At 43.5% G+C, this 55,947-nt stretch carries 72 protein-coding genes (2 of these 72 running past the window's edge); 55 read left to right on the top strand and 17 right to left on the bottom strand.

Going from position 1 to position 55,947, the window contains the following annotated elements; all coding sequences use genetic code 11:
* The 3 genes from E7X57_RS09805 to E7X57_RS09800 all read right to left on the bottom strand — a co-directional run.
* Positions 1-176: the start of a class II SORL domain-containing protein gene (locus E7X57_RS09805; RefSeq protein ID WP_135612791.1), read on the bottom strand. Its footprint begins 187 nt before the window's first position; only the first 176 of its 363 coding nucleotides appear in the window; it begins with the start codon at positions 174-176; its stop codon lies beyond the left edge, outside the window.
* Positions 177-799: 623 nt separating this feature from the next.
* Positions 800-976, bottom strand: coding sequence for a hypothetical protein (locus tag E7X57_RS12545; protein ID WP_167880969.1), 177 nt, complete (start codon positions 974-976; stop codon positions 800-802).
* A gap of 519 nt (positions 977-1,495) precedes the next feature.
* Positions 1,496-1,921 carry a tripartite tricarboxylate transporter permease gene (locus E7X57_RS09800; RefSeq protein WP_371413197.1) on the bottom strand — a complete coding sequence of 142 codons (426 nt, stop codon included), beginning with the start codon at positions 1,919-1,921 and terminating at the stop codon, positions 1,496-1,498.
* A 26-nt stretch (positions 1,922-1,947) separates the two neighbouring features.
* On the opposite strand from E7X57_RS09800, the gene E7X57_RS09795 reads away from it, so the two are divergent.
* A complete protein-coding gene (locus E7X57_RS09795; protein ID WP_135612790.1) occupies positions 1,948-2,448 on the top strand; it encodes a hypothetical protein in 501 nt (166 codons plus the stop codon).
* A gap of 39 nt (positions 2,449-2,487) precedes the next feature.
* Positions 2,488-3,150 (top strand): tyrosine-type recombinase/integrase, encoded by a 663-nt coding sequence (locus tag E7X57_RS09790; RefSeq protein ID WP_135612789.1) that lies wholly within the window; start codon positions 2,488-2,490, stop codon positions 3,148-3,150.
* 74 nt (positions 3,151-3,224) lie between these two features.
* Here the strand turns inward: E7X57_RS09790 and E7X57_RS09785 are convergent, their stop codons facing one another.
* Entirely contained in the window at positions 3,225-5,348 is a 2,124-nt protein-coding gene (locus E7X57_RS09785; RefSeq protein ID WP_167880968.1) for an ATP-binding protein, read from the bottom strand.
* 587 nt (positions 5,349-5,935) lie between these two features.
* Between E7X57_RS09785 and E7X57_RS09780 the strand changes: the two genes are divergently transcribed.
* Positions 5,936-6,397: an Hsp20/alpha crystallin family protein gene (locus tag E7X57_RS09780; RefSeq protein ID WP_135612787.1), complete on the top strand. Its 462-nt coding sequence runs from the start codon at positions 5,936-5,938 to the stop codon at positions 6,395-6,397.
* Between the two features lie 84 nt (positions 6,398-6,481).
* Here the strand turns inward: E7X57_RS09780 and E7X57_RS09775 are convergent, their stop codons facing one another.
* The 3 genes from E7X57_RS09775 to E7X57_RS09765 form a co-directional block, all read right to left on the bottom strand.
* Positions 6,482-6,730 carry a hypothetical protein gene (locus E7X57_RS09775; protein WP_244603670.1) on the bottom strand — a complete coding sequence of 83 codons (249 nt, stop codon included), beginning with the start codon at positions 6,728-6,730 and terminating at the stop codon, positions 6,482-6,484.
* 132 nt (positions 6,731-6,862) lie between these two features.
* Positions 6,863-7,942 (bottom strand): type I restriction endonuclease, encoded by a 1,080-nt coding sequence (locus tag E7X57_RS09770; RefSeq protein ID WP_135612785.1) that lies wholly within the window; start codon positions 7,940-7,942, stop codon positions 6,863-6,865.
* Between the two features lie 203 nt (positions 7,943-8,145).
* Positions 8,146-8,433 (bottom strand): hypothetical protein, encoded by a 288-nt coding sequence (locus tag E7X57_RS09765; RefSeq protein ID WP_135612784.1) that lies wholly within the window; start codon positions 8,431-8,433, stop codon positions 8,146-8,148.
* Positions 8,434-8,669: 236 nt separating this feature from the next.
* Between E7X57_RS09765 and E7X57_RS09760 the strand changes: the two genes are divergently transcribed.
* The 18 genes from E7X57_RS09760 to terL all read left to right on the top strand — a co-directional run bounded on the left by E7X57_RS09760 (position 8,670) and on the right by terL (position 19,792).
* Entirely contained in the window at positions 8,670-8,867 is a 198-nt protein-coding gene (locus E7X57_RS09760; protein ID WP_135612783.1) for a hypothetical protein, read from the top strand.
* A 340-nt stretch (positions 8,868-9,207) separates the two neighbouring features.
* Entirely contained in the window at positions 9,208-9,525 is a 318-nt protein-coding gene (locus E7X57_RS09755; RefSeq protein WP_135612782.1) for a hypothetical protein, read from the top strand.
* On the top strand, positions 9,522-9,884 hold the full coding sequence (locus E7X57_RS09750; RefSeq protein WP_135612781.1) for a hypothetical protein: 363 nt from the start codon (positions 9,522-9,524) through the stop codon (positions 9,882-9,884). Before E7X57_RS09755 ends, E7X57_RS09750 begins: the two co-directional genes overlap by 4 nt.
* A gap of 2 nt (positions 9,885-9,886) precedes the next feature.
* Positions 9,887-10,798, top strand: coding sequence for a phage recombination protein Bet (gene bet, locus E7X57_RS09745; protein WP_135612780.1), 912 nt, complete (start codon positions 9,887-9,889; stop codon positions 10,796-10,798).
* 2 nt (positions 10,799-10,800) lie between these two features.
* On the top strand, positions 10,801-11,256 hold the full coding sequence (locus E7X57_RS09740; RefSeq protein ID WP_135612779.1) for a hypothetical protein: 456 nt from the start codon (positions 10,801-10,803) through the stop codon (positions 11,254-11,256).
* Complete coding sequence (locus E7X57_RS12540; RefSeq protein ID WP_167880967.1) at positions 11,256-11,420, top strand: hypothetical protein; 165 nt, start codon at positions 11,256-11,258, stop codon at positions 11,418-11,420. Before E7X57_RS09740 ends, E7X57_RS12540 begins: the two co-directional genes overlap by 1 nt.
* Positions 11,420-11,647 carry a hypothetical protein gene (locus E7X57_RS09735; RefSeq protein WP_135612778.1) on the top strand — a complete coding sequence of 76 codons (228 nt, stop codon included), beginning with the start codon at positions 11,420-11,422 and terminating at the stop codon, positions 11,645-11,647. The genes E7X57_RS12540 and E7X57_RS09735 overlap by 1 nt, the downstream gene beginning before the upstream one ends.
* Positions 11,625-11,846, top strand: coding sequence for a hypothetical protein (locus E7X57_RS09730; RefSeq protein ID WP_135612777.1), 222 nt, complete (start codon positions 11,625-11,627; stop codon positions 11,844-11,846). The genes E7X57_RS09735 and E7X57_RS09730 overlap by 23 nt, the downstream gene beginning before the upstream one ends.
* Positions 11,847-12,011 (top strand): hypothetical protein, encoded by a 165-nt coding sequence (locus tag E7X57_RS12535; RefSeq protein WP_167880966.1) that lies wholly within the window; start codon positions 11,847-11,849, stop codon positions 12,009-12,011.
* A gap of 76 nt (positions 12,012-12,087) precedes the next feature.
* On the top strand, positions 12,088-12,930 hold the full coding sequence (locus tag E7X57_RS09725) for a hypothetical protein (RefSeq protein WP_135612776.1): 843 nt from the start codon (positions 12,088-12,090) through the stop codon (positions 12,928-12,930).
* A gap of 4 nt (positions 12,931-12,934) precedes the next feature.
* Positions 12,935-13,186, top strand: a complete 252-nt coding sequence (locus tag E7X57_RS09720) for a winged helix-turn-helix domain-containing protein (protein ID WP_135612775.1) — start codon at positions 12,935-12,937, stop codon at positions 13,184-13,186.
* Positions 13,183-13,416: a hypothetical protein gene (locus tag E7X57_RS09715; RefSeq protein WP_135612774.1), complete on the top strand. Its 234-nt coding sequence runs from the start codon at positions 13,183-13,185 to the stop codon at positions 13,414-13,416. The genes E7X57_RS09720 and E7X57_RS09715 overlap by 4 nt, the downstream gene beginning before the upstream one ends.
* Before the next feature lie 94 nt (positions 13,417-13,510).
* Positions 13,511-13,855, top strand: coding sequence for a hypothetical protein (locus tag E7X57_RS09710; RefSeq protein WP_135612773.1), 345 nt, complete (start codon positions 13,511-13,513; stop codon positions 13,853-13,855).
* Positions 13,856-14,201: 346 nt separating this feature from the next.
* Positions 14,202-15,059, top strand: a complete 858-nt coding sequence (locus E7X57_RS09705; RefSeq protein WP_135612772.1) for a hypothetical protein — start codon at positions 14,202-14,204, stop codon at positions 15,057-15,059.
* Positions 15,056-17,008 (top strand): DUF927 domain-containing protein, encoded by a 1,953-nt coding sequence (locus E7X57_RS09700; protein ID WP_135612771.1) that lies wholly within the window; start codon positions 15,056-15,058, stop codon positions 17,006-17,008. The genes E7X57_RS09705 and E7X57_RS09700 overlap by 4 nt, the downstream gene beginning before the upstream one ends.
* 478 nt (positions 17,009-17,486) lie before the next feature.
* Positions 17,487-17,669: a hypothetical protein gene (locus E7X57_RS09695; protein ID WP_135612770.1), complete on the top strand. Its 183-nt coding sequence runs from the start codon at positions 17,487-17,489 to the stop codon at positions 17,667-17,669.
* A gap of 37 nt (positions 17,670-17,706) precedes the next feature.
* On the top strand, positions 17,707-18,120 hold the full coding sequence (locus tag E7X57_RS09690; RefSeq protein ID WP_135612769.1) for a hypothetical protein: 414 nt from the start codon (positions 17,707-17,709) through the stop codon (positions 18,118-18,120).
* A gap of 298 nt (positions 18,121-18,418) precedes the next feature.
* A complete protein-coding gene (gene terL / locus E7X57_RS09685; protein WP_135612768.1) occupies positions 18,419-19,792 on the top strand; it encodes a phage terminase large subunit in 1,374 nt (457 codons plus the stop codon).
* Positions 19,793-19,807: 15 nt separating this feature from the next.
* Here the strand turns inward: terL and E7X57_RS12530 are convergent, their stop codons facing one another.
* Both E7X57_RS12530 and E7X57_RS12890 read right to left on the bottom strand, forming a co-directional pair.
* On the bottom strand, positions 19,808-19,984 hold the full coding sequence (locus E7X57_RS12530; RefSeq protein ID WP_167880965.1) for a hypothetical protein: 177 nt from the start codon (positions 19,982-19,984) through the stop codon (positions 19,808-19,810).
* 120 nt (positions 19,985-20,104) lie between these two features.
* A complete protein-coding gene (locus E7X57_RS12890) occupies positions 20,105-20,233 on the bottom strand; it encodes a hypothetical protein (RefSeq protein ID WP_256369418.1) in 129 nt (42 codons plus the stop codon).
* Positions 20,234-20,299: 66 nt separating this feature from the next.
* Here E7X57_RS12890 and E7X57_RS09680 point away from each other — a divergent pair, with 66 nt between their 5' ends.
* Both E7X57_RS09680 and E7X57_RS09675 read left to right on the top strand, forming a co-directional pair.
* Positions 20,300-21,928, top strand: coding sequence for a hypothetical protein (locus E7X57_RS09680; protein WP_135612767.1), 1,629 nt, complete (start codon positions 20,300-20,302; stop codon positions 21,926-21,928).
* 7 nt (positions 21,929-21,935) lie between these two features.
* Complete coding sequence (locus E7X57_RS09675) at positions 21,936-22,739, top strand: hypothetical protein (RefSeq protein ID WP_135612766.1); 804 nt, start codon at positions 21,936-21,938, stop codon at positions 22,737-22,739.
* A gap of 135 nt (positions 22,740-22,874) precedes the next feature.
* Here the strand turns inward: E7X57_RS09675 and E7X57_RS09670 are convergent, their stop codons facing one another.
* On the bottom strand, positions 22,875-23,660 hold the full coding sequence (locus tag E7X57_RS09670; RefSeq protein WP_135612765.1) for a hypothetical protein: 786 nt from the start codon (positions 23,658-23,660) through the stop codon (positions 22,875-22,877).
* A 67-nt stretch (positions 23,661-23,727) separates the two neighbouring features.
* Here E7X57_RS09670 and E7X57_RS09665 point away from each other — a divergent pair, with 67 nt between their 5' ends.
* From E7X57_RS09665 to E7X57_RS09560, 22 genes are all read left to right on the top strand, one after another.
* Positions 23,728-24,945 carry a hypothetical protein gene (locus tag E7X57_RS09665; RefSeq protein WP_135612764.1) on the top strand — a complete coding sequence of 406 codons (1,218 nt, stop codon included), beginning with the start codon at positions 23,728-23,730 and terminating at the stop codon, positions 24,943-24,945.
* A gap of 6 nt (positions 24,946-24,951) precedes the next feature.
* A complete protein-coding gene (locus E7X57_RS09660; protein WP_135612763.1) occupies positions 24,952-25,383 on the top strand; it encodes a hypothetical protein in 432 nt (143 codons plus the stop codon).
* Between the two features lie 5 nt (positions 25,384-25,388).
* Positions 25,389-26,228, top strand: coding sequence for an encapsulin (locus tag E7X57_RS09655; RefSeq protein WP_135612762.1), 840 nt, complete (start codon positions 25,389-25,391; stop codon positions 26,226-26,228).
* A gap of 2 nt (positions 26,229-26,230) precedes the next feature.
* Entirely contained in the window at positions 26,231-26,431 is a 201-nt protein-coding gene (locus E7X57_RS09650; RefSeq protein WP_135612761.1) for a hypothetical protein, read from the top strand.
* 38 nt (positions 26,432-26,469) lie between these two features.
* Complete coding sequence (locus E7X57_RS09645; protein ID WP_135612760.1) at positions 26,470-26,943, top strand: hypothetical protein; 474 nt, start codon at positions 26,470-26,472, stop codon at positions 26,941-26,943.
* A gap of 34 nt (positions 26,944-26,977) precedes the next feature.
* Entirely contained in the window at positions 26,978-28,444 is a 1,467-nt protein-coding gene (locus E7X57_RS09640) for a hypothetical protein (RefSeq protein WP_135612759.1), read from the top strand.
* Complete coding sequence (locus E7X57_RS09635) at positions 28,441-29,115, top strand: hypothetical protein (protein ID WP_135612758.1); 675 nt, start codon at positions 28,441-28,443, stop codon at positions 29,113-29,115. Before E7X57_RS09640 ends, E7X57_RS09635 begins: the two co-directional genes overlap by 4 nt.
* A 5-nt stretch (positions 29,116-29,120) precedes the next feature.
* Positions 29,121-29,456 carry a hypothetical protein gene (locus E7X57_RS09630; protein ID WP_135612757.1) on the top strand — a complete coding sequence of 112 codons (336 nt, stop codon included), beginning with the start codon at positions 29,121-29,123 and terminating at the stop codon, positions 29,454-29,456.
* Between the two features lie 35 nt (positions 29,457-29,491).
* A complete protein-coding gene (locus tag E7X57_RS09625) occupies positions 29,492-29,692 on the top strand; it encodes a hypothetical protein (RefSeq protein WP_135612756.1) in 201 nt (66 codons plus the stop codon).
* Positions 29,682-29,915, top strand: coding sequence for a hypothetical protein (locus tag E7X57_RS09620; RefSeq protein WP_135612755.1), 234 nt, complete (start codon positions 29,682-29,684; stop codon positions 29,913-29,915). Before E7X57_RS09625 ends, E7X57_RS09620 begins: the two co-directional genes overlap by 11 nt.
* A 58-nt stretch (positions 29,916-29,973) precedes the next feature.
* Entirely contained in the window at positions 29,974-30,273 is a 300-nt protein-coding gene (locus E7X57_RS09615; RefSeq protein ID WP_135612754.1) for a hypothetical protein, read from the top strand.
* Positions 30,274-30,277: 4 nt separating this feature from the next.
* On the top strand, positions 30,278-30,541 hold the full coding sequence (locus E7X57_RS09610) for a hypothetical protein (RefSeq protein ID WP_135612753.1): 264 nt from the start codon (positions 30,278-30,280) through the stop codon (positions 30,539-30,541).
* On the top strand, positions 30,538-30,933 hold the full coding sequence (locus E7X57_RS09605; RefSeq protein ID WP_135612752.1) for an HK97-gp10 family putative phage morphogenesis protein: 396 nt from the start codon (positions 30,538-30,540) through the stop codon (positions 30,931-30,933). The genes E7X57_RS09610 and E7X57_RS09605 overlap by 4 nt, the downstream gene beginning before the upstream one ends.
* Positions 30,930-31,139: a hypothetical protein gene (locus E7X57_RS09600; protein ID WP_135612751.1), complete on the top strand. Its 210-nt coding sequence runs from the start codon at positions 30,930-30,932 to the stop codon at positions 31,137-31,139. The genes E7X57_RS09605 and E7X57_RS09600 overlap by 4 nt, the downstream gene beginning before the upstream one ends.
* 80 nt (positions 31,140-31,219) lie before the next feature.
* Entirely contained in the window at positions 31,220-31,651 is a 432-nt protein-coding gene (locus E7X57_RS09595; protein WP_135612750.1) for a hypothetical protein, read from the top strand.
* Positions 31,652-31,660: 9 nt separating this feature from the next.
* On the top strand, positions 31,661-32,017 hold the full coding sequence (locus E7X57_RS09590; RefSeq protein WP_135612749.1) for a hypothetical protein: 357 nt from the start codon (positions 31,661-31,663) through the stop codon (positions 32,015-32,017).
* Positions 32,018-32,020: 3 nt separating this feature from the next.
* Entirely contained in the window at positions 32,021-32,917 is an 897-nt protein-coding gene (locus E7X57_RS09585) for a hypothetical protein (protein WP_135612748.1), read from the top strand.
* A 10-nt stretch (positions 32,918-32,927) separates the two neighbouring features.
* Complete coding sequence (locus E7X57_RS09580) at positions 32,928-33,356, top strand: hypothetical protein (protein ID WP_135612747.1); 429 nt, start codon at positions 32,928-32,930, stop codon at positions 33,354-33,356.
* 199 nt (positions 33,357-33,555) lie between these two features.
* Positions 33,556-34,635, top strand: coding sequence for a hypothetical protein (locus tag E7X57_RS09575; RefSeq protein WP_135612746.1), 1,080 nt, complete (start codon positions 33,556-33,558; stop codon positions 34,633-34,635).
* Positions 34,632-34,826 carry a hypothetical protein gene (locus E7X57_RS09570; RefSeq protein WP_135612745.1) on the top strand — a complete coding sequence of 65 codons (195 nt, stop codon included), beginning with the start codon at positions 34,632-34,634 and terminating at the stop codon, positions 34,824-34,826. The genes E7X57_RS09575 and E7X57_RS09570 overlap by 4 nt, the downstream gene beginning before the upstream one ends.
* A 55-nt stretch (positions 34,827-34,881) precedes the next feature.
* Entirely contained in the window at positions 34,882-36,690 is a 1,809-nt protein-coding gene (locus E7X57_RS09565) for a hypothetical protein (protein WP_135612744.1), read from the top strand.
* Positions 36,691-37,302, top strand: coding sequence for a hypothetical protein (locus tag E7X57_RS09560; protein WP_135612743.1), 612 nt, complete (start codon positions 36,691-36,693; stop codon positions 37,300-37,302).
* Positions 37,303-37,388: 86 nt separating this feature from the next.
* On the opposite strand, the gene E7X57_RS12980 is transcribed toward E7X57_RS09560, so the two are convergent.
* A complete protein-coding gene (locus tag E7X57_RS12980) occupies positions 37,389-37,460 on the bottom strand; it encodes a hypothetical protein (RefSeq protein ID WP_371413196.1) in 72 nt (23 codons plus the stop codon).
* 1,003 nt (positions 37,461-38,463) lie between these two features.
* On the opposite strand from E7X57_RS12980, the gene E7X57_RS09550 reads away from it, so the two are divergent.
* Together E7X57_RS09550 and E7X57_RS09545 are read left to right on the top strand one after the other, a co-directional pair.
* Positions 38,464-39,318 (top strand): DUF488 family protein, encoded by an 855-nt coding sequence (locus E7X57_RS09550; RefSeq protein ID WP_135612742.1) that lies wholly within the window; start codon positions 38,464-38,466, stop codon positions 39,316-39,318.
* Positions 39,315-40,076 carry a hypothetical protein gene (locus E7X57_RS09545; protein ID WP_135612741.1) on the top strand — a complete coding sequence of 254 codons (762 nt, stop codon included), beginning with the start codon at positions 39,315-39,317 and terminating at the stop codon, positions 40,074-40,076. Before E7X57_RS09550 ends, E7X57_RS09545 begins: the two co-directional genes overlap by 4 nt.
* A gap of 1,243 nt (positions 40,077-41,319) precedes the next feature.
* Here the strand turns inward: E7X57_RS09545 and E7X57_RS09540 are convergent.
* A complete protein-coding gene (locus E7X57_RS09540) occupies positions 41,320-42,336 on the bottom strand; it encodes a tripartite tricarboxylate transporter permease (RefSeq protein ID WP_244603668.1) in 1,017 nt (338 codons plus the stop codon).
* Between the two features lie 250 nt (positions 42,337-42,586).
* On the opposite strand from E7X57_RS09540, the gene E7X57_RS09535 reads away from it, so the two are divergent.
* Positions 42,587-43,096, top strand: a complete 510-nt coding sequence (locus tag E7X57_RS09535; RefSeq protein ID WP_135612740.1) for a DUF6141 family protein — start codon at positions 42,587-42,589, stop codon at positions 43,094-43,096.
* Between the two features lie 47 nt (positions 43,097-43,143).
* Here E7X57_RS09535 and E7X57_RS09530 read toward each other — a convergent pair whose 3' ends face one another.
* From E7X57_RS09530 to acs, 4 genes are all read right to left on the bottom strand, one after another.
* Complete coding sequence (locus tag E7X57_RS09530) at positions 43,144-44,007, bottom strand: HD domain-containing protein (RefSeq protein ID WP_135612739.1); 864 nt, start codon at positions 44,005-44,007, stop codon at positions 43,144-43,146.
* 120 nt (positions 44,008-44,127) lie between these two features.
* Positions 44,128-45,165: an adenosylcobinamide amidohydrolase gene (locus E7X57_RS09525; protein WP_244603667.1), complete on the bottom strand. Its 1,038-nt coding sequence runs from the start codon at positions 45,163-45,165 to the stop codon at positions 44,128-44,130.
* Between the two features lie 231 nt (positions 45,166-45,396).
* On the bottom strand, positions 45,397-46,044 hold the full coding sequence (gene pyrF / locus E7X57_RS09520) for an orotidine-5'-phosphate decarboxylase (protein ID WP_135612737.1): 648 nt from the start codon (positions 46,042-46,044) through the stop codon (positions 45,397-45,399).
* 53 nt (positions 46,045-46,097) lie between these two features.
* The gene (gene acs, locus E7X57_RS09515) at positions 46,098-48,044 is read right to left on the bottom strand and encodes an acetate--CoA ligase (protein WP_135612736.1); all 1,947 of its coding nucleotides are present in this window, start codon (positions 48,042-48,044) and stop codon (positions 46,098-46,100) included.
* A gap of 316 nt (positions 48,045-48,360) precedes the next feature.
* On the opposite strand from acs, the gene E7X57_RS09510 reads away from it, so the two are divergent.
* From E7X57_RS09510 to E7X57_RS09485, 6 genes are all read left to right on the top strand, one after another.
* Positions 48,361-49,122, top strand: a complete 762-nt coding sequence (locus E7X57_RS09510; protein ID WP_135612735.1) for a class I SAM-dependent methyltransferase — start codon at positions 48,361-48,363, stop codon at positions 49,120-49,122.
* 14 nt (positions 49,123-49,136) lie between these two features.
* On the top strand, positions 49,137-50,732 hold the full coding sequence (locus E7X57_RS09505; protein WP_244603666.1) for an ABC transporter substrate-binding protein: 1,596 nt from the start codon (positions 49,137-49,139) through the stop codon (positions 50,730-50,732).
* A 66-nt stretch (positions 50,733-50,798) separates the two neighbouring features.
* On the top strand, positions 50,799-51,743 hold the full coding sequence (locus E7X57_RS09500; protein WP_135612734.1) for an ABC transporter permease: 945 nt from the start codon (positions 50,799-50,801) through the stop codon (positions 51,741-51,743).
* Positions 51,744-51,784: 41 nt separating this feature from the next.
* Complete coding sequence (locus tag E7X57_RS09495) at positions 51,785-52,639, top strand: ABC transporter permease (protein WP_244603665.1); 855 nt, start codon at positions 51,785-51,787, stop codon at positions 52,637-52,639.
* Entirely contained in the window at positions 52,639-53,571 is a 933-nt protein-coding gene (locus E7X57_RS09490) for an ABC transporter ATP-binding protein (RefSeq protein ID WP_135612733.1), read from the top strand. Before E7X57_RS09495 ends, E7X57_RS09490 begins: the two co-directional genes overlap by 1 nt.
* Positions 53,556-54,242, top strand: a complete 687-nt coding sequence (locus E7X57_RS09485) for an ABC transporter ATP-binding protein (protein ID WP_135612732.1) — start codon at positions 53,556-53,558, stop codon at positions 54,240-54,242. Before E7X57_RS09490 ends, E7X57_RS09485 begins: the two co-directional genes overlap by 16 nt.
* A 526-nt stretch (positions 54,243-54,768) precedes the next feature.
* On the opposite strand, the gene E7X57_RS09480 is transcribed toward E7X57_RS09485, so the two are convergent.
* Entirely contained in the window at positions 54,769-55,167 is a 399-nt protein-coding gene (locus tag E7X57_RS09480; RefSeq protein ID WP_135612731.1) for a hypothetical protein, read from the bottom strand.
* A gap of 333 nt (positions 55,168-55,500) precedes the next feature.
* Here E7X57_RS09480 and E7X57_RS09475 point away from each other — a divergent pair, with 333 nt between their 5' ends.
* On the top strand, positions 55,501-55,947 hold the 5' portion of the coding sequence (locus E7X57_RS09475; protein WP_135612730.1) for a sodium-translocating pyrophosphatase. 1,572 nt of this gene lie beyond the right edge of the window; the window shows 447 of its 2,019 coding nt (coding positions 1-447); it begins with the start codon at positions 55,501-55,503; its stop codon lies beyond the right edge, outside the window.

The following is a 55,947-nucleotide window of genomic DNA, read 5'->3' as shown; positions in this document are numbered from 1 at the left end:
GCAATGTGATGCTCAACGGTATTTGGATGTGCTGTATCTTTACCTACGATTACCCGAATAAGGTTTGCATCTGTTCCCCCATGACCTTCAAGAATATCGATTGTAGGTATATGTTTCTCCTTCATTGCGGTTTCTGCTTCAATGTCCTTTCCTTTAACTAACTCTCCAAAATTCAAAATCTCACCCCGTTTGTGATTGTTGCTCAATATCTATTATTGGTTGCAATATATGCTTTTTGTGGTTATTATACAAGTGTCAAGCAGACCTTTTGTTGCGGTCACTTAATTGTCTTATAATACACGAAAAACAGGATACTACCACCGAGCTCTTTAAGAATAGTACACCAGGCGTGGCATATTAAGAGGAATGCTTCTTAAAGAACTCATTATATTTGATATCTGTTTTTTTATTTATATTTGATCATTTAAAAAAATCAGAACTTAGATATCAATGATTGTAATAAGGGCACAAATTTCTGAGGAAACAGAAGATCGATATGAGTTCTAAATGGGCAAAAAAGTTAGTTATGGGGTACTCTAAGAGGGTCATATTAGAGATTCCTGAATAATTACATCCATCGGACAGTTGGGCGTTGTCAGGGTAATTTTGATATGGGTTTTCTCTGCTTCAAAGTCTACGTAGTTAAAGCAATTCAAGGTCCAAGATATTGATCAGAAGCTCGGTTTCATAACATTTCTTAAGAACTACCATCATGTCTTCTTTAGTGGCCACGGGATCAATTTCGAGCCCATGGATCAATGATGTTATTCCTCTTTGTTAATCATATTTTAGCCCAAGGTCACCAAAACTCGTCTTTAAGCACTTTAAGCCAGTCGGGATGATCTGCACCATCAAATTCATAACCGAGCTCCGCCCATTTCCTGTCTTTTGTGAGTCCTGTTACTCGGTAACTTTTTGGAGGTGCTGGTACAACACTGATAATTTCATCGTCTCCTTCAAGTTCTATATGACCCAAACATGATCCATCAGAATCACAACTTAATGCATGTACGTTGACGTATCTAGTACGTTGTGTTCTATCTATTAGATTCAATGTGATTGCGATTGCAACAACTGCTTCTTTACAAAGATGAGTCGATGCTAATATTTCCTCCAATTTGGTACCCTCCGTTGTACATATCAGAATAATATAAAGAGTAAGATATTCAATAGTATTTAACCTATCGATTTGTTTGAAAAAAAGTTACATTCACAGGTGGGAAAAATGATAAATTAGAATAATAATTGAATTGGATACTCCGCAATCATTTTTTGAAGAATAAAAGAAAAAAGCAGGGTTAAAGTAGGATGAGAATTTCTTCTTTTTGATCAACATAGAAATTTCAACTTTCTTTTTTATGATCTAATATGGCAGCCTACTGTATGTCATAATTTTAGTCTACCCAAATCTCCGAAAAACCACTCATTGAAGACAACCCTGTAACACTGCCAATTATGAAATCCGGCACCGTACTTCAATAGTTGCTCATGTAGATCACAAAAAATACAAGATCACCGGCAACAGTATCACTCCCATTGCATGTGACTTCCTTATCTTCATGAACGACGCAGACATACCAAGGGGGATTGCGATCACAAAGATGAGCAGACCAAAGAAGCCGGTGAACAGCAGGCTCATCAGTGCGAGGCCCAAGAGGACAGTGATGCAGATCATTGAATAATCAAGTTTTGCGAGCATCCTGTGGATGTTGTTTCCGATAGCTATTGTTGAAATGTATGATAATAGTGCTGTGATGGCAATGACCAGCAGGAAAAGGATGATATCCTGGGCAGTCAGGCTGGCGGCTTCCAGAAGCTCATCTACGGCGACCATTGCACCACTTCTTGTTTTTCCTATCACTGCGAGGGCGAACAGGCCGAAGATCGCGTTGGTGGTATTGCGACAAGTCCTAACATTTATTAATTCAGATGTTTATCTATTATATCATGGACATAAAGACCCTTGAAGATGACCCTCTGATTCTCGAATGGTTCGAGAGTATGGAATACAAACCATACTCGCGTAGAAATCATCTGTATGGAATGAAGGAGTACACAGCCTTCACTGACAAGACACCATCTGAACTTCTTGAGGAAGCCGAAGACGAGATCAAACAAGGCCTGTTGATGCGACAGCGAAATATCAAAAAGTACTTGATTCAATTCCGTAAAAGTCTGAATGAAAGAGAGCTGGCCCCGAAAACGGTGAAGAGTTATGTGGGATCTGCGAAAGCATTTTACAAGGCGTTCGATGTCGACCTCCCGAACATTAATAGAAATAGTAAAAAGGTTGTAGTTCTCGAAAAAAATAAACCAATTCCTTCGCGTGACGATATCACTGATGTTCTTGTCCACACCGACATCCGAAGTCGTGCACTCATATTGTTACAGACATCGAGTGGACTGGGTGCAAACGAACTGTTGAATTTAACAATCAAGACCTTTTAGGAAGCTTATGATCCGGACACCGGGATAGCAACTCTGGATATGAGAAGAAACAAAGTGGAATACGATTTCATCACTTTCACGTCTCCGGAGGCAAGTGATGCAATATGTGCTTATCTCCAGTGGCGAAACCAAGTGCCAAACATTCGTGGGAAAGTTCGAGACATTGTGCACGAGAAGAGGAGGATCTATTCAGACGATGATTACATCTTCATAAAATCTGATGTCCCTAGCAAATACCTGAAAACTCATGATGATGTGGACCGTAAATTGAATTTGCACGGACTGATGGACATCTACAGAACACTGGCCACACGTGCAGGCAAATCCACTCCTAACGGGGACTGGCAGTACGTGAGAAGTCATACCATGAGGAAGTATTTCTACTCCGCAATGCTGAACGGGGGTGCCGATATCTTCTTCGTGGATTTCCTTTCAGGTCACACTCTGAAAGAATCACAGTCTGCCTATTACAGAGCAAAGACTGATGCTCTCAAGAAGAAGTACATCAAATATCTACCGTTCCTGGCAATCGAGGATACTGAAGTTCACACTATTGAGAGTGAAGAGTATAGGAAGTTGAGAGAACAGAACGATGAACTTGGTGCTGAAGTGGCCAGAATGAAGACTCTCATTGATGATGGTATAAGTGTGGCCGTGGCAGCAGAAGTTGAGAAGGTGATGAAAGCGATGAATTCAAAATGATAAGTGAACATCCTCATGAACTGCCAAAATACAAATGCTGCCTACTACCGCAGTTGCATTCGAGCTAAAATTGATCACTGGGATGTGTTCTCAGGATCAGTTGGTATACTAAATCCGAATGTACTTCCTTTTCCGAGTTCACTCTCAACCCAAACCTCGCCACCATGTATTTCAACAAACCTCTTCACAATATTTAGCCCCATGCCAATACCTCCATATTGACGGGTAGTGGACGAATCTACCTGGGAAAATTGTTCAAACAATTTGTTATGATCTGTTGGTGAAATGCCAACACCCGTATCTTTAACAAAAAAGCACATTGATTCTCCACATTTCTTTGTTTCAATGGCAACATGTCCCGCCTTGGGTGTGAATTTAATGGCATTGTGTACAAGGTTATAGAGTATATGCTTGATTTTGGCCCTATCAGCTTTTAGAATGATATTTCCAAAATCGATTTCCTGGGTAAAAATCACCTTTTTTTCAAAAGCAAGAGGTTTCATTAAGGTTTCAATTTCACCAATAACCTCAGGTATGAAGAAATTTGTTGGATGGAACTCCATTTCCCCATTTTCTATTTTTGAAATGTCAATAATTTCATTAAAGAGTTCCAGCAGATGTTTGCCATTTATATGTATATTTTCGATATAATGTGCCTGTTTTTCATCTATGTTGTTTGCATGTTCAAGCAAAACCTGTGAGAAGCCTATTACCGAATTTAAGGGCGTTCTGATTTCGTGGCTCATATTCATTATAAATTCGGTTTTGGATCGATTTAAGTCCTCTGCCAGTATTCTTGCTTGTAGCATTTCTTCCTGTACCCTCTTGCGTTCAGTGATATCTCTGAGAATTGCCATATCTGCTGCTCTGCCTTCATACTCTATGGTAGATGCATTTATGTCTACAGGAATTACTTTCCCATTCTTTGTGATAATCTCAATCTCGTAATGGTTTGGAACATCTTCCCCACTTAATCTCCTCTTATACCTCTCCTTTATAAAATCTGCATATTCAGACGAAACAAAATCAATGAAAGGCTTTCCAATTACATCTTCAATAGAATATTCAGATATATCCAGCATCATTTTGTTCGCATATTTAAGTACAAAATCTTGGAGAATAATTATCCCATCGTTTCCATTTTCCACAATATTTGAGTACTTTTTTTCATTTTCTAGCAACTTATTATCAGCTTCCTTAAGTCCAATGCTATGTCCTATAATATGGGATGCCATACGAAGAATGGCGAGATCTTCTTCTCCCCATTCTCCAGTATTCACAACATTATCCAGCCCGATAAACCCGACAAGTTCATTATTTGCGTGCAGTGGTAAAACTATTAGGGACTTTATCTCCTGCATCTCAAGAATCTCTTTTTCTGCAGATGCTTCTTCTGGCATTGTGAGCACGTCTTTAATGTGGATCGATTCGCCATTATGGAGTTTGTTCATCCACCAGGGAAACATATCAACTGGAAGGTCCTGAAGATTATCTTTATGGGGTTCAACACCTTCTGGGCAATACTCGTGTGTATTGTCCATCAGAATTCCATCATCATGAAACAAAAAAACATAGCTTCTACTACTTCCACACAAATTACAAATATTCTCCAGGGCAAAAACGATATTAGAATCAATATCTTTACTGGAAACGAACATCGAAGAAATAGATGATATCGCTTTTTCAATCTCAAGTTTCCGCTCGACTAGTCTATTTGTCTGCTTGATTTCTGATATATCGTCCAGAATAAGTGAAACTTTTAAATCATCATTTTGTCTGATCAGGGTTGTTGAAACTAAAAAATTGAATGTTATAGACCGATCATTGTTTACGATCTCCAGTTCACCTTCTTTCTTGTAAATACTTTCACCGGTTTCAAAAGTGTGCATAACAGAATTTCTTATAGCACATTCTGAGCACTCTCTGTTTTTCCCACAACCTTCTCCTTTGATCGAATTCACACATCCAAACAGTTCACCGCCAAGAAGGCCAAAAGCATCCTTTTTTTCTTTCCCTAAGGCAATAGTAGTAGTTCGATTGATGTTTTCAACTTTCCCGTCCCGATTGACAAGAATCATAATTAGAGGAATATCATCGAAAATATAATTTAAAATATCAGAATTTACACGAGATTCTGCCGTAATTTCATAATATTCATCAATAGCGAAATCATTTAGAATTTCTTTACTTCCATGCATATATTTAATCCCCCTCAGAATTCTTATGCACATTATTATTTTTTAAAGCTACTATATCAGTAATTTGCATTATAGCCTTATATAATTGATATAATATTAATATATTAAATATCTTTTGTATGTAGTAAAGAATCACTGGAATGATGGATGCGAATTAAAATAGATTAAAATAACAACCGGGCAAAGGTGGGTTTGTACTTTTTAAAAAAGAATGTTGTTAGGCTCTTACAGAACACAAAGGTTGCCTATCGGGGCAATACAAGGATTTATCTTATGGTTACATCATCAATCGCCATCATCTGTGCTTCCTCGATCTCATCATATCCAAATAAAAATAAAGCATTAATAAGCCAATCCCAAATACAAATGCGATTGCTAACAACATATACCACGCGTAATCGGATTCGAAGTCTACTATCATACCCAATGCCTATGCTTACTTTACCAACTCTTGTTTTTCATTCTATATTTACGCTTCCACGAAGTAGAGATGTTGATGATCCGGACAATACATGTTTTCATACCCGTTACGCTTTTATTCTCATTTGTCATCTGTTCTGTTAATTAAATTTCAAGGAGTGGAATATATGAAATTCGGTTTAACGCGTAGGGGTCCCTCTGGATTATCCCGCTGGGATCCATTTGAAGATATACGGCAAACACAGGAACATCTCAACCAGTTATTCAGGGAGGTTTCCCCGTTCGGAGGCTGGCCAGAGGGAAGATCAATTGCTCCCTTGATGGATATCAGGGAAGAAGGCGACAATGTCATAGTTACTACTGACCTGCCCGGCGTTGACAAGAAAGATATCGATGTAAGTGTGAAGGAAAACATCATTGAGATCAGTGCAGAGTGCAAAAAGGAAAGTGAATCTGAGGAAGAAGGTTATACTCAGAGGGAACGTACCTATAGTCGTTTCTCAAGATCTGCTGTTCTTCCATCGAACGTTACCGATGAAGGTGCGAAGGCAAAACTTGAGAATGGTGTCCTAACTATCACACTTCAAAAGACGAAGGCCGAAGAAAAACCGAAAATTATGATCGAGTGATCGATCATTCTTCTTTTTTATATTCCGGTTCTTGAATTTGTTTGTGGCATCGGCGACTTGTTGTGTTCGGTATATTATTCGAACTTAGCCTCTAACAAAATATAAATGCTGCCTGTCAGGACAGTACATATCGAGCTCAATCTTCATCTTCTGAATTAAGTCACAACAATAGGCAGCAACCACGCCAAAATACTCTTTCAGAACCCGACATAACTCGTATGTCGTGATGCCATCATAGACATACCCACGCAGCTCCCGCAGCACAGATCTTGCCATTTCTTCTTCTGAGATGGTTTCATCCACATCGATGTTCTCGACTAGGTATCGCATCATTTGACTGTGGTCACTGAATACGGTCTTGCGTACCAGTGTGTTTATTGCAATGTCGTGGTAATCGACTTGCTTGCAATGGGAGCAGCGGGTGCGGATGTACGTGTTCGTTCACCTCATGTGTTTCGTAAAATGTTAATCATGAAGATAGTTTCCGACACTCGTCTTCAGTTCATCAGCAAAACCATAGATTTCGTTCAAATCTGAAATGGGGTGCTTCGCTTCATTCCTATCACTATCGATAACAGCAAGGTACTTCTGTTTCGTGTTGAAATGGAATCTACAAATTGGTTTACGATTATTATCCTCAAAAAGGACACCACAGTAGCTCTTCGTGTCCCTCATAACAATCTTTTTGAAATCGACAATTTCTCGAAGAATTCCACGAACAATTAAAAAAGCTTCCATTTCTTCTTCAGTGGTTACAATACCATCGTCCACGGGGATAGGTTCATCTTCGTGTTCCACATCTGAGGTGTCCGTTACCTTTGTCGCATCGTTTTCAGCAGCCATTGCCGATTGTAAACGTTCGTTTATGGTTTCATTTATAAATTGACTAAATGCATTTTTCGTGATGGAACTGAATTTTTCTCGAACTTGGGGAGTCAATCTGCCACCATAAACCCGGGTAGCAAACATTTTGATAAAATCGTCAGATGGTGAATTTAGTTCACTCGATAAACTCTGTTTTATCTCTTTAGTGTATTTCAACTCACTTGCAACATTTGTAAGTTCATCGAGATCGAATGCTTCCTTTTTGAACCTTTTCAGCTCTTTAATCAGAGGCTCGCGGATGTTATTCAAATCGAATTCCAAAAATGGCTTATCGTCCATTTTGTTGGTGGCTTCAAGATCTGAGAAAAATTTGTAGATAATACCATTAGTTAAGATTCCGACTTTAGCTTCTGTCACATTAAAGTATCTAAAGAGTTGTGATGCGTGATTGGGGGTTAAATCGGAATCTATGCTTTTGCACTCGATTAAGATTATAGGCACATCGTCTTTGAAGATAGCATAATCAACCTTTTCTCCTTTCTTTGTACCATGGTCAGCCGTGAACTCCGGAACAACTTCGGTGGGATCAAAAACATTGTAACCGAGTATATTGATCATTGGCATCACCAATGCATTTTTGGTAGCTTCTTCTGTCTGTATGCTTTGTCCATGTGTTGGAATCTTCTTTGCCAATGCTTTGATTTCATCTATAAAATCCAAATTTACCCCGCCTGTATTGTTTATCAGATGCAGATTATGCTAATCTTAATTTGACATACTGTGTTATTTCTGCATCTGCATTCATTTCACCAATCTACAAATGTAAATATGATACAATTTACAGATTTTCCAATGTATATAAAACTTATGAAATTAAAAAATATAGTTTTGGTACAAGATGCCCACAACGACTTGTACGCCAGTTACTTGATTCTGACTTTCTCGACAGATTCAGCGATGACAACAGGCTTAGCTTCTTCAATTTCAAAGGCCGATTTAATCAGAGCTTTGCCTTCATCTGTTTTCAAAAACGCGACTACCGCTTGACGTGCTGTTTCTTCGTCAACAGTGGGTTTATGCTGGTCGACAAAGTATTCAAGTGCACGAATGACGGCTTCGGTTGCGGTTCTCGCAAATCCGCCATTGACCATGAACTCGATGTTCTCAAGTGCATTTTCGGTTAAACGAAATCCAGTTTGTTTTGTTGCCATACATTATCGTGTATAACATATGTTATGACAAAAGATATAAATATGTGTTATAACAATGTTTATACAATGATTATACGAAAACTGTTTCAAGACAAATCAAATCGAACCTGTCTGCAGATTCCAGCTTTCCTTCGTGATCATTTCGAACTAAAAAATGGTGACAAAGTAGTTGTTGGATTAGACGGCGACTGCATCATAATCAGACCACTAAAAGACGAAAACAAGAAGGAATAACCATGTCAACCGATATCGTAGCCCAAGCAGCCGCCTACCGCGAACAACATATCGCACAACTGGTCGAAGCACACACTGCTCGGATTAAAGCAGAAGTCCACGCTGACATCGTCGAGGGCAAGCTTACCCCCGAAGAGTGGGATCAGATGCCTATCGAGGAACGGATGGCTCGATATTTCTACAAAGGTGAGTCGAAATGACATTTACCGATGCTGAAAAACGGTTACTGTTCGAGCAGGGAGTACTCGGCAGATGCTCAGACCGTGAGGGAAACATAAACTGGACGGCAGTCCGCGAAGATCTTCAAACACCGTGTCACGTCGCGAGTAGCAATACTCCATGAGCTTCAATGCTCAGCGTGACCACTGCAGGCAGTTCTATTCCTGTACTACACCCCCACTCCCCAACTGCCTGCACTTTGCCATGTCTGGTGACTCTGTTCCGGTTCGATTCCGGTGCTTGGCTTCCCTTATCATCCAGACTGAGGGGCTTTGGTCTGGATGGTGAGGGACAACTCCGTAAATCAAGGAAGTGTAAGCAATGAAAGAGAAAGGAATTGTTGAAGTGACCGTTGACGTGGACAAGATCCTGAGAGGTCGAGGATCGTCACGGTCTGGTGGACGAATCGATTATGACGAAGACGACAAAGAGTATCTGCTGGCCGAGGCGAAGTGTATAATAGATAGCTACAGTGGCCCGGTTGGTGTAATTGTTGCTGGTGCTATCCCACACTGGATGCTTGTTCACCTGCAGCATGTAATCGAAGTCACCGAGAAGGTATACAAGTACGACTTTGTGCCACTTGGTAGCGCTAAGATAACTGTTTTTGATTATACAACTGCCGAGGTGGAAGCATGAGTTCAGAAGAAATTGACCAGGAACTTGCCGAGATCATGACACTTCAGCAAGAGATGCAGGTGGCACTCGGTCCTTTGAAAGAACAGAGAGAAGAACTTGAGTCACAGATACGCGAGATCATGGATCCTTTCGTGTTGAAGATTCAGGAGATCACCGAGAGAGTCGAAGCAGCTGTTCTGGAGAATGCTGAATCCTTCAAGGGAGATCATGGCAAGGTCACATTCAGAAAGTCCTATCCTCGCTATACCTGGGACAACAAAGCACTCGAAGGCTATGCGGCTGCAGGTCACGATGAATTGTTCCAGTTCCGGAAAGAATCGATTGTTGAAGCTAAAGCGATGGTCAAGGCAGGTGAGTAAGTATGACGTTCACAGCAGAATCAATAGGAGCACAGATCAAATTCATGGGGTTCAAGGAAGGTGCGAACAACGTATGGCGAACGCAGCACGAAGGTGTCACATACGGCGTTGACTTCCCCAAGCAGGTGATTTTTAAGTATATCAACGAGATTCGCATCACTGAAGATCCTGATGACAAATTCCTGAAGCAGATAATCCAGGTAGCTGAACTCGCAGAATCTAACAACGATGAGAATAAACTGCCCGAATCCGATAACGAGTCTAATAATTCGGGCAGTGGGGAGAGCACTCCAGACGCGACCGACCAAAGTAGCAATCAGGAAGAACCCTCCACTACAAAAGAAGTCACTATTCCTAATAAGAATATTGTAACTGCACCTAATCCTGACCTGACATCTGAGAACATCAGGCAGTACCTCTGCAAGGATGCCACCGATGAAGAGATCTTCATGTTCCTGCAGCTGTGTGAGCACAGGAAGTTGAATCCATTTATCAAAGAGGCCTATTTGATCAAGTACAAAAATGCACCCGCCACGCTTGTTGTTGGCAAGGATGCGTTCATGAAGAAGGCAGAAGATAACCCAATGTTCGATGGCTTCGAAGCTGGAATTGTGACTGAGTACAGAAACGCAGACGATGATGGTTTTGTGTCTGAGAGGCAACAAGGCACCCTGGTTCAAACTGGTCATAAAATCATTGGCGGGTGGGCCAAGGTCTACAGGAAGGATTGTAGGGTTCCATTTTTCGCTGAAGTATCCATGGCGGAATACAATACGGGGATGTCCTCATGGAAAAAGATCCCTGCCACGATGATCAGGAAAGTGGCTCTTGTTCAGACCTTGAGAGAAGCATTCCCATCAGATCTCGGTGGGTGCTATGATAGTGCTGAGATGGATCAGGCAAGGAGGGACTAAGCATGATCTATCCAGAAGATGCAGCTGAGGTCAAGTGGAACGATGTGGACCTTGTCTATTCAATTGTTAGACATAAACAATTCAGCCACTACTGTGGTTATGTCAGATTCCCCAAACGCGAGTTGACCGAGCAAGGATATGATGGTATTGGTATCACATATGCCGAAGAGCATGAGGATGGTTCAATGGTCTATGGCTTTGATTGTATGCATGCAGGAGACGAGAATAATCCACGGTGTTCAGACATAGACTGGTTGAAACAAGAATGTGAGAAGATGGGGATATGTCTTACAATTGCCGCAAAGTACGAAGAAAGGTTCCTGCTGGCGAAGACTGAAGAAGATAAGGCAACTGTTCTTGATGAGTTCCATGAGGACATTGCGAAGCAGATCGGTGCAACCTTTGATCTAAGTGATAACTTCGGTGCAATGGTTCGGGTTATGGGAGGTGATTTGTGATGTTAGACTTTCAACCATCCGTCACTAATTGCAGAGCTCGCGGTTGTCCACATCTCATCAGCAAGAAGATAGACACTGTTGCAGGTGACCGTTTCATCAAGGTTTGCGACATCACCGGAAAGATTCCGGGCAACATGGCAGCTGTCAAGGAGTGTGATGCCTGATGTTGCTCAAAGTCAAGAAGGTCGACCATGGGGTCGAGACTGAGGACAAGACCGTCTACAAGATTGAGATGGAAGGCGGATCGGAATTTGTCGATGTCAAGCTCACGATCAAGTCTGAGTTGAAAAGCGAGATTGAGAACATTGTCCCGATGCAATACGGTGAACAGAGAAACATAGATCTGAGTCTTGTGAATCGAACGCTCGATGAGTATCACAAGGGGGACTGATAGCATGGCCAAGCTAAAAGGACGTGTCTATATTCCAAAAACTCGCCTTCATGAAGACGAGCATTACCCATCATTCAAAGATATGATTGAAGCTCGTCCAGATTGTAAATCTGATGTAACCGGTGAGCCAGCGGTTCATTACACTACCGTTCCTGAAGATGAATATGAGACCGGTAAGGTCGACAAGGTGGTGGTGTGAATGTCAGGAGACAAAGCAATCCGATGGATATGCGATGCTTGTCTTGAATGGGATGGTGATTCTGTGTACATCCCATGCATGATCTCATTGTCTGACGATAAGGTTCCAGTCAAGTGCTGTGTTCCGGAAGAAGATCGCTGTGCAGAATGGAGGCGGATTGTATGATGCAGAGTAACATCTCTATCCAAACACTCCAACGCGAATGGATGCATGCATTGTGGCTCCTGAAGGGGTGGTATTGGTGAGCTTTGAGCTAACAATCCACATAAAAGCAGACGAACGCCTGCTCACAACGCTTGAGTCTATGTGCAAGATTATGAGTGGTGCTGAGAAAGAAAACCCCACTGTTTCCACTGGACACGAAAACATCGGCCCAGGGGGTCAAGGATGCCTAGGGGAGATCCTTCCCAACATCGCACCTGCCGTTCAGGAATTTGTTGACCAGCATTATGGCAGTGAGTCTGCATCCACGTTCTCTACGAAACAGGATGTTGTCCCGACTCGGGAAGAGATCCGTGAAGATATCAAAGCTAGATTGATTGAAGATATCCCGATGACCCCTTTCAATCCAACCATGCCACGCGGCATTGATCCTGATGATGAATGTATTCGATGCCCGACGTGCAATATGTTGTACTCCAATATTTATCTGGATCATACCACTTCCTTATGCCCGAATTGCAGGGCTGAGGCTTCCAAGGAAGCAATTGAGGATATGCCCGAAGAAGATACACCGACTCAGGAATCCATAGGCTACGACGTGACACTGGTAGTTCCGGAGGAACCTGCCGAAGAGTCAGAAAGTGTATCTAAAAGTGAACCTAAGTTCGTACGAATTCCTAATACCCCAGTGGACTACTACGATGACGGAGAAGCAATTGAGCTTCTATACAGTGGTTCAAACGTTGGTAAGTATTCCTGGGATATCATCTACACTCTTGCCGACATGGACCAAGCTGACAGAAAACGCGAGCTTGATCAAATCACCAAAGGTCTGTCCAATGTGGCTAAGACTCGAACTGCTTTGAATAAGACCGTGGCGGCATTTTTGGTGGGGCAGATTGGTAGCAATGAGGAGGCGTGACTAAATGGCACTCCCCCTCACTCCTGAAGAAGCAGATCGCGTGAACATTATACGTGCTTCAAACAACACGAGGCAGCTCAACCACCACTTGAGACTCAAGAAGATTCATTCAATCCATTCTGAGCATCCAGAATACACACAGAAAGATTTGATGGATGCAACTGGGATTAGCCAAACAACTGTACAGCGATACTGGAAGAAATTTGTAGCCGGCAAGATCAACGTCATTCGACCATGGGACGAGGTGATGGCATGAGTCTACAACTCACCCAGGAAGAAGCTGACCGGTGGAATGCTCATCTCAAGAGCAGTAAACGGTTGGTAGAAGGCGATCGCAAGAGACGCACACCTTCGTGGAAAATTGACAAGGCTCGTCAAATGATCAAAGTCGGTGAGTCAAAGACGCAGATTGTCAAGCAGGTCCACATCAGTAGTGAAAGGGTCGATCGGATTAAACGCGAGATGGTTGAGGAGGGGACGTTATGAAACCACTTCATCCTCTCTACTCCTTCGAAGATCCTGATGACGAAGGTTGCTCTTGGCAGTCGATGTATCGAATGTGCGGAGTGGAGGTTCCATAATGGTAGTAACCATCAACGGGCAACCGATTGCAACAAAGACTCCACAGAACCGGGACGAATGTCTTGCCTTGCATGAAGCAGGATGTATCGAATGTACGTACAATCACCTGAGTGGTACACCTGATGCGGGGAAGTGTAGGTATGATGAGTTTATTGGAAGTTTCGTGAAATCCGATGATGCGATACAAGACGTAATACAGAAATTACGCCGTCGTCAATTGGAAAAGGAAGCCGACATGCGAATCCATGGTCGCAACTGTGATATGTATCAACTTGATGCAGCAAGAAATTACGCCAAGGGAGTAAGTTATGCCATTTCCATTCTCGAAGAGGTGGTGAGGTGAGCACGCTTGACAAGATGCTTGTAGCTTCTGCAATGGCAGCGGTAGCCATGATGTATGTGATGATCTCTGTGTGGATGTATTGCGAGGGAGGTATGTGATTGGTTTCTACAAGCAGTTCCTCATCAACGTGGATTGAGTATGTCGAGTTCCAACCATCTTCTACAGAATGCAGTTGTATTTACTCCGGCACTTTCGTATTCACTGACTTGAACATGATTCTAGACCGAGGACTTCCTGCAAAGTGTTATCCTCCTATTACACCCCCAGCAGTTGCTCCAGTGTTTTTCACATCGATGTGGAAACAGCAGTTCCGAGGACACAAGTTCAAGCTGGGAGGTAGTAAGAAATGAAATCTCGCCAGGACTACGAGCAGGAGATCATTCAGCTTCATCACAACATCAAAGAGTATGACGGCACCGAAGTCGTTGCTCGTCTGAAAAATAGACTCAGGGGTCAACTGCACGGATGGTATGATAGACTCAATATCACAGTCTTTGTAGCCAATAATGAGCAAACGCCCTGGACCTCAGAAGAACTTGGGATGAAAACTCATCCCATGCTTTTGAAGAAAGATGTGGGCCACGATCAGGTGGGTGATTATCAATTCCTTGTAGATGGTCCTGGAAGATTATCAGAAAGGTTCGGTGGTCTTCTTGTTGAACGTAAAGGGTGCACTCGTAGGAAAGATGGAACCATTACTGCGTGTGACCTCCACGGCACTCTAATGAGCGATAACAGGGACAGGTTCTACCGCGAGATCGAACGCTTTGAAAGAGATCCTCGATTTGAGAAAATGATCATTGTTGCAGAATGCACACTCGAGGAGTTCCTGGACTTCCTACCGGACCGTCCACAAATGTGCAAATTCTGTCAGTCCTATCACAAAAGTAGCAAAGAGGTCGGATACTGTCCGACTACTGAAACTATTGTTAAGTTGAAGGGCGGGAAGGAATGCCAGCACTATGATGAGAAGCCACGCACACCTGCACAAATCGAAGGGTTGAGAAATTCGAAACGTGAGACCATCAACAGCCTCTATGTGAGATCTGGAGTATCTGTGTATTTTACAGGATCACGAGAGGAAGCTGCAAGGGTGTATTCCGGACTCGTCAAGCAGTGGGTGATTGGCAATTACGACAAGGTGATTGTCGGTCTTGATCTGCCAAAATGTGAGCCGAGTACGATGAGCGAGGTACTTGCGTGACCGATATATTCGAACATAAATTGTGCAGTCTAAACAATGTAGATCATGGCAAGATAGTGTTTCAACCTGCTGGAAACAACATCGAATGCTACTACGAATCTCTCGTCAGTAGCAAGGACAATCTCCCCAAAGGTCGGAAAAGCGAGGTATATGCATTCAAAAACGGATACTTAGATGCAGATATCCAGAATGACATTAAAGAAATGATTGCTGATTGTTCGCCACTTGAACGATTCGAATTGGGTATGTGTCTCAACGGCGTATTCGACAAGCTCAAGAAACAGTCCTGGTACTTCAATACTGATCAAATTGGAGGAATGTGGAAAGGCTTCTACGTGCCTACAAATTATTCAATTGGTAACAGTGCGATTAACGAAGTGCACTATGACAAGAAGTCTGATACATATCGTGAAATTCCTTTCTGCTTAACTCCGGCGATCATCACTTCAATTGGAACAAACATTGATGATGGTGGATACTGGCTCGAGATCAACTTCTCGAATATGTTCAATGAAGAGCATGTTGAGTGGATCTCACAAAAAGATGCTTTGAGTCGTCGTGGAATAATGGAGCTTGCCAGTAAAGGCCTGAATCTCATCGAGAAGAATTCCTCGACCATGAATGAGTACCTGAGTGCATGCCTGGCAACAAATTCTACCAGATTCGAAAGAAGGATAGTGACCGCGAAAAATGGTTGGAAGTGTGACAACACCCTATTTGCGTTTGGTAAAAGCGCATTTCGGGATGGTGACACAATTGATATCGTTTCGCTAAGTTGTGAAGCACACAAGGGTCTACATACAGCTGGTACACTTGCCGGATGGGTAGAGGGAATCGAACCACTCATTCACATACCACAACTACGATTCAAATTTTATTCAGTACTTGCTGCACCATTACTCCGCTTACTTGGTGGTCAATCCTTTTTTGTAGATCATTGGGGCGAATCTTCCACAGGTAAGACTGCCGGCTTCGACGCTGCATATTCAGTATTCGGAGACCCGGAAGAGATGCGGTTCAACGGTGATACTACCAAGACAGCTGCAGAGGTCCTTGCGGAGATGTTGACAGATCTGCCGTTATACATGGATGAAACCGGCACACAGCAAAATGAGGATGTTCTGCAGGCTATTGTGTATATGGTATCCAATGGCCAGGGTCGAATGCGTGGCAAGAAGGATGGGGGATTGCGAGAGACGGGGACCTGGAAGACGGTAGCACTTACTACCGGCGAGAAATCAATTACGAGTGCTACAGGTTTCACTGGCCAGATGGTACGGGTGATAGGTATCACTGGTTCACTTGGTGCGAATACAGGGGAAGCCATCAAGAAGATGCGTGAAGCGGTTCGAAAGAACTACGGACATCTCGCAGAACCGTATTTCCGGAAACTGTTCGAACATATGGATAGACTTACTGAGATGTACAGTGACGGGGTGAAGAGGTATGCGAATACCGGCACCAACACTGGTGACAGGATGGCAGACAGTTTTGCTATCCTTCTCGTTGCAGGGATGCTACTGGAAGAAGTCTTCAAAGAGATTGGTATAGAGCCTGTGGATCCTTGCGATGTGGTTGATCAGTACTTCTATGAGTGTGTTGAAAGTGAGCCTATAGAGAACTATTCTGTCAGGGCACTCAACGAAATCATGGATTGGATGGAAATCAAGAGACTCTGTTTCAAAGACCAGGATTACATCCCATCAAGCAGACCCACAGACTTCTATGGGTGGATAGATGAGATATATCTTGATATCATCCCGAGTTCACTAAACAAAGCTCTGAAGATTGCGGGGTATGATCCAAAACGAGTGAAGGACGACTGGGAGAAGATGGGTTTGATCCTTTGTAATAAAGGCCGCAAGGATTACGCTCGTAAGAGGAACAACAAAACTACGAAAGTCATTCGCTTAGTCAAGGAGGAGGTTGACAATGTCATACACTCCTAAACAATTGGTAACTATTACCAGTAGGTTACCTAGTATATTCTATATTAAAAACAGTATCAGTAGATATATTAGTATATATATGGTTACCAAAGTTACCAAGGTTACCACCTATAATTAGCAAGTTAGTATTTTAGGCTATATTTTTTCTGTATATATGTGTAAAAGTACTGGTAACCGTGGTAACTTGGTAACTTCGGGCATCTCCATAGCGTTTTTGACTAAAAATAAATTGGTAACCGTTACCACATTAATGGGAACTTGTTGGTTGGGAGGTGTATCTGGTGTCTAAATTCAAAGTACCTCAGTCAATTTTTCATGATGTCTTTGGTCGAGGTCAGACCATCGCGTATGACTCAGTGACCCAGAAGTACACCGTGGAGTTTGGCAGTAGTCCTGTGATCAAACGTCGATGTGAGGAAGCTGATCTGAGCGAATGCTCGATTCAGGTAAACAATCAGACGAGTCTGGAGGCTTTCGTATGACCGAATTCGCGACCAAATTAGACGAGTGGATCCAGACAGCACGCAACTGGAAGGATGTCACTAAAGGACCTGTGATCAACATCAAACTGACTGAAGTGCAAGAGGCTGAGGTCAAAACGGTGATCAAGACACTTGAGGGTGTGAAGGAGATGTATGAGGAGATGATGAACGATGGCTGAACTTTCCCTTTTATGTTTGAATTTTAGAGGATAACACATGTCAAAAAATGTCAAAGAATTTACATGGTCTAAGAAGAAGTTAGAAGTGGCAAAAGCAATATCGAAAGGCACTCAGACACATGGTGATATCGCAGAAGCTTTTGACATCACTCAGGAGACGATTTCCAGATGGAAACAGCACCCCGAATTCCTTGAAAAGATTGACGAGTTCACCCTCTCCCACGAGCTCGCAACGAAAGCAGGCCTGCTGCGTGAATGCTACAAAGGTCTGGATCTGAAGATCGATAAGATCGAGGGAGACAAAACTACGCATCTCGACTATGTAAAACAGATTGCTGAAATTCAAGGTCATAAGAAACAGAAAGTAGAGCACTCTGGGAGCGTCGAGCATACAGGTGGTGTGGTTGTTTACTTGCCTGATAATGGGCGTGAAGAGAAGGGTGATGAGTGAGCTCTTTAAGAACCATATACCAGGCGTGGTATCGTAGAGGAATATCTCCTAAAGAACTCATTAGTTTAATATTTGTTTTTTTATTTATACATAACCATCTAAAAAATGAGAAATGTCATATCCATGATTGGAATGAGGTCACAAAGTTATGGAGAAACAGAAGGATGAAGTGAGTTCTAAAAGGGTGAAAATTAGTTATGGGGATGGGGTATGATTCCCTTAAAGAACTCGCAGGGACTGCTACCATTTCTTTGTATATATATTTAATCATTTGAGATAGTCTAAAAGGAATAGATCAATGTTTGAAATTAGAGCACAGCCCGGCCCACAACATCAATTCCTGGAATCGACTGCAGACATCGTATTCTACGGTGGAGCTGCAGGCGGTGGGAAAACCTATGCTCTACTGATGGAGCTTACACGATACATCAATCACAAAGGATTTGGTGCAGTTGTTTTCAGACGAACATCCGTTCAAGTTCGAAACGAGGGAGGCCTGTGGGATACTTCTGAAGAGATCTACCCAGGCATGGGTGCTGATCCGAAAGAATCTTTTCTCGAGTGGGAGTTCCCTTCCGGCGTCACCATCAAGTTTGCACATATGGAACATGAGAAGAACAAGCTCGACTGGCAGGGGTCACAGGTTCCACTCATATGCTTTGACGAACTGACACACTTTAGTGAATCTCAATTCTTCTACATGCTATCCAGGAACAGGTCCACCTGTGGTGTGAAACCGTATATCAGAGCTACCTGCAATCCAGATGCTGACGCGTGGGTAGCTGAATTTATTGACTGGTGGATAGGAGAAGATGGGTACATCATCCCTGAACGCTCAGGAGTGACACGCTGGTTCATCCGCAAAGACGGTCAGGTCATCTGGGCTGATTCAAAGGAAGGGTTGATCGAGCAGTACGGTGAAGGTACTCTGCCAAAATCATTCACATTCATTGCAGCGAAGCTTGAAGACAATCAGATCCTGATGCAGAAAGATCCTTCCTACAAGGCCAATCTGGAAGCACTGCCACTCGTGGAACGTGAAAGACTCCTGGGAGGTAACTGGAAGATCCGGCCTGCAGCTGGCCTCTACTTCAAGAGAGAATGGTTTGAGATCGTAGAGTCCTATCCTACAGACATGAAATGCGTCAGATACTGGGACTGTGCTGCCACCGACGCAAAGAGTGCATCTGACCCGGACTGGACCGTTGGTGTCCTGCTTGGGGAAAAGAAAGGCGTCTACTACGTCATTGATGTTCAACGGTTCAGGAAAGATCCTGGTGGTGTAGAACAGGCTATGAAGCAGACCGCCAAAATCGATGGTGTGGCTATTCCAATCTGTCAGGAACAGGAGCCAGGCAGTAGTGGGAAGACCGTTGTATCAACGAGATCACGTACCATCTTTAAGGGATTCAGCTATCGTGGGATTCCATCAACCGGAAACAAGATCGTGCGTGCTGAGCCTGTCAGTGCAGCTGCTCATAATGGGAATATCAGGCTTGTTCAAGGCTCGTGGATACCTGAATTCCTAGCAGAGCTGGAAGGCTTTCCAGAAAGGCCACATGACGATCAAGTGGATGCATTAAGTGGCGCGTTCAATTATCTCAACCGGAAGACTGCTAAAGTGCCTCGGTTCTCGGGTGGGTTCGGTGTGAGTGGTGGGTTGAGAGTATAAAAATAAAAAAGGAAGTTATTTGTTTCGGTAAAGAATCAAACAACCGTAGTGTAATTCTTCCCATTTTGCATTATATGTACTGGTAAGCTTTACATCCACTACTATTTTGTCAGGGTTGTTTTCAATCCAATTATTTACATCTTTTTCGTATTCACAAAACTTTACACCATCTATGCTTTTACTTTCTGTCATTATTTTTGCACCTTCGAAATGTCACATTTTTAATTTATGAGATAAATATATCATTTTTTCATACAATAAATATATTGCGTGTTTTACTTTCCATTAAGAGCGGTGGGTTACGAGTTTAATTTATATGGCTGCAAAAGGTATGATTTCATTACCGACAGATGCCATTAAGATAAATAATGCTATCAAGATTAATATTATTATAAAAAATGCAGCAAGGGCTATTAAAAATATTCCTTTTATTATATCCATGTTTTTTTGTAAGCACATCTAATATTTCAACTTTCCTTTTTATAGTTCACATCAACTGCTCTGTATATGAAACTCCTCTCTCATCTTTTCTCATCCAAACCATCCACAAAAAAAACCACGTCAACACAAACAGTCGGTGCCCTCCCGGGAACAACTCAATACGATACGTATGATACTACTTTGAAATGGATTACAGAAACGAGAAGGAAACTACCTGAACTATCTGCTTCAGACAGAGCCGATGCGTTCAACACCGACCCTCTGCTCAAAGGAACGATCACGCCATTCCTGAAGAATACCATACTTGGATCCTATCACATCGAAACTGCAGACGATAAGAAGCATGAAGCATTCATTGACGAGATCAATCAGTTCCTCGAGGATATCGCACTGATGGATGTGTTCAGGGACGATTTCATAGATTATGCGATTAAGTGGGGTCACTCGTATAGACGTCAGGATTTTGACGGAGATACTTTGCAGAAGCTCTCTCCCTTGGACTGTGGAACCATCAAGACGTACACCGACAACTGGGACGCTGACATAATTGCATACCACCAGAAGATCACTGTCAGAAAAGGATGGAATGAATCGCCTACCAGTGAAGAATTCAACTCGTGGTTCATTCCTGGCGGTGAACTCTACATCGAAGGAGAAGTTGAAGATCCTAAAGCAAAAGCGATCTTTGACGAACTTACCGACCAGTATGGAATTGTGGACACTACCAACCTCCGTGTGGACTCTACAAGTCGCATCATTGCAATGCATCGAGTGAACCCGGGAGATCCTGCACCGATTGATGACGTGGTCCTGGCAATCTGGCTCAAGCGTCTCCTGCTTACAAACTCGCCGAACATCATCTTCCGGGTACTATCTCCATTCATTCATGCAAAGAACGGCGTCCTCGTAGAAACTTCAGTTGATGGTGACAAGCAGGTCCTCTCCAGTGTTCCGAGCTTGCCGCCTGCAGGCATGGAAACGACTGATCCGGAAGCCTACGCTGCTGAACTGGCTGCACATACGGCGTGGGTAGATTCATGCAAAGAATCGGTTAAGACAGTCATGTCCTGTCTCAAGGACGGCGGTGTGTTCAGTTCAGGTCCTGACACTTCGATTGAAGTGGTTGAGTCTGGCCGGACTGTTCCTTCTGCATTCATCAAAATGATGCTTGACATACTGGACGAGGAAATAGGGCAGGCATTCGGATTCCCGATCTCTCTGATCAAAGCAAATGGATCCGAACTGGCAACTTCACGTACGATCCTGGAATTCTTCAATACGGTCTATGCAGGTGTCCGGAAAGACTACCAGAGTGTTGCAGATGCATTAATCCGGGAGAAGTTCGGAGACAAGGCTGATGCTGCTCAGGTCAAGTTTGTCCTGGATACTGGCGATGTCAAGGAACAGCTGAAGATCGCACAGGCCAAACTCACGGATGCAAAGAGATTGCAGGTCCTCAAGCAGATTGGTGGAAGCAAGACTGACGTTCAAGCAGCTGCTGAACAGGCGGGTTTCGGATCACTTGAGCTTGAGAACTTTGATACTGCGGCTACACCGGCAAATCCCTTTGGAAGTATTGTGAGTAGTGGAAAGGACGATCTCAAGCCATCAGATGAAGATGGTGACAAGCTTGCAAAGGATCTTCTCAAGGCCTACACCGATGCTCAGGCAGCTGTGACAGATATCCTCGAGTGAGGTCAGTATGCCTGAGCTTACCATCGATGTAATTGATCAAAGGATCGATCTTCTCGTCAACAGAATCAATATGCAGCAAGCTGAAGCTCTATCCAAGCAGTTAGCAGCTGCATTCGTTGCAGGCTCAAACTCGATCACGTCAACAATCTATTCTGCTGATAAGAAGAAGCTTTCAGAACAGCAAGAGCGAGCAATCAAACAGCTGTCTGCAGAACACTTCGGCTACATCTCAGAATTCAACAGGCAGATGGGGGAACAGCTCAAAGATGAAGCCCGTGAGATCCTTCGAAACAACGGCGGTTACAAAGATATCGCGAACTATACCAAACGGATCTTCGAAGGCCAAGAGAATGTCGTGATTGACAATGTTGGCAAGACCAGGAAGATCATCACCGTGGGTAAAGATGGCACTCTACGCGAAGTTGAGAAGATCATAACAAAACAATACGTTACCACCGTAGGCAACTATGCTGACATGCTTGGTCGAACTGCAACACATTCTGCTTGGGCCGAAGGACGTGCGATAGGTCATCAGAAGTTTGGATTCAAAAAATGGAGGTTTGTGGGTCCGACTGATGAACGCTCAAGGCCTGATCATTGTGCCGTAATTGGCAATGTCTATGAGTATGGAACTCCAGAATCAGATATGGCATCAAGTTTGCTGCATGAGCCGCATTGTCGCCACCGTCAAATTGTCTTTTTTGGAAATCCAGAATTGGACACTCCACTATCGTTTTTCGAAGAACAAAAGAAAAGAGCAGGGTTAAAGTACGATGATGAAAAAGGAAGATGGACATTTGAAGACATTTGATTATATCTTAATTTTGGCAGTCGAGCCCCTTGTTTTGAATGTGTTTTATAATTCTGTTCGCAGCATATTACCAAAAGGGTTTGATGAATTCTATAAAGAACTGGAAGGGTGAGAATGTTCTCTTTCTATTCATTTTTAGAATTTAATTTTTAATTTTTCTATTACGGCGGGATTGTTTGGGATCATCTCTCTCATTTCATTGTTTAATTCTTTGGCGACTTTGTCTAACGCTTCCCCAATGTCATCCATTTCTTCCTCGTTAATTTTCTCAAAGTAGCTTTCATTAATAGCAATAAGATTGGCAACTGATAAAATTAAACTAACATCGAGAATATCAATTACCACATTGTGTTTTAATGTAAAGTCCCCCATGGCACCCTTCACACTGGGGTGCGTGGAATTGGAAAGTACACTATACAATTTCTTGAGGTCGTCTTTTTTTGTACCACTATACAATATATCTCTTACTTTTGCTTGGCTGAGCCAGTTGTAGTCGCGTCTAAGTTCTTTTTTCTCACTTGCGTTTAATCTCTCCAATTGATCCTTATAAAACAAATCCGCTTCTTTATCCGTCAGATGAAGTAAATAAATCTGGGTAATCCCTTCAAAAATAGCTCTTAAGTTTAGGTAACTTGGATTTGATAATCCGATTAAACCCAACTCATGAACCGCAATCAAATAGTGATTGTTTCTTTCAAATAAAATTGGTATTAAAGCTTCTGCCCCCGTCATTTTTTTCCCAGTGGCTTCATACTCTTCGTTAAACCGAGCATTCAATACTCGGGCCAAATGAAAGGATAATTCTATAATATCCTGAAAAACATCGATTTTACTCGCATAAGTTTCTGAGATTATATCCTTTCGATTTTGGAATGTTTTATCGATTTCTGAATAAGAAAGTCGCTTTACTTCTGGTTGCATCTGCATCAATTGGATGTTATTCTATTTTCAACTTTCCTTTTTATAATTCGACGTGACAGCCTCCTTCATGTCACAAATTCAATCTTCTCTTCTTTCTGAAAACCCAGTTATCGAAGGCAATTCTGTCACACTTCCGATTGTCAAAGTGGGAACTAAGGCCTATGATGCGAACGGTAAAGAGTTCACCCTCACCAAATGTGCATTGGAATCGGGGGCTGAGTCGTGGAAAGACGGTATTGCCACGGTTAATCACAAAGTGCAGGTAGATGGAAAGATTTCAAAATCGTGGTTTGAAGATCCTTACGTGTATGCGACCTTCGAAGGCCTTTCTCAAGAGACCATTGATGTCATCAACTCGGCTGCATATCGTGGTACTTCTCAAGAATCTGTGCCAGTTGAGGTTGATGGAAACAATGTCTTGCGACTGAAAGGAACAGGATCGACATTTGTAATTTTTCCAGAAAACCCCGCCTGCACTATGGACGCTGGCTGTGGAGTAATCGCATCCACTGAAGCAGCAATCAGTGAAGAAGAACGTCACGTCTTCGATGTAGCCGTTGTAAACAATGTCAGCAAGCAAGTCAAAGTAAAGGAGATCTCCGTCTGGCTCTACAACAACGAAGCTGACAACCCGGATGCACTCAAAGAAGAGATCACTCGTGTAGTCGGATATGATGGCCTTGGCATCTACTTTGTCTATGACCGGGACGAGTCACTCTCCCTGGGCGATGAGATGCCTGACGACCGCGAACCTGTACACACTGTCACAATAACGGTTTCCAATTCTCCCGTTTTCAACTTTCCTTTAAATAGTCAAACACAAGAGCAGTCATTAGACTCCACTGGAGGTAATAAAGTGCCAGACAATGACGAGAAAATAACACAGCTTGAATCCACTATCAAGCAGAAGGAAGGCCTGATCTCAACAAAGGATCAGGAAATCGCGGATCTCAAATCTACAAACACCAAGCTTGAGGATGATCTCAAAGCTAAGGACGGACAGATCGCAAGTACAGTTCAGGCAGCTGTCAAAGCAGCACTCGAATCACATGATGCACAGGCTGTACAGAAAGCAGACCTCGATGCAGCTGTCAAAGACCTGGCATCCTGTATGCCTCCGGAAGCCCTTGAGAGTTTCATGAAAACAGAACCTTCTGTGGAAGTGATCAAGAGCACAACTGCTGCAATTAAGTCAGCTGCTGGAACCAAGGTAGGTTCTCCGGGCGGACAGCTCCAGTCAACAGACGATGGTGGAAGCCTTTCCAGTATGTACCTTGGAGAGTGATGAAACATGGTTGAAAATGGATACAAGATCACAGAAGATCAAATTGTTACTCGTGTTGCAGAGGGTGCAATAGCCTTTGCAACTGGTGCACAGTACGCTCCTGTAATCGAAGGAACATCTACAAGCCAGATCAAGGCTGCAACGGATTCTGCCGCAACTGTTGTGGGATTCGTTAAGAAGCCGACTGGCAAGGATTCCATTGAAGATGGGGATGCTTGTGATGTTGTCCTTTCCGGACTAATCAAAGTACCTGCAGCCGCCGCAGTCACTATCAACAGTTTCCTTGAAGTCGATGCAACCGTCACAAAGGTCGCAGCCTTCGATCCGGACACCACCACCGCCATAACTCTCCTCGCAGATCTGCGAAAGAACGTTGGCGTTGCCAAGTCAAGTGTTGGAGCTGCGGGAGATATCTGGATACAGGTAGGAAGGAGGTAATAATCATGGCAGTACTTACCGCTGAAGAAAAGAGAACCGTCAGGAAGAACATCATTGGTGTAGCTGAGAAGAAGCTTGTTGCAAGGAAGATACTCGCACCAAACAACGTTGACAAAGGTGCACAGGAATTCGGATACGACAAGCTTACTGACATGACCGATGCTGAGATCATCAGCAAGTTCTCTCCAGGAAGCAAAGACACTCTTGATCTGACCAGGAAGGCAAAGGGCATTCCAATTCTCCACAAGGGATACAGTCTGTCCAGAATTGACATGTTCAGTTCCAGAAGATTAAAGTCAGCTTCACAGGACAGGGCAACAAAGAAGGTCTCAATCAAAGAAGACGATCTCATTATCAATGGTGACTCCACCTATGGTATTGATGGTCTGGCAGACGTGTACAATAATGCAGTAACTGCTGGCCAGAACTGGGGATCCGGAACATTCACCGATGCACAGAATCCATATCAGGACATCATCAACCTGAAGGCCACAATTGAAGCCGATGGGTTTGACTGCAAGTTCGTCATGATGCACCCAACCAATGCAGGCGAGGCCCGCAAGAAAGTCTCCAATGCAGCAGGTACCTGGATGGAAATGATCAAGGAAGAAGTTCCAAACATCCTTGTCACAACCGCTGTAAGTGAAGGAACCGTCTTTGGTGGAGATATCGGTGCAGACATTGCCGAGCTTGTAATTGCTGAAGAGTTCAAACTGCTCGATCCAAACAACGCTGACCAGATGGTCTTCGATTTCGATATCATTGACCGTGTCCTCCCAATGTACTACGAGTACGGTGACACCACTGGCAAATCGGATGCATTTGGCGCCATTACAGGAGCATAAGCATGGCTGCTGCAAAGAAGGTCAAACTTGAAGTGATCATCGGCACACAGATGCTTGGAAATGGTGAGATCTACAAAAAGGGAGACGTGTTCGATGCTGACAAGATAACTGCAGAGATGTTGATTTCTGTAGGTCATGCAGTCAAGTATGTCGAGCCTGTGGAGGAGCCTCCAGAAGAGGAAGAGCCTCCTGTGGAAGAGTGACCTCCGGGTCACAATCCTTCTTTTCGAGGTGATGCCAAATGTCAATAACTGAGGCTAATATCAAAATCTATCAGTGTACTACATGGACAGAAGGTGGTACGCACGGTGGTGCAATCAATACCGCCGCAGAGATCACCAGCGGTGCTGATCAGAACATCTTCGATGATGTCACGGATGCCCAGAGGGTAGCAGGTGCAACTGACTATAGGAAGATCTACGTCCGGAATGAGAATGCTGATACATGGAATGCAGTGAAGTCCTGGATTGAGACTATCCCATCCAATGCTAACACCACAATCAGCATTGCAGCAGCTACATCTGCCGGTGTGCAGTCGGTTGAGGGTGTTGGGGCTACGTACTATACACCTGATACTAAGGGTCATGCAAATGCAATCAGCATTGGTGATCTTATACAGAATGCATCAGGTGCAATCTGGATCAAGCGGGTTGTTGCTGCCAGTGCTGCAGGTGAGACCGGTGACGGATTCACAATCGGATTCGGTTCAACCTAATCGTCTCCATTTTTCTTTTTTGTGAGGTGATTTTATGGGCATTACCTATGTAAGCAGTGGAAGCGAGGGACACGATAACGATGGTAATGCCCCTATAGCGTATCCGGCAAGTTTGCAGGCAGATGATATTATAGTTGCGTTGATTTATACCGGTGGGGCTATCGGATGTACAACTCCTTCTGATTGGACACTTGCAAAAGAGATATCCACTCCACCGAATCTACAGTTGTTCTGGAAACGTTCTACAGGGAGTGAAAGCGGCACACAGCTTTTCAGTGGTGCTTCAAACGACCAAATTATGGGGGCTATGTCAGCGTTCCGTGGTTGCATAACAACAGGCAGCCCTTTCGACGATGGGTTTACGAATAGTGGTACCGATGACACTATGGAAGTGTCACTGACAACTGCACCAGATGTCAATGATTGTATGATTCTTGCGTGCTACGGAATGGATGATGACAATACAAAGCAGAGTATGACTGGTGGGTGGACGGAAGCGTATTATTATCCAACTGATTATTATACCGATTCCGTGATTTCGTTGCAGTATAAACTGCAAACAACTGCTCAGACAGAATCGAATGTTACACTCGACGTAAGTGCAAGTGCTCCGTGGGAAGCGATAATTATACCACTAAAACCGGAACCGGAAGTTGATAAAACGGTTGCTTCGATTTATGACATGCTTCTTGATGATGACAGTTCTGCATCTTATGATATCCTGCTGGACAGCGATAATGTCGCTGCATATGACATGCTTTTGAATTGTACTCCTGCAGCATCTTATGATATCCTGATAGATTTAAACAAGGCAGCATTGTATGATATCCTCGTAGATCAGACTCCGCAGGCAGTCTATGATATTCTGATCAATGTTGGCAAGATTGCAGCATATGACATGCTGTTGAATGGTAAGCCGTCAGCCGTTTACGATGTCCTGTTGAACACTGACGTTGAAGCCGTTTATGATATACTGACGGCAGTTGAAAAGCTTGTAGCAGCTGTGTATGATATCCTGCTTGATGAGGACAAGGCTGCATCGTACGATATGCTTGTAGATGCAGCTGGTACGGAAGCCATCTATGATATCCTACTCGACGGCAAGCCTGTAGCATCATATGACATCATATTGGACGCTGGCAAGGGTGCAATCTATGATATCCTCGTGGACCGGACAAACCAGTCAGTATTCGACATCCTGCTTGACGGTAAGCCTGTGGCCTTGTACGATGTGTCACTGGACGATGTCAAGTCAGCAGTCTATGACATACTTCTGGATCAGGATTCCGAAGGGGTCTATGACGTTCTCCTTGACTCGGACAAGGCCTCTGTCTATGACATACACTTGGATGATAGTGTCCAGGCAATCTATGATATCCGCACAAAGAAGATTATCCGTGTTATTCTGAGCACCGGAGATCCTTCTACCATTCTCAGCTTGAGAGATCACATTTCAACCCTTACGACGAGAGAATTAACTACGAAAATGGAGGAACTATGAGCGCAAAAGCACCAGGGGAATCAATCACCCCTCAGATCACAATCAAAGATGCAGATGGCAATGTATATGACCCCACATCTTTGACATTAAAGATCTACGATCCGTCAGGTACACTGGAAGAGACCATTCAGAAAACCAGCATGACAAATCCATCTGTGGGTGTCTACTACTATGCTTATACCATCCCTACAGATGCTGATGCAGGAGACTGGCGTTATGAATGGGAATCAGGTTCACTGAACACTATCATCGACTCTGCCTATTTCACAGTGGCAATACCTGTGACAACTTCCCTGGCTAACGTAGAAGATGTCTACAGGGAAGCAAACATCACAAGCTCTGATGTGAGCAGTGTGGATGTTGCAGACCTGATCGTGGAATGTGAAGGGGTCCTGAAACTTCAGACCAATAGATCAACATTTGGGGGTGTAGCTGCAAATCTTGCAAAGCAGGCAGTCGTCTGTCTTGTGATTGATCGATTAGCCACCGCTCTTCCGGACAAGATGAACATCTCGAAGATCTCCGAGAACGGTTCAAGTATTGAGTTTGGTGGGAAGAAGAAGGTAGCAGATTATCAGGCAGATGCTGAGAGGCTGATCAAGTCGCTCCGGATAAAGTCTTCCATGGGGAGATATTCCGGAACGAATACATCTACATTCTATTCGGAGTGATCGAGATGTTTGATGTTTTCGATTACGATGGTGTCATTACAAGAACTGCAGTCACTTCGGGTTACACAGATACAAATGGCGATTGGGTTCCTGAATCTACGAGTTCGACTACAATTACAGGACATGTAACTGACCTAACCCTTCAGGACCTGCAGTATATCGATGCAGGCCTGATTGAACGTGGTACTAGAAAACTGGCAACTACTGACACGTTGGAGGTCGGTGACCGAATCACAATCGATTCTGTGGATTATGATGTCGTTCAGAAGATTAACACGAACAATTTGATTGAGAAATATACAGGTGAATCAAGGTCCACATACTTGATTGCACATAGATAAAACGGTATATACTACAAAAATTATACCATAATGTGATGTTATGCCACAAATCCACTCCTGATTATGGTATCGTCTGTACAAACAAATGTTCTGATTTCTTTACATGTGAAGCCCGAAGATTGCCCTTTCTGATCCATGTGACCAACATCTGCTGCAGTATCGGCGAGCAGGGTCTGGAAGTCAGTGAACTCTACCCGGAAGCATGTGTGAATGGGGTGGTGCAAATTGACCGCTGATCTCATGCAATGCAGCTGTAGCAATCCTGAATGCAACAATGTCGTGGAAATGCCTCTTGAGCAGAAGAAGCAGTTCTTTGTCGACTATTTCAAACGATACGGGATTATCATGCTTCCTTATTGCTGCAAGGAGTGCCAGGAGAAGCATCAAGAAATGCTTGCCGAGAAGCCTGGTGTGACCCCTACGAAATATAAGTGTCATGGGGATGGATTGAAGCTCTGATTCTGATTTCAACTTTCCTTTTTATACTCGCAAACGTCACCCACATGTGGTGATAATCATGGAACCTTCCGTTGACCTATTTTACATAGGCAGTGGTCTTGTTACTGCTGCATTCGTTGCATTAATCGCAAAGTACTACACTGCCAAAGTGCTCATCGCAAAGCTGAATGTTGCTTTATCATTTGCAGACGAACTCGTTACTGAACTCAGTGAACTCATCGAGAAGATCGATGCTGCACTCAAAGACGATGCTCTTTCCAAAGATGAGATTACAGCGATTATGGCCGAACTCAACGATGTGGTCGAGAAACTCAAACAAGCTGCAAAGCTGGTCAAAAACAAACAAGTTCCGGAGTGAATCTGTGACCGATGAAGAAAACCATGTGTCACTCAAGAAGTATCTCGAAGTAAAATTCAGTGCTCTTGAGCGACACATCGACCAGAAATTCGATACGCAGGAGGACATCAATGCTAATATTGAGAAACGTCTGTGTTATCTCGAACAGAAAAAGTGTAGTTCTCTAGATGAGAAGATCAATTCTCTTGCTCGTCGAGAATCTTACATTGACGGTGCGCTCGTTGTTATAATCGCAATTGTGGGTTATATTCTGAGTAGTTTGTCATGATCAAAATAAAGACCAACAGGGAATCGAAACTCGGCCAGTTCCGGCAAGATCTTGAATCTTCCGTGCAGCAGAATCTAGCAAAAGCAGGTGTGTTCCTGGAAGGGGAAATGGTCATGAAGATTCAGTCGGGTCTCACTCCTCCATTGAAAGAAGCTACTGTGAAGAGGAAAGGGAGCGATACTCCGCTTTTTGATAGCGGTGAACTGTTGGATCAGATCAGCCACGATCTGTCCGGGGATACCGTGGAAGTCGGTGTGTTCGGATCCCGTGCGCAGATCGCCAAGTATCACGAGTTTGGTGCTCCAAAAGCTGGTATTCCGGAAAGATCATTCATGCGTTCTGCATTCAATGAGAACAAAAAGAAGATCAAGAAAATAATGAGTGGAAAATGAGACGGAGAATTCATACAACCATTTCTGAAGAAAGTTTGCGATATCTCGAACGTGTATCAGGAGAACTAAAACTCTCGAAAGGAGAGATGATCGACTGGCTTGTGCAGCAACATAAGAAGCACGAAAGCGAGCTCGAAGGATCGATACTCAAGGAAGTTACCAACCAGGTTCTGACAGACTATTACAAAAGAGAATTAGCAGTTTGAACTTTCCCTTATATACTTCTACATCCCCCCTCTTCCTGTGGAGAACCCACATTCTCACTTAACCAGGAGGACCCTGAGACTTGTCAAGAGTATTTACTGAAGCTCAGAAGAAAGAGATCTTCAAACAACTGCCTGCAGCTGTAACAATTGATACTACCGAGATCAATGCATCCAAGATTTGGTCAAATCAGGAGCTTACATCATACCCCACAATATCCCTGAACGTCTCAAATGATGGCATTCAGCACATTAGAGATGTTTATGATGGAGTCCTCTATTACCAATCTACTCTCACAATTCACATCCTCACCAAGGAAGCTTCAGGCATCAATGGCGCGATCATTGCAGATGCTTTTTCCCAGGCAATCATCACAGAAATTGAGTCATGGACAACTCCACTTACCGGCGATGTCCGGATCTTTAATGCTGAGGAAGATATCCACTCCGTGCAGCCTTCATATGCTGATCATATTTTCGACTATATCATTTCAATTGACCTATACCACGCATGAGGCGAGACCATGGCAGAACCAACCCCACCAGAAGAAACGGTTGCAGAACCGGATGAGCTGCTCAAAGCAGAGCTTGAGATTGTGAACGTGAAGAACGCAGAACTGCAGGCAAGTCTTGCAGCTGCAGAAGCTGAACGTGACGAGCTACGGAAAGCAATTCGTGACAATCCTGCCTTGAACGAAAAGCTGACACAGGAACTCAGGATCGTCAATTCCCAGATACAGACTAAGAATGACGAACTGGACAACATCCCTGTGACTCTTGATAAAGACGAGCAGGACCTGATACGTCAGAAACGCCAGGACGAGATTGGTGAACTGGTAGCACGGAAACAGAAGATTACAACTTACTTACAGGAGGCTTGAGACATGGTAATAGATTCCTCAAAACTGAAATATGCCGAGTGGCTGGAAGAATCCGCCTTTGGAACTGCTCCCACAGATGGTACATGGAAGCAGATGAGTGGAAGGATCCTTGATGTATCTTTCAAAGGTGGTGCAAAGATTGACGAATACAGTTATCTTCCTGGAGCATCTGCCAGTGATCCATTAGGATCCTCTGATGCTGAGAAAGTGGGAGAGGAAATGTCTGTAGGAATCACACTGAATCCCACAGACTGGACACTTTTACCTGTGATCCTGTCAGCTGATACTCTCAGCAGCTATGTTCCGGGAGACACAAAGAATTACATTTCCCTAGGTATGCTCGCAGGCAGTGAATATGGTGTGATGTCCGGAGGCGTGATCTCGAACTACCAGTTCTCATGCAACTTTGGAGAACGTGCAGAGGTATCCGTGGATATCCCTGGTGCGAAGTTTAGTGGCTGGACCACTGATTATATCGGAACAGGGGCCCATTCCACAGTACCTTCCGGAATCCTTGTGTGGGACGACATCAGCGCCATCACATATGATTCAGCTGCATTGAGCACAGAAGGCCTTATTCTCGATTCCCTGAAGTTCACCATTGAACAACCTGCTGATCCGGTAGGAGACCTGTCAAGTGCTCTTGATTCCGGCATTGCAGACTGGGATTATGGCCCCAGGAAGATATCCGTGGAACTTGGTGTATCTCTCACCGATATGAGCATTGATACTGACATCTTTGCAGGTGCAGATCACACATTGGCTTTCACTGCGATGTCAAAGACCCTGACCTTCAGCAACCTGAAGTGGGCAAATGCTCCGGACAGGAAACTTTCTGCAGCTGACAAACTTGGTATGACTTTGTCCAGCTCTGCAACCGCAACATTGGCAATTGCCTGAGGTGAATGACATGGTAAAAAAATTCAAAGGTATACAGTTCTTCGAGAAGCCCAGACATGGATCTGTCAAGCGTGCTCAGAATGTTGTCAGAGACTGGCAGTTGCAGAACTTGCCGATGAAAGACATGGATCCTCAGAAAGGTGTGGATGATGCTATCGGAGATTTCCTGAAAGAGAATGGTGAGTACCTTGCCAGGTTCATCAACTTCCAGGAATCTGCTCAAGATTACCAGACCGTCATGCTCGCAACAACTCTGACTCTCAGGGATATCCAGAGCCTCGAGGATGAGATCTCTCACGAAGAGTGGGAAGAACTTCTGGGAAAATGCAAGGACACAATCGGCGGTGATGCTGTGGATTTTTTCAGGGAATCGCCTACCGATTCGTCCTCGATTATGGAAGTGACGGACACGGCTACCGTGAACGAGTCTTCGACATAACCAATCCAGCATGGGCTCTGTACCGCAATATCAACATGGTGTTGCAGGGGTCTGGTCGACCATCGTCAGAACTCGAGGATATCCTGTTGAGTGAGCAGTTTGGAGTCACCGTGGAGCAATTGTATATGATGTCATATGAAGAGGTCTTGCTGAAAACAATTGTTGCGAATAGGAGAGCAGCATATCCGGGAGGCAACTGATGTACATAGGGAATATCGAATTGTCTGCAGTAGAATCATTCGGTGTGGACGACTCTACGAAGCCGAACGGGGCTGTCGGAGGCCTTGGTACTTCCGGATATGAGATGGCAGAATACGCATCGAAACTTCCGGATGCAGAACTCACAGGATATCTCCTACAGAAGTATGGTGATTCCAGGACACTCAACCAGCTTGTTGAAGATGCACAGGCTATCAGGCAAAGGCCAGGATCCTTCAATTTCATCAATTCAGTGAACGAAAAATCCGGCTGGTTCTTCTGCAGTGGTGCAGATATCCCGTATTCCTCCGGAGCGCTTCGTGATATGGTTCTGAAAGGGCTATGGATGGATGCAGCTGCCTACACTACGAAATTGCACTGCAGACCGGTGACCATGGCCAACGACTGGGCGATATCCGGCCAGAACTGGATTGCTGTGCCTATCGGATCCAGCTGGTCTGGAGGAAGTACCACAGAAACGCTGTCATCGGAGGACGGGGATATCACTCGAGTGCAGACCGATTCCATCCTTTTTGATCTAGCTGCAGTTGAGTCCGGAAAGGGTGAAGTTAGATGCTACGATGGGTCCACACAGATCTACAATCACGAACACATCTTCTCCGGAGACTGTGTGATCTCGAACGGCCTGTACAAAGTTACCCTCTCCTCGAATACAATCACAGTTTACTACTGGTCAGGATCTGTCTATACCAAGATTGACGACTTTACTGCAGGCACTTTCTCAAGGGTCACCCTGACCGGATTGACACAGGACAAGGTCATCTGCAAGACAAGCAATGCAATCGAGATCACTGTAGAACGTGGTCGAGTTCCTATGATCAATTCTTCAGTAGATCTTACTTGTGGATCTCTGACACCTGCAGATCAGTCCACAAGCACTGACAATTACCTCACACTCGGTACTGATCTGTACGTGTGTAGCAACCGGGGCTTCTCCATTGTGTCGAATGTGATCGGCGCTGGAAATGTGTGGATCTTCCATGAAGATACCGTTCCTCAGACTATAGCACACAATGCCATAGTAATTTCAAATTTAAAAAGAGAGGTGGTAGATAGATGAAGTTATTCATCCTCAACCTGTTCAGGAATCTTCCACGTGATGTTCTTTGTTCCGCAAATAGGACAGCGGTTCTTACTGCCAAGCAGAAGATACCACACTATGTAGATCACTGGGCCAATCCCAGTAATAAACAACAGCAAAAACAGTACCCAATTAAACTTCTTGACTGGTTCAATTTTACGTTCACATAGATTACAATATTTTGTACTCATGTAAAAGAATATTCAGTATACACATATAAACAATTTGCGAGGTGATGAGACGACCGGAGAAACGATTGACAAACTTGTATACCAGATAAAGGCCGATGTTGACGAAGCTTTCCGTGGACTCGATAAGGTTGATCGAAAAATGGACAATCTTGAAGGTCAGGCTGGCAAAACGTCCACAAGTATGTCAAAGATGTCAGCAAACATCGGCAAAGCAATGAAAGTAGCTAGTGTTGCTGCGGTGGCAGCAGCAGCGGCGTTCGCAGCATTCAGCTGGAAAGCGGTAGGGTTGGCCAGTGATGCGGAAGAGATCGACGGGAAATTCAATGCCGTTTTCAAAGACAATGCAAATGATGCAAAACAGTGGGCTGAAGACTTCGGAGATACGGTTGGCAGAGCAACTACTGACGTTAAGTCGTACATGTCCACATTCCAGGATACCTTTGTCCCTATGGGGTTTGCTAGGGAAGAAGGTTCTGAACTATCCAAGCAGTTGACCGAGCTTGCTGTAGATCTCTCATCATTCAACAATGAATCCGAGCCTGAAACAATTGCTGCACTGCAGTCCGCCTTGGTCGGAAACCACGAAACGATGAGGAAATATGGTGTTGTGATCACACAGACCACCCTCGGACAAGAACTCATGAACATGGGAATTGCGGGAGGGGTACAGGCAGCCACAGAGCAGCAGAAGGTACAGGCCAGATTGAATATCATTATGAAGGGGACCACGGATGCACAGGGTGATGCAATCCGGACACAGGGGAGTTTTGCCAATCAGATGCGTGCATTGAAGTCTGATGTTCGTGACCTAGGTGAATCATTCGGATCCGCACTGGTACCTGTACTCAAGGAAATTATTCCTGTTGTACGGAATGCTTTACAGTCGTTCCTTGATTGGGGCAACAGTGGTGCGTTTGCTTCAATTGGTGAGGGATTCCGGCAGGTGAAAGATGCATTTGGTGAGATATGGGGTGGACTCACAAGGTTTGCAACCATGCTCGGGCCAGCAAAGCAAGCAGCGGTTGAAGCATTTGGTTCAATTAAAGGAATCATTGCAGACTTTAGGCAAGGTATGGCAGGTACAGAAGTGGATTTCTCAGCTATCGCGAATGCGGTAAATCTTCTCGTGATTCAGTTTTCAAATTTCGTAGCCTTCCTTGACAAATACAACATCGGCGAGAAACTCGGGAAACTTGTGAAAAGCAATATCGAGCTGTACAGCAAATTCTATAGTACCATCGTGAACAAGTTCATCGGTGGCCTGAATCTTGCTATCGAGGCATACAACAAACTCGTCCCTCTGATGCAGAAAGCAGGTATTGATGCCCAGACTGTCAACAAGCTCAATTTTGAAGGTATGACTGCCACAGTCGGAGAGGAAATTCAGAAGCAGGTAGAGACTGCTAAAGAAGGATCACAAGATATCCAAAATGCGATGGGTGGCGGTCTCGGTGCTACAGCTGGTGGAATGGCAGGGTCCCCAGGCAGTGGAAGTATTCCCGGGTGGGCTGGTCACAGTGCTTACATTCGCCAGCGATTGGCTGCAACTGGTGGTAAGAGTATCGATGATCTCCTTGCAACTTCGGGACAGCCAGTTGCTTCTCCAGTGCCCATTGCAAACCCACAACTGCAGCCGGCGGGTAAATCGTCTGGGACCAAAGAAGAAACTGCTTCCATTCTCTCGAAACTCGACGCGATAATTACTGTTCTCAGACAGGAACCTCGTCAGGTCGACATCGATATGGATATTGATATCGAGAATCACTCGGACGTTACAGACTTTGAATTCACGCTTGCCAGAGCGACAAAGGCTGGAGTACACGGAAAATCGTGGGTGGTATAATTGCGACTATTGGAAGAATATATTGGAATGGCTTTAAGCGACTCTTCGTTTAACTGGAATAGTACAGATTATGCTCGACTGATGGTTCCTTCGGATCTTACGATACCTGATTCGATTGCGTTAGATAGTTTGGCTACACTTGATCTGAGTGGACCCGGAAACATCACGACCACTGAAGAATTCAAATTCCTGTGTCCGACAGTACAAGCATTATACAACCGGATAGATGGAACCATCCAGTTCAATGTTAAGGCAAGCGTGAAGTTCCCATCGCAGACTCGCCTTACAACAGACGAGATCGAGATGACACAGATCGATCTTAAGCTGACTCTGCTCGAAGACGATGGTACTGAAACTGCAATTGTTGATTATTTCACTTTTTGGTCCGGGAGTAAAATTGCTGACGTGGACACCACGACGGAAGCTATTGTCAGTCACATCTATTGGAAAGAAGTGGCAGATGTCGAAACAACCAACCAGGCGAAACTCCAGCTATATGTGAAGATCTATTACACCGTCAAAGATGGAAATTCGAACAACACTTACAGTGTGAATGTATACTGCGATAGATCCACGCAGGATACGAAGGTGGTCATTCCTTACGTGGTGTGATGATATGACTCTTAGACTCAATTATTTGTATGGCAATTCCGTGGAAGTTTTCCTTGACACCCTTCAACAGGAGGCGGAAATTAATGTCAGGGAAATTGTGAAGTATAAACCGTATGCCAGTAAGAACACGAAGAGCTTCCCGAGGTATATTGAAGCACCTGCCTACAGATTTACCTCAAAGATACTCAGCGATTTACAGGTCATGAAAAGGAAATTGAAGTACCTGCAGTCACTCGATGATAATGTTCTGTTTTGTCTGGGATCTGAAAACGAAGCTCTCTATGGAAACATTGCTTCCCTGCCAGTAACGCGAAATAAACCTTCTTCGATGGATATGGTAATCACAGTGAATGGAAAATTCTCGGTGGGAGGAGGTGAAGTTTACGAAGCTGAAGTCTGCACGGATGTGGGCTCAGTGACAGATGTGTCAGATTCCAATGCTTCTGCGGGAATGGCTGCTTCATTTTCTGCACAGAATGCCGGAATAAAGTTTGCTCTTACACAAGCAGATTATCGGTTGCCTGCAGGTACTTATGATATCTTTGCCAGGATAAGAGACAGCAATCAGGTAGCAAGTGACATCGAGCTGGAAGTGTACAATGAGACTGACAGTACTAGTCTTGTATCCAGCAAGAAGACGGTAACCAGTTCCTATGATCTGTACACTGCTTCCTTCACTGTTGATTCTGGTGATGCAGATGATACAATCCGCTTCGGTGTCTTCAAGGACACTGTCACTACCAATACAATCTATGTAGACTTCCTGGGATTTGCGAGGACAGCGTGAGTTACGAAAAGAAGATCCTCGACCTAGTAGAATACTATCGCTACATGCACCAACACTGGGGTCTGCGAAAGATGATCTCTCTCACAGATTCCCGATATCCTCACTTTTTAGCACTTGGGTGGTAGTCTGATTCGTGCCAGGAAGTTGTTGTCTGCAGAGTCGGCAACTGGCGTCTTCGCCTTATGCATGAAATTGGCCATGAGATCGGGATGCAGCACACTATGAAGAAAGGCTTTTTGATGCATCCTTGGGGATTTTGGAGAGGAAAGAGGTTGTTGTAACGATATGACGATATTTAAATTACTTTCACCGGACTTATTATATCTTTATATAATAAGCGTAAAGAATAATTAGTATAAAGATGAGTGAAACACATGATTAACCATAAACAAAGAGCACTTCTATATGTAATTGATCAATTAAACGATAGCGGTAATGCCACAAAGTTTATGGTTGTAAAGAATCTTTTTTTGCTTTCAATTGAAGAACATGTAGATCGATTAATTAAATTTTATCACTTCTTTCCTTATCACTATGGTCCATTTTCAAATGCCTGTTATGCAGATATAACCAAACTTCAAACTGAAGGTCTGATTATCGAAACATCCAAGCATTTAGAATTAACTGATGAGGGGAAAGCATTCGCAAAAAAAACAGATCGTAAAGCAGTATTTAGAATTAAAAGGATTGCTAAAAGGTTCAGTTCTGATAAGCAAATTAGAGAATATGTTTATGAAAACTATCCTGAATATACTGTAAAGAGTAAACTTATTAGTTGTAAAGAGCAAAACCTTGTTCCGGGTTTATTCACAATTGGTTATGAGGGTAGAGACATAGATCAGTTTTTGAATTATTTAATTCAAAACAATATCAACATCCTTATTGATGTCAGGAAAAATCCATTTAGTATGAAGTTTAGCTTTACAAAAATGAAATTAAGTAAGTATCTTGAAAAAGTTGGCATACAATACATCCATATTCCAGATTTAGGCATTGAAAGTGAAAATAGAAAGAATTTAGATTCGATGGCGGACTACCAAAATTTATTTAATGAATATGCTACTACAACACTTAAAAGAAATCTAAATCATCTTGAAGATATATATGAGTTAAGTCAAAACAATAGAATTGCTTTGATGTGTTTTGAAGCTGATATTAATATGTGTCATAGAGGTGTAATTGCGAAATCTATTGCAAGTACTAAAGGAATAGAGGTTGTTAATATTTGAATTCAAATGTTACTGAACAGGTCTTAGTTTTAGTAAGGGCAACACCTGAAAAGAGTGTTAAATATGGATATACTGTATGTGTTGCTGGCATTAATCAAGACAATGAATTGCGTCGCTTATATCCGTTTAAGTTTAACTATGGGGATGGATTAGTCAATTTCAAAAAAAAGGATATTATTGAGGCTAATATAACTAAAGCTGACAATGATAAGAGAAGAGAAAGTCGAAAAGCGTTGAGTCATACAAATTTATGTACTCCTCTTAATGATGATGGTGTATTAGAACGAATAACTCCACTGATATCCTCAATCGAAGAATTAACATCTGAAGATGCAAGTTTAGGCATTATACGTCCCGAATTAGAAGATATTGAAATTATAATTAATAGTACTGAAATATCTGATAAACAAGCGTATTTCACTCTAGCTGGTGAATACTTGACTGAAGGCAGGGATAAAGTAAAAATGCCCATTGAAGCCAGATACATTTTCAGATGTCAAGGTGAACCAAATTGTAAGGGCCATAAAATAAAAATACTCGATTGGGAATTGAACGAGCTTGCAAGGAATATCATGGTGACGGATAAGGACCCTTCATCGATTGAGGAAAAAATCAGAAAGAAATGGTTTGATTTCATGTTAGAAAGGGATCTTTATTTCATATTAGGAACTCATTTTAGATTTAAAACCTGGATGATTATTGGTATCTTTTATCCTCCAAAAAAAGATACTTCCCAAAAAAACCTCTTTGATTTTTAACAAGGATTTAGTTTCAGCCTTGGCATGTTTGAGGATGGATTCCAGATGAAACTGAAATCCTACTCCATACTGATTTGATTATCTGCTTTTTGACTTTCCGCTCTGCTATACTTCCAGCACCTCGGGCCTAATTCAGACAGTTATTTGGTACCGTTGGCAACAGCACCCTTTGGTGGTACATCAAAAAAGACTGCTGTAATATGGGAACAGAAGCGAGGTGGCTGTTGTCGTTTTTCTGGATCGTTAGTCTCGATTTAAAAAAAGGAAGTGGGGTTATAAGGGAGGCTTCTCGAATTCCCCACAAAAATTATCTTTTTCTACCTCAGCTTTTCCGCTGACAGGTGGATATCTGTGACAGTACCCCGATTGATAACCAGTGTCTATTCTCGATTCGTAGTAACGGCAGTTTACGCAATTTCCAATGTTCTTTGTTGATTCATTCATGTTTGATCGAATACAACATAGTAAATTCTCATACTTATACTTTTTTTTACGTATGTTTTATTTCAATACGTAACGTTTACAAACAAATCATCCACACTTCCCAGTACGGTGAGATGAATATAAGAATAAATTCCATGTGGGAACAGGAGCCACGCATGTGAGTTAACCCGTTTTTCTGGATAGTTTGCCAACCACGGACCACAATATATTGACAAAGAATCCTTTAGCTCCCCTCCCATATTCTATATTAGTTTTAGAGTAAATACGGCTATTGCTCCAAGGTCTAAATCATAGAAAGAGATTACATTAACGATGGGCATGGGAGTCATTTATTCAAGAATACTACCGTTTAGCAGCATTCTTGTCCCCACAAGTCTTCCCCAAACTCGCCTCGTTTCTGCAGCTCCCACACCCATATAATATATTGTTTTCAAAGTTAAAATGTGTTACGATGTGGGAGCAGAAGCGGGGTGGGTATTGTTTTCTTGGGAATGGGTGTCAAGCCATAGCTATGCTTACTTGACAAAAACTCGTTCGCTCCTCCTCCCATATAATAGAAGGGTTCGAGAGTAAATACGGCTATTGGTTCAAGATCTCATAATCAAAAAAGAGGTTTTTGTGAGGCGGGAGTCACTTGGGGAAGTGCAAATGGATACTGAAAGGACTTCAGGGTAACCGGGGGTAAAGAGCCCCTTCGAAGTCCTACAAGCTTCCTCCCACCCATATAATATATTAATTCCTAACTTAATGCTGTTTATGGTCATGATTAACAGCTTTTTACTCATATTATTAGGACTAATTATAACACGACGTTGGCTGTGTTGACACCGGAAACCGAAACGATGAATTCCTTTGAGCTTTCCATGGTCTCATCCCGGTAGAATTCATCATCGTCATAGCGGTAGTATCCTTCACAGGCATCTTCATCCTTCTTTTCCCTATCCTTGCTGTCTTTCGTCCTTTCAAAATCGCTTCTGATGAAGAGTCTTGCAAGTACTGCTGCAATGGATGATGATATTCCCGGTAGCCAGGCCACTATAGAGCCGGCTGCACTGCCGGTGATCACTCCTCTGATGATCCTTTTAGCAGGCAGCTCGATCCTTGAATATCTCTGGGGTGGGATGTGTGAGCCTGACAACAGACTGATGAGCAACTGGGATGCACCGAAAAGTCCGCTGAGAAGCGGGAGGAGTATTGATGGGGAGCCGAAATCGATCAGGGGATGCATTGAAGCTTCCATCCTGAAAGCGAACAGACCGAGAATTCCGGTCAGAACGAAGAGGATGAGTGCGTAGGCTTTGTACTTGTACTTTACAAGGGAACCCTGGTTGATGATGTATTCACCTTTTTCGCTCAGTATCAGGCTTATGGAGATCAGCAGGAGGAGTAATCCGAGATAATTCTGGAGTGTCGGGTATATCTTGCTGAAAGCAAATGCAAGGGGAACTGCAATTATTAGTGAGAATGCAACTGAACCTGCGCTTCCCAGCGCTGAGAGGCGTATGGCCTCCGAGCCGAAACCCTCGAGCAGCAGCCTGTGTCCGGGAAGAACTGCCAGCGCCATGTCGTCATTTGGTGCTCCAAGATATACTGCGGGGATTATGTCATGAAATGTATGGGACAGGGAGTTTGCCAGGATGGCTATGGCTATATAGGTTGGCGGGATGCCGCTGTCCATGAGCATGGGGGAGAGTGCTACCAGCATCAGGGCAAAGTTGTTCGTGTGTATTCCCGGTACAAGTCCTGAGAATATACCGAGGGCATATCCGATGAGAACTGACAGTAGCAACATTGGAATGGTAATGTCAGAGGGCATTTGAGTTCCTTCTAAGTATCGTTTTTCAGAATCGGTGCAATTTCTTGTATCCGTCTGGTCGAAGGTTTTTGCTCTTAGTCGGTGTGTTTCGATATAAGAATTTCTTGTTTTTATTAGGCTTGAAATATTTTAGTTAAGCAGTCCTTTAGGATTCTTTTGTTCACCCTCGCCTCTATTATACAACAAATATTTATGCAATTGACTATATTTAGAAATTGTAAAACATATATCGTCAAATTCGGTAATTAATATGCTTAATAACAGTCCGAAATTCAGGGAAGTGCAGAAGTTCAGGCAATTCTGGATAACCTCGCTGGTACTTATTCCCGCAGTTATGTCACTCTATGGAGCTTACCAGCAACTGGTTTTAGGTCAGCCTTTCGGCGATAACCCTGCTTCGGATACCACCATGACAATTCTTACGATAATCTTTGGTTTCCTGTTCCCATTATTCATCTTTTCTATGAAACTGGTGATTGAGGTGCGTAGTGACGGAGTTTATGTTCGTTTCTTCCCATTCCATCTCTCATTCAAAAAATTCAGCTACACTGACATTGGCAGCTATAAAGCAGTGCATTACAGTGCACTTCGGGATTACGGTGGCTGGGGCATACGTTATGGAAGAAATGGTAAGGCTTACAACATAAGTGGGAATGATGGCATCATGCTGGAATTCAGGAACGGAAAGCATCTGCTCATCGGTTCACAAAAGGTCCACGAATTGCTCATGGCAATGGATCAAGGTGCCAGAACTGCCTGAAACGGCAGCCTGGCATAAAAAAAGTCTATTTTTTTTAATGAGGCTGGTCAGAACAGATCATCCACACAATCCTTATAATCACGGTATACACGTGTATCTGCGATATTCTGCGGACCGGTGGCAAAAACGTCGAGCATTGAGCGATAATACCATTCCTGCTCACTCTTTGGTGCATTGAACTTGCTCCAGAAATCATCACCTTCATGCTTTATATCGTTGATGAGGTCCCTGATATTGGCAAGCTTGTCTGCACATGAAAGGAGTCTGATCTCGCTACTTGACCTGCTTATCCTTTTGATGGTGTACTGTTTCCTTTCTTTCCAGGTCTGTGCTTTGTCTCCTCCAACAGCTTGCCTGAGCTCTTCAGGTTCGGTAACCGCTTCCACATAATCGCCGACTACCGGTCCATATCTTTTTCTTATGGTCACAAGGTCAACGTCCGTATCCTCAACAATGTCATGGAGCAATCCTGCAAAAATAAGTTCCGGTGGTGCATTCTCTTTGATCAGTATGGATGCTACGTCCAATAGATGAGATACATATGGAACTCCTGATTTCCTTGTATCATTTCTGTGTTCATAGCTAACGAAAGAGAATACATCTGCAAGTTCCGCCAGGTCGCTTTCCTGCTTTTCTCCGTATTCTTCCTGGAGATCAAGTAACTGTATCCTGTAGTTTGATAGTCTCACATGTTCGTAGACGGTAATCTTCCCATCGATCTCTGTTAGTATCATCCTGTAATCATCGCTTTGCCAGATCTTCCTGGAAGGTTCATCAGACAGGAAATCCAGATACTTGAACAGTTCGGGAGTTTCTATAGGCTCGGCAGACTGTCCCGTATGGATCAGAATGCCATTTCCTTTTTTCTCAGTATTGTCACAGTGCTGGATTATAAGCTCGCGTATTTTCATGATAAGGACTCCATATTCTATGTATCTGTTTTTTGTTATACTGGATGGTATTCTATGGATAAAGGTTTCGTATAGATAAAGCCTGAGCTACTATTGACCAAACAGATCTCCCTGATAAGATCAGGAAATGTTATTCTTCACGATCCATGAAGTGATAACTATCCAGTTATCAAGAATGCTATCATACTCATTCAAAAGTTCATCTGCAGGGATCTCAAGACCCATTTCCATCACTTTCGGTAGTTCTCTCATGATCGCAAAAGCAGCTTTCCTGCCGGCATTTTCCGGAATGAGCCCCCACGATACTTCATCTATGATGTGGAGCACGGAAACAGTTGCAGCCACAAGTGCCGGATTTCGTGATATCTTACGAAGCTGCTCTATGAATCCGGGTTTCCTGTTCTCACCTTCCAGGGTTGATGCCACTTTCCAGTATCTTGCTTCATCGATCCCGAAACGGTCAAGTCTTACCAGCATATCACGCTGGGTGATCGGGTTTATGTCCGATTGGATCCCAACAGCTTTTGTAACGGCTTTAAGAACACATTTTCCAATAAGTTCACCTAGTCTGGAATGTTTTCCGGAATCTGTAAGCTTTAGCGGACTGTTAGGGTTTGCAACAACAGTTATCATATCAGTTCCTGTTCCTGTTGCTATTCCGCTTGAATAACGGCTGGGTGCCATAAGCTGCTGCAATGCTGCACTCTTTGCTTCGGTTGCGGTCATCAATGCCCTTGCCATTGAATATGCGGGCAGGTCTGCTCCTATTAAAAGAATGATGTTTATCGTACCGCCAACTGGTTCGAACCTTTCGTCTTCCTGATAGTACGATGAAGGATCTCCGGCACGGCCACCGTTTATTTCAACTCCTCCGGTTATAATTGCTGTGACCTCAAGACCCCTGAACGAATCAGAAACAACAACAGCATTCTCCATTCTTGCTGTTGTAAGCATCCCTGATACCTTGTCGGGTTCAAGTCCAAGCCCGCCTGCAACTATCCTTAAGTATTCGGGAACACTTCCGCCCTCAAGGTCGCCAGCACCGTGACTTCGGTGTGGTATCATATGATTGAAGACTGCTTCCAGCTCCTCACTGTATCCTCCGTTGAGCCACGAAGTTGTGAGTGTTCTTCTTCCTTTGGGAAGCTTTACTACCAAAGAATTGTCCTGCAGGTATGCAAGTTCTCCTGCAGAGGTTTCAAAAAGTATTTTGCGTTCCGTCTGACCACTACCTTTCGTGTAACAATTTCAGTAATTGCTTATCTCTGTTATATATTATTAGCAGTTTCCAAAAAAATATTAATTATTTCTGAATGTTCAGTCTCGCCTCAGTACTCATAGGGTTCATCATTGCTCAGAAAAGTTCATCATCACAGGCGAGATAACAGATCAGCATTTCATATCATTGCATATCTTCATGGCAGCATCAGCAGGAGAATCTGAGTTATAGATACTACGTCCTACGATCACCCAGTCAGCACCTGCATTGATGACATCGGCAGCACTGCCACCCTGTGCACCCACGCCAGGTGAGATTATATGCAGATCATGACCGATGATCTTGCGGATATCCCTTACCCTTTCAGGTCTTGTGGCTGGTGCGACAACACCTGTAGCTCCGGCATCTGCGGCCATCTGCGCAATGGTCTCTGCAACAGGGCGGAAGAACTCTACACCGCCGGGGTGGCTCATTTCAGTTACAACGTAGACGTCCCTGCCATATTCTTCTGCCACCTTTACACAGGAGTCCAGGCTGTCACGACCTGTAAATCCGTGTGTAATGACCGCATCAGCTCCGGCTTTGAATACCTGTTCGCAAATAAGGCGGTCAGTGTTGGGGATGTCAGCAACTTTAAAATCCGCAATAACAGGCGCAATCTCGGCTAATTCTTTAACGATGCCCAGCCCTTCTCCAAGTACAAGTGGATATCCTACCTTAATGGAATCCACATATTCAGATACTTCATTAGCAATACGCAGGGCATTTTCCCTGTCTGTAACGTCAAGGGCAAGAATCAAGCAATTTCTCTTTTCCATAGGCATCTCCTGTATCCTGGTTTTGGAACAAGTATAAGTTTATACTAACGGCTTCAATGTTCCCTTAGCTCATTAACCTTTCTTTTAAGTTCCTCGACCACAGCAGGGTTCTGGAGGGTTGTAATATCTCCTACCTCCGTATCATTAGTAATTGCTTTCAGGACACGCCTCATGATCTTACCACTTCTTGTCTTTGGAAGGTCATCTGTGAAGATTATCTGTTTTGGACGGGCTATAGCTCCTATCTCGTCCACAACATGTTCCTTTAATTCCTGCTTAAGTTCATCAGAGGCTTTTGCATCTGATTCAAGGATCACATAAGCTACGACTACCTCTCCCTTGATCTCATCTGTTTTTCCATCAACAGCAGCTTCTGCAACTGCCGGGTGGGATACGAGTGAACTTTCGATCTCCATTGTACCGAGCCTGTGTCCGGAAACCTTGATAACATCGTCCAGACGTCCGAGTACCCAGAAGTACCCGTCCTTGTCCCTGCGTGCACCATCGCCTGCAAGATATCGATCTGTACCCCACTTGCTCCAGTAAGTATCAAGGAATCTCTGTTCGTCCCCGTTGATCGTCCTGATCATACTCGGCCACGGTCTTTCAATAGCAAGGTATCCGCCTTCACCTTCAGGAACTTCATTTCCTTCCTCATCAAGGACAGAAGCCTTTATTCCGGGGAATGGTCTGGTCGCAGTGCCTGGTTTCATGGTTGTGAGTCCGGGTAGCGGACTTATCATGATCATGCCTGTTTCGGTCTGCCACCAGGTATCCACAATGGGACAGTTGGAGTTGCCGATGATCTCATAGTACCATAACCATGCCTTCGGGTTGATAGGTTCGCCGACACTTCCAAGCAGGCGCAGGGATGAGAGGTCATGTTTTGCGGGAATGTCATCTCCCCACTTCATGAAGGTCCGTATTGCAGTAGGTGCTGTGTAGAAGATAGTCACGCTGTATTTTTCCACGATATCCCAGAACCTGTCTTTGCCAGGATAGTCAGGTGCACCTTCGTGCATTACAATGGTCGCTCCGTTTGAGAGAGGGCCATACACAAGATATGAATGTCCTGTTATCCATCCAACATCGGCAGTACACCAGAAGATATCGTCGTCCTTCAGGTCGAATATCCACCGGGAGGTAACATTCGTGCCTACCATATAGCCGCCGGTAGTATGAACAACACCTTTTGGTTTGCCTGTTGTACCGCTTGTATACATAAGGAACAATATGTCTTCGGCATCCATATGTTCAGGTTCACATTCGGAATCAACATTTCGGATAAGTTCATCCCACCAGATATCCCTGTCCTCTTTCATGGCGATGGAGTTGGCAGCATGGTTGGTCACAACGACCTTTTCCACACATGTAGTATTCTCAAGTCCGATGTCGGCCTTTTCTTTCTGTTCCACCAGTTTACCTTTGTGGAAATAACCATCACATGTAATGACATACCGGCTATTCGCATCAGTCACACGTTGCGCAAGAGCTTCTGCGGAGAATCCTGCAAAAACAACGCTGTGGGGCGCACCTATTCTGGCGCATGCCAGCATGGATATAACTGCTTCGGGTATCATGGGCAGGTAGATCGTCACAACGTCGCCTTTCTTTACTCCCATTTCTTTTAATGCTGCAGCAAAACGAGCAGTTTCATCAAGTAATTCTTTATATGTGTAGGTCTCTGAATTCTCCATCTCTCCTTCCCATATAAGGGCTGTCTTGTCTCCGTGTTTTGAAATATGGCGGTCCAGACAGTTGTAGGATGCATTCAGTTTTGCACCGGTGAACCACTTTGCATGAGGCGGTTCCCAGTCAAGGACAGTATCCCATTCTTTGAACCAGTCGATGTTGTAGGCGAGTTCTTCCCAGAATCCTTCAAAATCCTCTTCCGCTTTTTCATATATCAGGGGGTCCTTAATGTTAGCCTGCCTGACAAACTCTTCCGGTGGATAGTACTTTTTCTGTTCCTTAAGTAAAGATTCGATTGTTTCTGTCATTTGTTAACAAGACCTGTGGATTATCTAAGACTGTTTAGTAATTATAACGATTAATTAGGTAATATATGTAGTGGTCAAAAATATTTTTTTGATGAATATATGGACTTTATGCACTTTCCAATATCCTGGCATGAATCATTTTTGTTCCAGTGCTCAAAAATAATGCTTTATTAAGGCATTTTGCATCTTTTCTACTTCATTCGACTTAATATTTTTATTTACTTATAACGTATTGGGTATTATTTTTAAAATATATGCTCAACATAAGTGTTACGAAAACAAAAATTATTAATACAATAATAGATTACTACCTAGTATGACGTTTACTGAAAAAAGTGTTAAGGATGAAATTGCCGGAAAATGGGACATATCCTCACAGACCTATGATTCACATCATGGTCACGCCATCAAAAGTGAGATGGAAGCGGAAGCATGGAAAAAGCTGTTCAAAAACAATTTTCCAAAAGGTAAGCTTGAGATCCTTGACGTTGGTTGTGGTACAGGTGAGTTGAGCATTCTCTTATCACAGATGGGTCATCACGTAACAGGCATTGACCTGTCTGAAAAGATGATGGAAAAGGGAAAATTAAAGGCACAATCCAAAGGGCTCGATATAACTTTTCTAAAAGGCGATGCGGAAAATCCTTCTTTTGAAGAAGGGTCATTTGATGTTGTTTTCAACAGACATCTTTTGTGGACACTTCCAAATCCCGAACGTGCTTTGAGTTCATGGCAAAGTATCCTGAAAGAAGGTGGGCACGCTGTGATAGTTGATGGTGTATGGGATGACAGGTCTCTTGATACAAGAACACGGAGATTCATAAGCAACGTTGCAACAATGTTGCTTGAACGCAAAAATCCCTGGGAGCATTATTATTCTGAACAGATCAAAGAACATCTTCCAAATGTGGGTGGGACTCCTTCTGAGAGAGCACATGGCTATCTTGATTCAGCGGGATTCGGGAAAATAACTTGTGTAAATCTTCGACACATTCGTGATATCCAGAAGAAATACATGCCTTTCAGGCAGCGGATTTGCTACAATTATGACTATTACCTAATTCACGGTAAAAAATGAAAAGGAGAATTCGAATGAAAAATAGATTTCTGTCGATACTGTTGATAATGTCACTGCTTGCAGTTCCTGTCTTTATGTCAGGGTGTATCAGCAGCAATGAACGATCTGTTGAGAGTGGTGAAAAAGCTATTGAAAATCCTTCAGTTGCGGGGCAAACGCTTGTACTGGGGGAAATGTGGGACATTGAAAATATCGATCCCGCATCCGCAGGTACTGTAATTTGTGAAAAAGCAGCTGTAACTGAAACCCTTGTGGGTGCAAATCCTGACTTCTCACTTAAACCGGTACTTGCGACCTCCTGGGAACAGGTGGATGATCTAACCTGGATCTTTGATCTCAGGAAAGGTGTAAAATTCCATGATGGATCTACAATGGCAGCTGAGGACGTGAAGTATTCCCTGGAAAGAACTATGGCTGAAAATCTCAGGGTAGAATCAATGCTGAATATTGATTCGATCAATGTTGTTGATGATTATACACTTGAGATAAAAACAAAAGAAATAAACCCCATCCTTGCAGGTATTCTTCATTATCCCGATACCTCGATCATTAGTGAAAGCTCGATAGATGAGAATGGCAATTTTGTCAAACCCGTGGGAACCGGCCCTTATTCCTTTGAATCTTTCAATGAGCAAACACGCGTACTTACAGTTGTAAGAAATGAATACTGGTGGGGCGGAGATGTCGGTCTTGAAAAGCTGGTGCTAAAAGGTATGCCTGATCCCAACACAAGGGCGATGGCTATCGAAAATGGGGAACTCGATTTTACAGTTGATGTGCCATACAGTGAAACAGACCGCATAGATGCCATAGAGGGGCTCAGTGTGGAAAAATATTCCACTCCCCGGGTTTACAAGATGGATGCCAACCTTGAAGATGAAGCTCTGGCTGATGTAAGGGTAAGGCAGGCAATATCGTATGCAATAAACAGAGAAGATATTGTAGAACACGTGCTTTACAATGTAGGTGCCCCGGCTGCCGGTCCTTTCTTACCTTCAATGAGCTGGGCTAACAAGGACCTGAAGCCATATGAACAGAACCTTGAGAAAGCAGATGAGCTGCTTACACAAGCCGGCTGGACAGATACAGACGGAGACGGTATTCGCGACAAGAACGGGCAGCCCCTTGAACTTGAGCTGCTAACCTATGCTGCAAGACCCGGACTTCCTCCTATGTCTGAAGCAATTGCTGCCCAGCTCAAGGAAGCAGGAATCTCTGTTTCATCCCAGGTACTTGAATGGGGTGCAATATCTGATAAAAGGGAAAATGGTGACTGGGACCTCGTCCTTGCAGCCTATAATATTGCAATGGTGCCTGATCCGGAATATGTCATGGGTAACTGGTACACGACCGATGGACCTGACAACGCTCCCGGATACTCAAATCCGGAAGTTGATGCACTGGTGGAAGAAGCAAAGACCATTAAAGACCGTGACCTGAGGTACCAGAAATTCAACGAAGTTGAAGAGATCGTGTATGAAGAGCAACCAAAGATCCTGATCGCTTACTACGGCTGTGCCATAGTTAAGAAAGATTCGGTGAAAGGCTATGTCTTCGACCCTACCGCACACGATTACAGTATCAATGCAGGGATGTATATTGAAGAATGAAAGTCCTCCGTCAGGAGAGGGTATAAGCCTTCTCCTTCCTTTTTATATTGGGATGGATGTGTCATAATGTATAGATATGTTCTCAAAAGAATGGCTTTTGTGCTCATTACCCTTTTTGCAGTAATTGCGTTGACATTTTTCCTCATGAACGTAATACCCGGCGGGACGTCTGAACTGATATTGAAACACACGTTCATAGGTCTTGAGGAATCTGCTACCGAAGAACAGCTGGCACAGATCTCAGATCGTTACAATCTCAATGCCCCTCTCTACATTCAGTTCATTGAATGGATAAAAAGCGGTTTTCTTGAAGGTGACCTGGGGACATCTTTTGTCTACCACAAACCCGTGCTACACCTCTTAATGCTACGGCTTCCTGCGACCATAATTCTTGCATTATCAAGCATGACGATTGCAGTTATTGGGGGCGTTTCACTGGGTATATATGCGGCATTGCGGGAAAACAGGTTCGCAGATCACCTGCTGCGTTTTCTTACACTTTTTGGAGTTTCAATGCCCGGGTTTTGGATTGGTTTGATATTGATCCTGTTATTTTCGGTTTACCTGAAGTTAGTACCCGTTGCAGGATATGGAAGTATTGAAAACCTGATACTGCCCTCACTTGCCCTCTCCATTCACTCCCTTGCATCCATAATGAGGGTGACAAGGACAAGCATGCTTGAAACACTCGGAGAGGATTACATAAAGTTTGCAACTGCAAAAGGATTGCCTGTAAACAAGATCATAAGCAGGCATGCTCTAAAGAATTCCATCTTGCCGGTGGTTACAGTACTTGGTTTCCAGATGGGGTCAATGCTAGGTGGGTCCGTAGTAATAGAAAAAGTGTTTGCATGGCCCGGAATCGGCAGTTTGCTTGTGGACTCTATATTTGCACGTGATCTGCCGGTGGTGCAGGCATGTATCATAGTAATAGTGTTCCTGTTCCTTGTTGTAAATTTCGTGGTTGACCTGATTTATGTCTACCTTGACCCGAGAATAAAGTATAGGTGATCCAATTGGTTTTTAATTTTTCACAAAAAAGGGATTTTTGGTTGCAGTTTAAGGAAAAAGGCGGCATTACAGGAAAAATCCTCCGAAGAAAAGACATGACCCTGGCCATGGTATTGCTTGTGGCATTAGTGATGGTTGCGGTTTTTAATCCCTTGTTATCTTCATCAGATCCCAACGCCATTGACCTTAAAAATAAGAACCTTGCCCCATCACAGCAACATCTACTGGGGACAGATTACCTTGGCAGGGATATTTTTGACAGGCTGGTTGCAGGAACGACTACTTCCCTTTCCATCTCAGCCGGAGTAACCGCCATCTCTCTTATCATAGGAATTGGTATTGGCTGCATTTCCGGATATTATGGGGGTTTTGTCGATGAGGGCCTTTCCCGCCTGATAGATGTGTTCCTATCGTTCCCCGGCATAATTTTTGCTCTGGCTATAATGGGTTTTCTGGGAAGCAGCGTATCTAACCTCATCCTTGCTTTGTCTGTAGTCCACTGGGCCAAATACGCCCGTCTTATGCGGGGGCAGGTGCTTTCTATAAAAGAGAACGAATACGTATTATCGGCAAAGACCATTGGTGCGGGTGACTTCCATATCATGAGAAGGCACCTGATTCCAAACTCCATTGCAACGGTCTTTGTCCTTGCAACAATAGATATAGGTCATGTAATTCTTTCCATTGCAGCTCTTAATTTTCTTGGTATAGGTCTCCCTACAGATATCCCTGAATGGGGTGCCATGCTAAGTGCAGGGAAGGAGTTTATGCGGACCTCTCCCTACCAGACAATATTCCCGGGCCTTACAATTACACTGGTTGTTATAATTTTCAGTATAATCGGTGAAGGCTTGCGGGATATTCTTGACCCCAATGAAAGAGGTGATGATTTCTGATGGCTATTCTTAATGTAAGTAACCTTAGTGTGGGCTTCGTGACTGAGAACGGAACTGTAAAAGCGGTAAATAACGTTTCTTTTGAAGTAAAAAAAGGTGAAACCTTTGGGATCATAGGTGAAAGTGGTTCAGGTAAATCTGTTATAGGGCAGGCTATTTTACGTTTGCTTCCTTCCAATGCTACCGTGAAAGGGGACATATTTTTTGGCGGAGTAGATGTCCTTTCCCGGAGTAACAGCCAGATGAGACAGATCCGGGGCAAAAAGATTTCGTTGATCCCTCAGAATCCCTCTGGTTCCCTAAATCCTTTACTTAAAAACAGGATACAGGTAAGTGAAGTCTTTGAAGTTATGGGGATTGACAAAAAGGAGGGTTTAAAGGTAGCACTCCAGATGATGAAAGAGATGTTTCTCAAAGATCCTTCCGGGATCCTTGAAAATTATCCTCATGAACTTTCAGGAGGCATGAAGCAAAGGCTTTTGGCAGCGATGTGCCTTTCTTATAGCCCTGAACTTCTCATTGCTGATGAACCTACAAAGGGGCTTGATTCACGTTCAAGGGCAGGGTCTGTCGATCTTTTCAGTCATGTGAAGAACGATCATGGAAGTTCCATGCTTGTAATTACTCATGATCTTGATTTTGCGCTGGAGATATGTGACAGAGTTGCGGTGATGTATGCAGGGGAAATTGTGGAGATCGGATCAGCTGCAAAAGTATTACGAAATCCTTCCCATCCCTATACAAAGGGTCTTTTGAATGCCCTGCCACGCAATGGTCTTGTACCTCTGGAGGGTCAGACTCCCAGCAGGATCGATCTTCCCGAAGGTTGTCTTTTTTCCGGAAGGTGTAGCTCATGTTCGGATAGGTGTCATATTGACCATCCGGAGATCAAAATAATTGATGGAGGGATTGTCAAATGTCATCTTTATTGACTGTAAATAATCTTGTCAAAACGTTCGAAGGCCACAGGGTACTTAATGGCCTTGATCTTGATGTTGAAAAAGGGGAGACTCTGGGACTTTTCGGAAGTAGTGGTTCAGGTAAGACAACGGTCGGCAGGTGTATCGTGGGTCTGGAAAAACCGGATTCGGGTGAAATACTTTTTGAAGGGAATGATTTTCTTACCATGGGCCGTAGAGAGAGAAAAAGTGTGCGTCCAAAGATTCAGATGATCTTCCAGCATCCGGAAATTTCCTTGAATCCAAGGCTTAAGGCGCTTGATAGCCTTGTTGAACCCATGAAAATTCACGGTTGTTATGACAGTTCTTCCCTTTCGGATAAGGTTGACGAGTTGCTTGATATGGTGGGGTTGAGAAGTGAGCATCTGAAACGCTATCCTGCACATCTTAGTGGTGGTGAGATCCAGAGAATTGTGCTGGCTCGCATTCTTTCTATCAATCCGGAGTTCATTGTGGCTGATGAACCCACTTCTATGCTGGATGTTTCGGTGCAGGCACAGGTGTTGAAAATTATGGAGAAAATTCAGCAGGAAAGGGGCATCTCGTACCTTCTGATATCCCATGACATTGATGTCCTGAGGAAAGTATGCAACAGGATAGCTTATCTGGAGAATGGAATAATAACAAGAATAGAAAAAGTGTAATTTCATCATGAAATCTTAGAATTGGTACTGCTATAAGATGGATATATGTGTGGGTGTTGGAACGTTTAACAAAAATCTGTGCTAATAAATATTTGTGTAGGTTAGATCGCAAACATATTAGTGGAGTTAATCCTCCTGCACCAGGATAAAGAAGATTCCTTTAGGAAAACCAGGGCTTATTAAGAAGCTCTCTGCCATTCTATTTTTAGATTATGTTCCATCTTCCATTAGAAACTTAAAGATTACCAGGTGAGGGGAAGCGCAGGCAAGAACATGATTGGGGATCACCTGGTAGGGGGGTGTGGTGGTACGTATGGAAAGCCTACGCTCTAATTAATATACTATCTCGATCGTATATATATGCCATCATTAATCATGATATTTTTATAATAAACCCACTTCTAATAAGGCTACTGATCAATTCATATCTTAAGGCCAATTATCTTTTAAGGAATATTCAGGATATGGTACGATTACCTATGGCTATGCAATACAATAGTACTTTAGATGTATCGGGCTAACCATCTCAATTCTTTACATAGAATATATTTGGTGTTTTCGTAACATCTGTGAGTGTCTTTGAAGTTCCGCCGGGATATATAACCTGAAGGGAATGAATGCTGGTTCCCAGTTCCTGACCGTCGTGAAGATAGTAACTTTCACTTGACCTGGAAACATCCTTTAGCGTAATAACTGCAGTATCGTAACCGATCTCTTCTATTTCTGCTTCTTCATATTCCGAAAATATATTCTCGAAGGACGATTCAAGGTGACGTGTGCCGAATGCCAGAACGTACACCCTGGCGAACATGTCAAGGTCATAGGTCACTGTCACATATGCATTCGTTTCATCAAAGCGCATGACCATCCTGTCAAAATGCATGAAATCATTTTCTTCTTCGACTTCCTGTGCTAACGCAGGCATCGAAACAGAGGAAAATAATATGAATAATACAAGAAAAGAAAGCACTTTCATATTAACAGGATTGTGCTACATGTAGATATTACTAACGCATTTTCTTTGGAAGAATGAATATAATTGGACTTAAAACAGCCAGAATTGTACAAATCGATCTTAGTTCACAACAGTTTAACATTTTCCAATCGATACATTCATATTTAGTGTGTTCTATTTCAACCTGCTTTTAGCATTAATATATAAGTAAACAAAGCGATCCTTAATGGATTTGTATGTGGTTACTATTATAATAATATCATATTGATCAAAAATTAGATCTAAACAAAGAGGAGTATGATTATGGAGAGTTTAATTTACCTTGCCCCTCTGGCAGGTATTGTAAGCTTGGTATTTGCTGCATTCTTTGCTTCCCGTGTCCTGAAAGAAGGAACCGGTACAAAGGAGATGCAGGAGATATCACTTGCGATCCAGGAGGGTGCTATGGCTTATCTGAACCGTCAGTATAAGACCGTAGCTGTAGTAGCAATTATTCTTGCTGCGCTTATGTTCTTCCTTCTGGGAGATGACAGTGGCAAGATCGCAATCGGATTCATCGTTGGTGCAGCTGCATCCGCACTTGCTGGATATGTTGGAATGAACGTATCTGTCAGGGCTAATGTCAGGACAGCACACGCAGCTTCAAAAAGCTTGCAGGAAGCAATGTCCGTCGCATTCCGCGGTGGGGCTGTAACAGGACTTGCAGTAGTAGGTCTTGCACTGCTGGGTACCAGTGGTTTCTACATCCTT

This window comes from Methanococcoides sp. AM1 (assembly GCF_900774055.1).
GTDB lineage: Archaea > Halobacteriota > Methanosarcinia > Methanosarcinales > Methanosarcinaceae > Methanococcoides.
This window is presented reverse-complemented; position numbering and strand designations above follow the sequence as displayed.

Coding starts and splice junctions, on each gene's coding strand:
- E7X57_RS09795 (WP_135612790.1), top strand. CDS start 1,948: ATGGACATAAAGACCCTTGAAGATGACCCTCTGATTCTCGAATGGTTC.
- E7X57_RS09790 (WP_135612789.1), top strand. CDS start 2,488: ATGAGAAGAAACAAAGTGGAATACGATTTCATCACTTTCACGTCTCCG.
- E7X57_RS09785 (WP_167880968.1), bottom strand. CDS start 5,348: ATGCATGGAAGTAAAGAAATTCTAAATGATTTCGCTATTGATGAATAT.
- E7X57_RS09780 (WP_135612787.1), top strand. CDS start 5,936: ATGAAATTCGGTTTAACGCGTAGGGGTCCCTCTGGATTATCCCGCTGG.
- E7X57_RS09775 (WP_244603670.1), bottom strand. CDS start 6,730: ATGATGCGATACCTAGTCGAGAACATCGATGTGGATGAAACCATCTCA.
- E7X57_RS09765 (WP_135612784.1), bottom strand. CDS start 8,433: ATGGCAACAAAACAAACTGGATTTCGTTTAACCGAAAATGCACTTGAG.
- E7X57_RS09760 (WP_135612783.1), top strand. CDS start 8,670: ATGTCAACCGATATCGTAGCCCAAGCAGCCGCCTACCGCGAACAACAT.
- E7X57_RS09755 (WP_135612782.1), top strand. CDS start 9,208: ATGAAAGAGAAAGGAATTGTTGAAGTGACCGTTGACGTGGACAAGATC.
- E7X57_RS09750 (WP_135612781.1), top strand. CDS start 9,522: ATGAGTTCAGAAGAAATTGACCAGGAACTTGCCGAGATCATGACACTT.
- bet (WP_135612780.1), top strand. CDS start 9,887: ATGACGTTCACAGCAGAATCAATAGGAGCACAGATCAAATTCATGGGG.
- E7X57_RS09740 (WP_135612779.1), top strand. CDS start 10,801: ATGATCTATCCAGAAGATGCAGCTGAGGTCAAGTGGAACGATGTGGAC.
- E7X57_RS12540 (WP_167880967.1), top strand. CDS start 11,256: ATGTTAGACTTTCAACCATCCGTCACTAATTGCAGAGCTCGCGGTTGT.
- E7X57_RS09735 (WP_135612778.1), top strand. CDS start 11,420: ATGTTGCTCAAAGTCAAGAAGGTCGACCATGGGGTCGAGACTGAGGAC.
- E7X57_RS09730 (WP_135612777.1), top strand. CDS start 11,625: ATGAGTATCACAAGGGGGACTGATAGCATGGCCAAGCTAAAAGGACGT.
- E7X57_RS12535 (WP_167880966.1), top strand. CDS start 11,847: ATGTCAGGAGACAAAGCAATCCGATGGATATGCGATGCTTGTCTTGAA.
- E7X57_RS09720 (WP_135612775.1), top strand. CDS start 12,935: ATGGCACTCCCCCTCACTCCTGAAGAAGCAGATCGCGTGAACATTATA.
- E7X57_RS09715 (WP_135612774.1), top strand. CDS start 13,183: ATGAGTCTACAACTCACCCAGGAAGAAGCTGACCGGTGGAATGCTCAT.
- E7X57_RS09710 (WP_135612773.1), top strand. CDS start 13,511: ATGGTAGTAACCATCAACGGGCAACCGATTGCAACAAAGACTCCACAG.
- E7X57_RS09705 (WP_135612772.1), top strand. CDS start 14,202: ATGAAATCTCGCCAGGACTACGAGCAGGAGATCATTCAGCTTCATCAC.
- E7X57_RS09695 (WP_135612770.1), top strand. CDS start 17,487: ATGACCGAATTCGCGACCAAATTAGACGAGTGGATCCAGACAGCACGC.
- E7X57_RS09690 (WP_135612769.1), top strand. CDS start 17,707: ATGTCAAAAAATGTCAAAGAATTTACATGGTCTAAGAAGAAGTTAGAA.
- terL (WP_135612768.1), top strand. CDS start 18,419: ATGTTTGAAATTAGAGCACAGCCCGGCCCACAACATCAATTCCTGGAA.
- E7X57_RS12530 (WP_167880965.1), bottom strand. CDS start 19,984: ATGACAGAAAGTAAAAGCATAGATGGTGTAAAGTTTTGTGAATACGAA.
- E7X57_RS12890 (WP_256369418.1), bottom strand. CDS start 20,233: ATGGATATAATAAAAGGAATATTTTTAATAGCCCTTGCTGCATTTTTT.
- E7X57_RS09680 (WP_135612767.1), top strand. CDS start 20,300: ATGAAACTCCTCTCTCATCTTTTCTCATCCAAACCATCCACAAAAAAA.
- E7X57_RS09675 (WP_135612766.1), top strand. CDS start 21,936: ATGCCTGAGCTTACCATCGATGTAATTGATCAAAGGATCGATCTTCTC.
- E7X57_RS09670 (WP_135612765.1), bottom strand. CDS start 23,660: ATGCAACCAGAAGTAAAGCGACTTTCTTATTCAGAAATCGATAAAACA.
- E7X57_RS09665 (WP_135612764.1), top strand. CDS start 23,728: ATGTCACAAATTCAATCTTCTCTTCTTTCTGAAAACCCAGTTATCGAA.
- E7X57_RS09660 (WP_135612763.1), top strand. CDS start 24,952: ATGGTTGAAAATGGATACAAGATCACAGAAGATCAAATTGTTACTCGT.
- E7X57_RS09655 (WP_135612762.1), top strand. CDS start 25,389: ATGGCAGTACTTACCGCTGAAGAAAAGAGAACCGTCAGGAAGAACATC.
- E7X57_RS09650 (WP_135612761.1), top strand. CDS start 26,231: ATGGCTGCTGCAAAGAAGGTCAAACTTGAAGTGATCATCGGCACACAG.
- E7X57_RS09645 (WP_135612760.1), top strand. CDS start 26,470: ATGTCAATAACTGAGGCTAATATCAAAATCTATCAGTGTACTACATGG.
- E7X57_RS09640 (WP_135612759.1), top strand. CDS start 26,978: ATGGGCATTACCTATGTAAGCAGTGGAAGCGAGGGACACGATAACGAT.
- E7X57_RS09635 (WP_135612758.1), top strand. CDS start 28,441: ATGAGCGCAAAAGCACCAGGGGAATCAATCACCCCTCAGATCACAATC.
- E7X57_RS09630 (WP_135612757.1), top strand. CDS start 29,121: ATGTTTGATGTTTTCGATTACGATGGTGTCATTACAAGAACTGCAGTC.
- E7X57_RS09625 (WP_135612756.1), top strand. CDS start 29,492: ATGTTATGCCACAAATCCACTCCTGATTATGGTATCGTCTGTACAAAC.
- E7X57_RS09615 (WP_135612754.1), top strand. CDS start 29,974: ATGGAACCTTCCGTTGACCTATTTTACATAGGCAGTGGTCTTGTTACT.
- E7X57_RS09605 (WP_135612752.1), top strand. CDS start 30,538: ATGATCAAAATAAAGACCAACAGGGAATCGAAACTCGGCCAGTTCCGG.
- E7X57_RS09600 (WP_135612751.1), top strand. CDS start 30,930: ATGAGACGGAGAATTCATACAACCATTTCTGAAGAAAGTTTGCGATAT.
- E7X57_RS09590 (WP_135612749.1), top strand. CDS start 31,661: ATGGCAGAACCAACCCCACCAGAAGAAACGGTTGCAGAACCGGATGAG.
- E7X57_RS09585 (WP_135612748.1), top strand. CDS start 32,021: ATGGTAATAGATTCCTCAAAACTGAAATATGCCGAGTGGCTGGAAGAA.
- E7X57_RS09580 (WP_135612747.1), top strand. CDS start 32,928: ATGGTAAAAAAATTCAAAGGTATACAGTTCTTCGAGAAGCCCAGACAT.
- E7X57_RS09575 (WP_135612746.1), top strand. CDS start 33,556: ATGTACATAGGGAATATCGAATTGTCTGCAGTAGAATCATTCGGTGTG.
- E7X57_RS09570 (WP_135612745.1), top strand. CDS start 34,632: ATGAAGTTATTCATCCTCAACCTGTTCAGGAATCTTCCACGTGATGTT.
- E7X57_RS09550 (WP_135612742.1), top strand. CDS start 38,464: ATGATTAACCATAAACAAAGAGCACTTCTATATGTAATTGATCAATTA.
- E7X57_RS09540 (WP_244603668.1), bottom strand. CDS start 42,336: ATGCCCTCTGACATTACCATTCCAATGTTGCTACTGTCAGTTCTCATC.
- E7X57_RS09535 (WP_135612740.1), top strand. CDS start 42,587: ATGCTTAATAACAGTCCGAAATTCAGGGAAGTGCAGAAGTTCAGGCAA.
- E7X57_RS09530 (WP_135612739.1), bottom strand. CDS start 44,007: ATGAAAATACGCGAGCTTATAATCCAGCACTGTGACAATACTGAGAAA.
- pyrF (WP_135612737.1), bottom strand. CDS start 46,044: ATGGAAAAGAGAAATTGCTTGATTCTTGCCCTTGACGTTACAGACAGG.
- acs (WP_135612736.1), bottom strand. CDS start 48,044: ATGACAGAAACAATCGAATCTTTACTTAAGGAACAGAAAAAGTACTAT.
- E7X57_RS09510 (WP_135612735.1), top strand. CDS start 48,361: ATGACGTTTACTGAAAAAAGTGTTAAGGATGAAATTGCCGGAAAATGG.
- E7X57_RS09505 (WP_244603666.1), top strand. CDS start 49,137: ATGAAAAATAGATTTCTGTCGATACTGTTGATAATGTCACTGCTTGCA.
- E7X57_RS09500 (WP_135612734.1), top strand. CDS start 50,799: ATGTATAGATATGTTCTCAAAAGAATGGCTTTTGTGCTCATTACCCTT.
- E7X57_RS09490 (WP_135612733.1), top strand. CDS start 52,639: ATGGCTATTCTTAATGTAAGTAACCTTAGTGTGGGCTTCGTGACTGAG.
- E7X57_RS09485 (WP_135612732.1), top strand. CDS start 53,556: ATGTCATCTTTATTGACTGTAAATAATCTTGTCAAAACGTTCGAAGGC.
- E7X57_RS09480 (WP_135612731.1), bottom strand. CDS start 55,167: ATGCCTGCGTTAGCACAGGAAGTCGAAGAAGAAAATGATTTCATGCAT.